Origin of the sequence: Streptomyces sp. NPDC046859 (assembly GCF_040645135.1) — a bacterium.
Lineage (GTDB): Bacteria > Actinomycetota > Actinomycetes > Streptomycetales > Streptomycetaceae > Streptomyces.
The window spans coordinates 110,935-165,774 of record NZ_JBEYXR010000014.1; the positions used below are offsets into that span (position 1 = coordinate 110,935).

59 protein-coding genes (2 of these 59 cut by a window edge) are annotated in these 54,840 nt (G+C 71.9%); 15 read left to right on the forward strand and 44 right to left on the reverse strand.

What is annotated here, in order from left to right:
- The 8 genes in view from nuoH to ABZ899_RS21780 are tightly spaced (at most 15 nt apart) and all read right to left on the reverse strand, a layout consistent with a single transcriptional unit that may run on beyond the window.
- On the reverse strand, positions 1–443 hold the beginning of the coding sequence (gene nuoH, locus ABZ899_RS21745) for an NADH-quinone oxidoreductase subunit NuoH (RefSeq protein ID WP_361348487.1). 922 nt of this gene lie to the left of the window's left edge; the window shows 443 of its 1,365 coding nt (coding positions 1–443); it begins with the start codon at positions 441–443; the stop codon falls past the left edge of the window.
- Positions 440–2,944 (reverse strand): NADH-quinone oxidoreductase subunit G, encoded by a 2,505-nt coding sequence (locus ABZ899_RS21750; RefSeq protein ID WP_361348489.1) that lies wholly within the window; start codon positions 2,942–2,944, stop codon positions 440–442. The genes nuoH and ABZ899_RS21750 overlap by 4 nt, the downstream gene beginning before the upstream one ends.
- Positions 2,941–4,293: an NADH-quinone oxidoreductase subunit NuoF gene (nuoF, locus tag ABZ899_RS21755; RefSeq protein WP_361348492.1), complete on the reverse strand. Its 1,353-nt coding sequence runs from the start codon at positions 4,291–4,293 to the stop codon at positions 2,941–2,943. The genes ABZ899_RS21750 and nuoF overlap by 4 nt, the downstream gene beginning before the upstream one ends.
- A complete protein-coding gene (gene nuoE, locus ABZ899_RS21760) occupies positions 4,290–5,147 on the reverse strand; it encodes an NADH-quinone oxidoreductase subunit NuoE (protein ID WP_361348494.1) in 858 nt (285 codons plus the stop codon). Before nuoE ends, nuoF begins: the two co-directional genes overlap by 4 nt.
- Positions 5,144–6,466 (reverse strand): NADH-quinone oxidoreductase subunit D, encoded by a 1,323-nt coding sequence (locus tag ABZ899_RS21765; RefSeq protein ID WP_361348497.1) that lies wholly within the window; start codon positions 6,464–6,466, stop codon positions 5,144–5,146. Before ABZ899_RS21765 ends, nuoE begins: the two co-directional genes overlap by 4 nt.
- Positions 6,463–7,224, reverse strand: coding sequence for an NADH-quinone oxidoreductase subunit C (locus ABZ899_RS21770; protein ID WP_361348500.1), 762 nt, complete (start codon positions 7,222–7,224; stop codon positions 6,463–6,465). Before ABZ899_RS21770 ends, ABZ899_RS21765 begins: the two co-directional genes overlap by 4 nt.
- Positions 7,221–7,775: an NADH-quinone oxidoreductase subunit B gene (locus tag ABZ899_RS21775; protein ID WP_030494814.1), complete on the reverse strand. Its 555-nt coding sequence runs from the start codon at positions 7,773–7,775 to the stop codon at positions 7,221–7,223. Before ABZ899_RS21775 ends, ABZ899_RS21770 begins: the two co-directional genes overlap by 4 nt.
- Before the next feature lie 15 nt (positions 7,776–7,790).
- Positions 7,791–8,150 (reverse strand): NADH-quinone oxidoreductase subunit A, encoded by a 360-nt coding sequence (locus ABZ899_RS21780; RefSeq protein WP_030950624.1) that lies wholly within the window; start codon positions 8,148–8,150, stop codon positions 7,791–7,793.
- 751 nt (positions 8,151–8,901) lie between these two features.
- On the opposite strand from ABZ899_RS21780, the gene ABZ899_RS21785 reads away from it, so the two are divergent.
- On the forward strand, positions 8,902–9,723 hold the full coding sequence (locus tag ABZ899_RS21785; protein ID WP_361348504.1) for a C40 family peptidase: 822 nt from the start codon (positions 8,902–8,904) through the stop codon (positions 9,721–9,723).
- An 82-nt stretch (positions 9,724–9,805) separates the two neighbouring features.
- On the opposite strand, the gene ABZ899_RS21790 is transcribed toward ABZ899_RS21785, so the two are convergent.
- Positions 9,806–11,140 (reverse strand): geranylgeranyl reductase family protein, encoded by a 1,335-nt coding sequence (locus tag ABZ899_RS21790; RefSeq protein WP_361348507.1) that lies wholly within the window; start codon positions 11,138–11,140, stop codon positions 9,806–9,808.
- Positions 11,141–11,187: 47 nt separating this feature from the next.
- Here ABZ899_RS21790 and ABZ899_RS21795 point away from each other — a divergent pair, with 47 nt between their 5' ends.
- Both ABZ899_RS21795 and ABZ899_RS21800 read left to right on the forward strand, forming a co-directional pair.
- Positions 11,188–11,715 (forward strand): GNAT family N-acetyltransferase, encoded by a 528-nt coding sequence (locus tag ABZ899_RS21795; RefSeq protein ID WP_361348510.1) that lies wholly within the window; start codon positions 11,188–11,190, stop codon positions 11,713–11,715.
- Positions 11,716–11,798: 83 nt separating this feature from the next.
- A complete protein-coding gene (locus ABZ899_RS21800; protein ID WP_361348513.1) occupies positions 11,799–12,137 on the forward strand; it encodes a PASTA domain-containing protein in 339 nt (112 codons plus the stop codon).
- Here ABZ899_RS21800 and ABZ899_RS21805 read toward each other — a convergent pair.
- The 6 genes from ABZ899_RS21805 to ABZ899_RS21830 all read right to left on the reverse strand — a co-directional run bounded on the left by ABZ899_RS21805 (position 12,124) and on the right by ABZ899_RS21830 (position 18,251).
- On the reverse strand, positions 12,124–12,819 hold the full coding sequence (locus tag ABZ899_RS21805) for a demethylmenaquinone methyltransferase (RefSeq protein ID WP_361348516.1): 696 nt from the start codon (positions 12,817–12,819) through the stop codon (positions 12,124–12,126). The two genes, ABZ899_RS21800 and ABZ899_RS21805, sit on opposite strands and share 14 nt — an antisense overlap.
- A gap of 61 nt (positions 12,820–12,880) precedes the next feature.
- Positions 12,881–13,480: a hypothetical protein gene (locus tag ABZ899_RS21810; RefSeq protein ID WP_361348519.1), complete on the reverse strand. Its 600-nt coding sequence runs from the start codon at positions 13,478–13,480 to the stop codon at positions 12,881–12,883.
- A gap of 7 nt (positions 13,481–13,487) precedes the next feature.
- Positions 13,488–14,687: a cyclic dehypoxanthinyl futalosine synthase gene (mqnC, locus tag ABZ899_RS21815; protein WP_361348522.1), complete on the reverse strand. Its 1,200-nt coding sequence runs from the start codon at positions 14,685–14,687 to the stop codon at positions 13,488–13,490.
- A gap of 124 nt (positions 14,688–14,811) precedes the next feature.
- Positions 14,812–15,549 carry an A24 family peptidase gene (locus ABZ899_RS21820; RefSeq protein ID WP_361348525.1) on the reverse strand — a complete coding sequence of 246 codons (738 nt, stop codon included), beginning with the start codon at positions 15,547–15,549 and terminating at the stop codon, positions 14,812–14,814.
- Positions 15,549–17,153, reverse strand: a complete 1,605-nt coding sequence (locus tag ABZ899_RS21825) for a serine/threonine-protein kinase (protein WP_361348528.1) — start codon at positions 17,151–17,153, stop codon at positions 15,549–15,551. Before ABZ899_RS21825 ends, ABZ899_RS21820 begins: the two co-directional genes overlap by 1 nt.
- A gap of 249 nt (positions 17,154–17,402) precedes the next feature.
- On the reverse strand, positions 17,403–18,251 hold the full coding sequence (locus ABZ899_RS21830) for a menaquinone biosynthesis protein (protein WP_361348531.1): 849 nt from the start codon (positions 18,249–18,251) through the stop codon (positions 17,403–17,405).
- Between the two features lie 308 nt (positions 18,252–18,559).
- Between ABZ899_RS21830 and ABZ899_RS21835 the strand changes: the two genes are divergently transcribed.
- On the forward strand, positions 18,560–18,763 hold the full coding sequence (locus ABZ899_RS21835; protein WP_003992177.1) for a cold-shock protein: 204 nt from the start codon (positions 18,560–18,562) through the stop codon (positions 18,761–18,763).
- A 109-nt stretch (positions 18,764–18,872) separates the two neighbouring features.
- Here ABZ899_RS21835 and ABZ899_RS21840 read toward each other — a convergent pair whose 3' ends face one another.
- Positions 18,873–19,421 carry an XRE family transcriptional regulator gene (locus ABZ899_RS21840; RefSeq protein WP_361348534.1) on the reverse strand — a complete coding sequence of 183 codons (549 nt, stop codon included), beginning with the start codon at positions 19,419–19,421 and terminating at the stop codon, positions 18,873–18,875.
- An 81-nt stretch (positions 19,422–19,502) separates the two neighbouring features.
- Here ABZ899_RS21840 and ABZ899_RS21845 point away from each other — a divergent pair, with 81 nt between their 5' ends.
- The 4 genes from ABZ899_RS21845 to ABZ899_RS21860 are packed head-to-tail and all read left to right on the forward strand — an operon-like array spanning position 19,503 to position 21,468.
- On the forward strand, positions 19,503–20,186 hold the full coding sequence (locus tag ABZ899_RS21845; RefSeq protein ID WP_361348537.1) for an AzlC family ABC transporter permease: 684 nt from the start codon (positions 19,503–19,505) through the stop codon (positions 20,184–20,186).
- Positions 20,183–20,506: an AzlD domain-containing protein gene (locus ABZ899_RS21850; RefSeq protein WP_361348540.1), complete on the forward strand. Its 324-nt coding sequence runs from the start codon at positions 20,183–20,185 to the stop codon at positions 20,504–20,506. The genes ABZ899_RS21845 and ABZ899_RS21850 overlap by 4 nt, the downstream gene beginning before the upstream one ends.
- Before the next feature lie 25 nt (positions 20,507–20,531).
- Positions 20,532–20,771 carry a hypothetical protein gene (locus tag ABZ899_RS21855; RefSeq protein WP_361348543.1) on the forward strand — a complete coding sequence of 80 codons (240 nt, stop codon included), beginning with the start codon at positions 20,532–20,534 and terminating at the stop codon, positions 20,769–20,771.
- 46 nt (positions 20,772–20,817) lie between these two features.
- Positions 20,818–21,468, forward strand: coding sequence for a class I SAM-dependent methyltransferase (locus ABZ899_RS21860; protein WP_361348545.1), 651 nt, complete (start codon positions 20,818–20,820; stop codon positions 21,466–21,468).
- A 28-nt stretch (positions 21,469–21,496) separates the two neighbouring features.
- On the opposite strand, the gene ABZ899_RS21865 is transcribed toward ABZ899_RS21860, so the two are convergent.
- The 3 genes from ABZ899_RS21865 to ABZ899_RS21875 form a co-directional block, all read right to left on the reverse strand.
- Positions 21,497–22,633, reverse strand: coding sequence for a substrate-binding domain-containing protein (locus tag ABZ899_RS21865; RefSeq protein ID WP_361348548.1), 1,137 nt, complete (start codon positions 22,631–22,633; stop codon positions 21,497–21,499).
- Between the two features lie 121 nt (positions 22,634–22,754).
- Positions 22,755–24,683 carry an AMP-binding protein gene (locus tag ABZ899_RS21870; RefSeq protein WP_361348551.1) on the reverse strand — a complete coding sequence of 643 codons (1,929 nt, stop codon included), beginning with the start codon at positions 24,681–24,683 and terminating at the stop codon, positions 22,755–22,757.
- Between the two features lie 209 nt (positions 24,684–24,892).
- Positions 24,893–26,179, reverse strand: coding sequence for an acetyl-CoA C-acetyltransferase (locus ABZ899_RS21875; protein ID WP_361348554.1), 1,287 nt, complete (start codon positions 26,177–26,179; stop codon positions 24,893–24,895).
- Positions 26,180–26,262: 83 nt separating this feature from the next.
- On the opposite strand from ABZ899_RS21875, the gene ABZ899_RS21880 reads away from it, so the two are divergent.
- Positions 26,263–27,561 (forward strand): 3-oxoacyl-ACP reductase, encoded by a 1,299-nt coding sequence (locus tag ABZ899_RS21880; RefSeq protein WP_361348557.1) that lies wholly within the window; start codon positions 26,263–26,265, stop codon positions 27,559–27,561.
- Positions 27,561–28,403: a MaoC/PaaZ C-terminal domain-containing protein gene (locus ABZ899_RS21885; protein ID WP_361348560.1), complete on the forward strand. Its 843-nt coding sequence runs from the start codon at positions 27,561–27,563 to the stop codon at positions 28,401–28,403. Before ABZ899_RS21880 ends, ABZ899_RS21885 begins: the two co-directional genes overlap by 1 nt.
- Here ABZ899_RS21885 and ABZ899_RS21890 read toward each other — a convergent pair.
- From ABZ899_RS21890 to ABZ899_RS21925, 8 genes are all read right to left on the reverse strand, one after another.
- Complete coding sequence (locus tag ABZ899_RS21890) at positions 28,382–29,047, reverse strand: TetR/AcrR family transcriptional regulator (protein WP_361348562.1); 666 nt, start codon at positions 29,045–29,047, stop codon at positions 28,382–28,384. The genes ABZ899_RS21885 and ABZ899_RS21890 overlap by 22 nt on opposite strands.
- A gap of 59 nt (positions 29,048–29,106) precedes the next feature.
- A complete protein-coding gene (locus ABZ899_RS21895) occupies positions 29,107–30,447 on the reverse strand; it encodes an SPFH domain-containing protein (RefSeq protein WP_361348565.1) in 1,341 nt (446 codons plus the stop codon).
- Complete coding sequence (locus ABZ899_RS21900; RefSeq protein ID WP_361348568.1) at positions 30,444–32,072, reverse strand: SPFH domain-containing protein; 1,629 nt, start codon at positions 32,070–32,072, stop codon at positions 30,444–30,446. Before ABZ899_RS21900 ends, ABZ899_RS21895 begins: the two co-directional genes overlap by 4 nt.
- Before the next feature lie 356 nt (positions 32,073–32,428).
- Positions 32,429–32,719 (reverse strand): DUF4229 domain-containing protein, encoded by a 291-nt coding sequence (locus ABZ899_RS21905; protein ID WP_361348570.1) that lies wholly within the window; start codon positions 32,717–32,719, stop codon positions 32,429–32,431.
- A 95-nt stretch (positions 32,720–32,814) separates the two neighbouring features.
- Positions 32,815–33,339 carry a GNAT family N-acetyltransferase gene (locus ABZ899_RS21910; RefSeq protein ID WP_361348573.1) on the reverse strand — a complete coding sequence of 175 codons (525 nt, stop codon included), beginning with the start codon at positions 33,337–33,339 and terminating at the stop codon, positions 32,815–32,817.
- A 158-nt stretch (positions 33,340–33,497) separates the two neighbouring features.
- The gene (gene mqnE, locus ABZ899_RS21915) at positions 33,498–34,661 is read right to left on the reverse strand and encodes an aminofutalosine synthase MqnE (protein ID WP_361348575.1); all 1,164 of its coding nucleotides are present in this window, start codon (positions 34,659–34,661) and stop codon (positions 33,498–33,500) included.
- Positions 34,662–34,707: 46 nt separating this feature from the next.
- Positions 34,708–35,163: an Lrp/AsnC family transcriptional regulator gene (locus ABZ899_RS21920; protein WP_062664259.1), complete on the reverse strand. Its 456-nt coding sequence runs from the start codon at positions 35,161–35,163 to the stop codon at positions 34,708–34,710.
- A gap of 102 nt (positions 35,164–35,265) precedes the next feature.
- Positions 35,266–35,949 (reverse strand): UbiX family flavin prenyltransferase, encoded by a 684-nt coding sequence (locus tag ABZ899_RS21925; RefSeq protein WP_361348578.1) that lies wholly within the window; start codon positions 35,947–35,949, stop codon positions 35,266–35,268.
- Positions 35,950–36,040: 91 nt separating this feature from the next.
- On the opposite strand from ABZ899_RS21925, the gene ABZ899_RS21930 reads away from it, so the two are divergent.
- Positions 36,041–36,658 (forward strand): rhomboid family intramembrane serine protease, encoded by a 618-nt coding sequence (locus ABZ899_RS21930; RefSeq protein ID WP_361348581.1) that lies wholly within the window; start codon positions 36,041–36,043, stop codon positions 36,656–36,658.
- Positions 36,659–36,666: 8 nt separating this feature from the next.
- On the opposite strand, the gene mqnP is transcribed toward ABZ899_RS21930, so the two are convergent.
- Entirely contained in the window at positions 36,667–37,569 is a 903-nt protein-coding gene (mqnP, locus tag ABZ899_RS21935) for a menaquinone biosynthesis prenyltransferase MqnP (protein WP_361348584.1), read from the reverse strand.
- Positions 37,566–39,017: a menaquinone biosynthesis decarboxylase gene (locus ABZ899_RS21940; RefSeq protein WP_361348587.1), complete on the reverse strand. Its 1,452-nt coding sequence runs from the start codon at positions 39,015–39,017 to the stop codon at positions 37,566–37,568. The genes mqnP and ABZ899_RS21940 overlap by 4 nt, the downstream gene beginning before the upstream one ends.
- 87 nt (positions 39,018–39,104) lie before the next feature.
- On the opposite strand from ABZ899_RS21940, the gene ABZ899_RS21945 reads away from it, so the two are divergent.
- Positions 39,105–39,434, forward strand: a complete 330-nt coding sequence (locus tag ABZ899_RS21945) for a PLD nuclease N-terminal domain-containing protein (RefSeq protein ID WP_361348590.1) — start codon at positions 39,105–39,107, stop codon at positions 39,432–39,434.
- A 17-nt stretch (positions 39,435–39,451) separates the two neighbouring features.
- Here ABZ899_RS21945 and ABZ899_RS21950 read toward each other — a convergent pair whose 3' ends face one another.
- Together ABZ899_RS21950 and ABZ899_RS21955 are read right to left on the reverse strand one after the other, a co-directional pair.
- The gene (locus tag ABZ899_RS21950; protein WP_361348593.1) at positions 39,452–39,967 is read right to left on the reverse strand and encodes a hypothetical protein; all 516 of its coding nucleotides are present in this window, start codon (positions 39,965–39,967) and stop codon (positions 39,452–39,454) included.
- Between the two features lie 80 nt (positions 39,968–40,047).
- Positions 40,048–40,590 (reverse strand): HAD domain-containing protein, encoded by a 543-nt coding sequence (locus tag ABZ899_RS21955; RefSeq protein ID WP_361348596.1) that lies wholly within the window; start codon positions 40,588–40,590, stop codon positions 40,048–40,050.
- A 112-nt stretch (positions 40,591–40,702) separates the two neighbouring features.
- On the opposite strand from ABZ899_RS21955, the gene ABZ899_RS21960 reads away from it, so the two are divergent.
- Positions 40,703–41,161 carry a nucleoside deaminase gene (locus tag ABZ899_RS21960; protein WP_361348598.1) on the forward strand — a complete coding sequence of 153 codons (459 nt, stop codon included), beginning with the start codon at positions 40,703–40,705 and terminating at the stop codon, positions 41,159–41,161.
- A gap of 7 nt (positions 41,162–41,168) precedes the next feature.
- Here the strand turns inward: ABZ899_RS21960 and ABZ899_RS21965 are convergent, their stop codons facing one another.
- From ABZ899_RS21965 to hemL, 8 genes are all read right to left on the reverse strand, one after another.
- Positions 41,169–41,567, reverse strand: coding sequence for a hypothetical protein (locus ABZ899_RS21965; protein WP_361348601.1), 399 nt, complete (start codon positions 41,565–41,567; stop codon positions 41,169–41,171).
- Positions 41,568–41,629: 62 nt separating this feature from the next.
- The gene (gene ccsB, locus ABZ899_RS21970; RefSeq protein WP_361348604.1) at positions 41,630–42,730 is read right to left on the reverse strand and encodes a c-type cytochrome biogenesis protein CcsB; all 1,101 of its coding nucleotides are present in this window, start codon (positions 42,728–42,730) and stop codon (positions 41,630–41,632) included.
- Complete coding sequence (locus ABZ899_RS21975) at positions 42,727–44,448, reverse strand: cytochrome c biogenesis protein ResB (RefSeq protein WP_361348607.1); 1,722 nt, start codon at positions 44,446–44,448, stop codon at positions 42,727–42,729. Before ABZ899_RS21975 ends, ccsB begins: the two co-directional genes overlap by 4 nt.
- Before the next feature lie 3 nt (positions 44,449–44,451).
- On the reverse strand, positions 44,452–45,219 hold the full coding sequence (locus ABZ899_RS21980) for a cytochrome c biogenesis protein CcdA (protein WP_361348610.1): 768 nt from the start codon (positions 45,217–45,219) through the stop codon (positions 44,452–44,454).
- Between the two features lies 1 nt (position 45,220).
- Positions 45,221–45,826: a TlpA disulfide reductase family protein gene (locus ABZ899_RS21985; protein WP_361348613.1), complete on the reverse strand. Its 606-nt coding sequence runs from the start codon at positions 45,824–45,826 to the stop codon at positions 45,221–45,223.
- A gap of 66 nt (positions 45,827–45,892) precedes the next feature.
- Entirely contained in the window at positions 45,893–47,215 is a 1,323-nt protein-coding gene (locus ABZ899_RS21990) for a hypothetical protein (protein WP_361348616.1), read from the reverse strand.
- 146 nt (positions 47,216–47,361) lie between these two features.
- A complete protein-coding gene (locus ABZ899_RS21995) occupies positions 47,362–48,045 on the reverse strand; it encodes a histidine phosphatase family protein (protein WP_361348739.1) in 684 nt (227 codons plus the stop codon).
- A gap of 50 nt (positions 48,046–48,095) precedes the next feature.
- Positions 48,096–49,430 carry a glutamate-1-semialdehyde 2,1-aminomutase gene (gene hemL, locus ABZ899_RS22000; RefSeq protein WP_361348619.1) on the reverse strand — a complete coding sequence of 445 codons (1,335 nt, stop codon included), beginning with the start codon at positions 49,428–49,430 and terminating at the stop codon, positions 48,096–48,098.
- Positions 49,431–50,014: 584 nt separating this feature from the next.
- Between hemL and ABZ899_RS22005 the strand changes: the two genes are divergently transcribed.
- A complete protein-coding gene (locus ABZ899_RS22005) occupies positions 50,015–50,452 on the forward strand; it encodes a hypothetical protein (RefSeq protein WP_003974483.1) in 438 nt (145 codons plus the stop codon).
- A 292-nt stretch (positions 50,453–50,744) separates the two neighbouring features.
- On the opposite strand, the gene ABZ899_RS22010 is transcribed toward ABZ899_RS22005, so the two are convergent.
- Positions 50,745–51,053, reverse strand: coding sequence for a metalloregulator ArsR/SmtB family transcription factor (locus ABZ899_RS22010; protein WP_361348622.1), 309 nt, complete (start codon positions 51,051–51,053; stop codon positions 50,745–50,747).
- Positions 51,054–51,148: 95 nt separating this feature from the next.
- Between ABZ899_RS22010 and ABZ899_RS22015 the strand changes: the two genes are divergently transcribed.
- Positions 51,149–51,571 carry an arsenate reductase ArsC gene (locus ABZ899_RS22015; protein WP_361348625.1) on the forward strand — a complete coding sequence of 141 codons (423 nt, stop codon included), beginning with the start codon at positions 51,149–51,151 and terminating at the stop codon, positions 51,569–51,571.
- Between the two features lie 152 nt (positions 51,572–51,723).
- On the opposite strand, the gene ABZ899_RS22020 is transcribed toward ABZ899_RS22015, so the two are convergent.
- From ABZ899_RS22020 to ABZ899_RS22035, 4 genes are all read right to left on the reverse strand, one after another.
- The gene (locus ABZ899_RS22020; RefSeq protein ID WP_361348628.1) at positions 51,724–53,184 is read right to left on the reverse strand and encodes a HAMP domain-containing sensor histidine kinase; all 1,461 of its coding nucleotides are present in this window, start codon (positions 53,182–53,184) and stop codon (positions 51,724–51,726) included.
- Entirely contained in the window at positions 53,185–53,913 is a 729-nt protein-coding gene (locus ABZ899_RS22025; protein ID WP_361348631.1) for a response regulator transcription factor, read from the reverse strand.
- A gap of 93 nt (positions 53,914–54,006) precedes the next feature.
- Complete coding sequence (locus tag ABZ899_RS22030; RefSeq protein ID WP_361348634.1) at positions 54,007–54,606, reverse strand: CE1759 family FMN reductase; 600 nt, start codon at positions 54,604–54,606, stop codon at positions 54,007–54,009.
- A protein-coding gene (locus tag ABZ899_RS22035; RefSeq protein ID WP_361348637.1) for an LLM class flavin-dependent oxidoreductase crosses the window boundary here: on the reverse strand, positions 54,603–54,840 show its final stretch. 857 nt of this gene lie beyond the right edge of the window; only the last 238 of its 1,095 coding nucleotides appear in the window; its start codon lies off the right edge, out of view; its stop codon occupies positions 54,603–54,605. The genes ABZ899_RS22030 and ABZ899_RS22035 overlap by 4 nt, the downstream gene beginning before the upstream one ends.

A 54,840-nucleotide genomic window follows, 5' to 3' on the forward strand; every position in this document is an offset into this window, starting at 1 on the left:
CCGTAGATGCCGACCGAGGCGACCGCGAGGATGTAGAGCATCGCGATCGGCAGGTCGGTGAGCTGCATCGTGGTGCGCTGGCCGAAGATCGAGATCTCGTTGCCGGCCGGGCCGAAGGGGATCACCGCGATCGCCATGAAGGCCGGGATGGCCGCGACGATCGGCGCGAGGACGTACACCACCTTGTCGGCGCGCTTGACGATGACGTCTTCCTTGAGCATCAGCTTGATGCCGTCGGCGAGCGACTGGAGCATGCCCCAGGGGCCGTGCCGGTTGGGGCCGATGCGCAGCTGCATCCACGCGACGACCTTGCGCTCCCAGACGATCGAGAACAGCACGGTCACCATCAGGAAGGCGAAGCAGAACACCGCCTTGACGACGACCAGCCACCAGGGGTCGCGGCCGAACATCGAGAGGTCTTCAGCGGCGAGGAAAGGGCTCATGCCTCCACCTCCTCGGGGGCCTCGGACGCGAGGGTCGCCGGGCCGATGCGGACGAGTGAGCCGGGCAGCACCCCGGCGTCGGAGGCGACGCCCGCGCCGGCGGAGTTCAGCGGCAGCCACACCACCCGGTCGGGCATCTCCGTGATCCGGAGGGGCAGTTCGACGACTCCGGCGGGCCCGGTGACGGCGAGCACGTCGCCGTCCTTCACCCCCGCCTCGGCGGCCGTGGCGGCCGACACGCGCGCGCGGGCGGCGTGCCGGGTGCCGGCGAGCGCCTCGTCGCCCTGCTGGAGCAGGCCCTGGTCGAGCAGCAGCCGGTGCCCGGCGAGGACGGCCTCACCGGCCGCCGGACGCGGCAGCTGGGCGGCGGTCTCCAGCGGCTGGGCGGCCCGCGGACCGTCCCAGGAGCCGAGCCGGTCGATCTCCGCGCGCGTGGTGCGCAGATCGGGCAGCCCCAGGTGCACGTCCATCGCGTCGGCCAGCATCTGCAGGACCCGCGCGTCGGCCGGGGCCGGCCGACGGGTCGACTGGTCGGGCTTCAGCGCGGCCTCGAAGAAGCGCACCCGGCCCTCCCAGTTGAGGAAGGTGCCGGCCTTCTCGGCGACGGCGGCCACCGGCAGCACCACGTCGGCGAGCTGCGTCACCTCGCTGGGCCGCAACTCGAGCGACACCACGAACCCGGCCTCGGCGAGCGCCTCGCGCGCGCGTGCCGGGTCGGGCAGGTCGGCGACCTCGACGCCCGCGACCAGCAGGGCCTGGAGCTCGCCGCGCGCGGCGGCCTCCACGATCTGCCCGGTGTCGCGGCCGTAGCGGGAGGGGAGTTCGGCCACGCCCCACAGGGCGGCGACCTCGTCCCGCGCGCGCGGGTCGGTCGCGGGACGCCCGCCGGGCAGCAGCGACGGCAGCGCTCCCACCTCGACGGCGGCCCGCTCCCCGGCCCGGCGCGGGATCCACACCAGCTGGGCGCCGGTGGCGGCCGCGGCCCGCACGGCGGCCGTGAGCCCGCCCGGGACGGCGGCCAGCCGCTCGCCGACGACGATCACGGCACCCTCGGTGCGCAGCGCCCCGGCCGCCTCGGCGCCGGGGCCCTCCAGGCCGGTGCCGGCGGCGAGCGCGTCCAGCCACTTGGTCTCGGTGCCGGGAGCGGCGGGCAGCAGGGTGCCGCCGGCCTTCTCCAGGCCCCGGGTCGCGTGCGTGGCCAGGGAGAAGATCCTCTGGCCGTGCTTGCGCCACGCCTTGCGCAGCCGCAGGAAGACGCCGGGTGCCTCCTCCTCGGCCTCGAACCCGGCCAGCAGGACGGCGGGCGCCTTCTCCAGGGAGGTGTAGGTGACTCCGGTGCCGTCGAGGTCACGGCCGCGACCGGCGATCTGCGCGGCGAGGAAGTCGGCCTCCTCGCCGCTGTGCGCCCGCGCGCGGAAGTCGATGTCGTTGGTGTCTAGGGCCACGCGCGCGAACTTGCTGTACGCGTAGGCGTCCTCGACGGTGAGCCGGCCACCGGTCAGCACACCGGTCCGGCCGCGCGAGGCGAGCAGCCCTTGGGCGGCGATCTGGAGCGCCTCCGGCCAGGACGCCGGTTCGAGGTCGCCCTCGGCGTTGCGCACCAGCGGGGTGTCCAGCCGGTCGCGCTGCTGGGCGTAGCGGAAGGCGAAGCGCCCCTTGTCGCAGATCCACTCCTCGTTGACCTCGGGGTCGTCCGCCGCGAGGCGCCGCATGACCTTGCCGCGCCGGTGGTCGGTGCGGGTGGCGCAGCCGCCCGAGCAGTGCTCGCACACCGACGGCGAGGAGACCAGGTCGAAGGGCCGGGAGCGGAATCGGTACGCCGCCGAGGTGAGCGCGCCGACCGGGCAGATCTGGATGGTGTTGCCGGAGAAGTACGACTCGAACGGGTCGCCCTCGCCGGTGCCGACCTGCTGGAGGGCGCCGCGTTCGACCAGCTCGATCATCGGGTCGCCCGCGACCTGGTTGGAGAACCGGGTGCAGCGGGCGCACAGCACGCACCGCTCGCGGTCGAGCAGTACCTGTGTGGAGATCGGGACGGGCTTCTCGTACGTGCGCTTCCTGCCCTCGAAGCGGGACTCGGCGGCGCCGTGCGACATGGCCTGGTTCTGCAGCGGGCACTCGCCGCCCTTGTCGCAGACGGGGCAGTCCAGCGGGTGGTTGATGAGCAGGAGCTCCATCACACCCTTCTGCGCCTTCTCCGCGACCGGCGAGGTGAGGTGCGTCTTCACGACCATGCCGTCGGTGCACGTGATCGTGCAGGACGCCATCGGCTTGCGCTGGCCCTCGACCTCGACGATGCACTGGCGGCAGGCGCCGGCCGGGTCGAGGAGCGGGTGGTCGCAGAAGCGCGGGATCTCGATGCCGAGCTGCTCGGCGGCCCGGATGACCAGGGTGCCCTTGGGCACGCTGATCTCGGCGCCGTCGATCGTCAGCGTCACGAGGTCCTCCGGCGGGACCGCCGCCTCTCCCCCTCCGGAGGGAGCGCTGGTGGTCACAGTCATGCGTTCACCTCCGTGCGGTGGTCGGCCCAGGCCGTCGACCTGGCCGGGTCGAAGGGGCAGCCACGGCCCGTGATGTGCTCCTCGTACTCCTCGCGGAAGTACTTCAGCGAGGAGAAGATCGGCGAGGCGGCGCCGTCGCCGAGGGCGCAGAAGGACTTGCCGTTGATGTTGTCGGCGATGTCGTTCAGCTTGTCGAGGTCGCTCATCACGCCCTTGCCGGCCTCGATGTCGCGCAACAGCTGCACGAGCCAGTACGTGCCTTCGCGGCAGGGCGTGCACTTGCCGCAGGACTCGTGGGCGTAGAACTCGGTCCAGCGGGTGACGGCGCGGACCACGCAGGTCGTCTCGTCGAAGCACTGGAGCGCCTTGGTGCCGAGCATGGAGCCGGCGGCGCCCACCCCTTCGTAGTCGAGGGGGACGTCGAGGTGCTCGTCGGTGAACATCGGCGTGGACGAGCCGCCCGGCGTCCAGAACTTCAGCCGGTGGCCGGGCCGCATGCCGCCGCTCATGTCGAGCAGCTGGCGCAGGGTGATGCCGAGCGGGGCCTCGTACTGGCCGGGGCCGGCGACATGGCCACTGAGCGAGTACAGCGTGAAACCCGGGGACTTCTCGCTGCCCATCGAGCGGAACCACTCCTTGCCCCGGTTCAGGATGGCGGGAACCGACGCGATCGACTCGACGTTGTTCACCACGGTGGGGCAGGCGTAGAGACCTGCCACGGCCGGGAAGGGGGGACGCAGTCGCGGTTGACCACGGCGGCCTTCGAGCGAGTCGAGCAGCGCGGTCTCCTCACCGCAGATGTACGCGCCGGCTCCGGCGTGCACGGTGAGTTCGAGGTCGAGTCCGCTGCCCAGGACGTCCTTGCCGAGGTAGCCCGCCGCGTAGGCCTCGCGCACGGCCTCGTGCAACCGCCGCAGGACGGGGACGACTTCCCCCCGCAGATAGATGAAGGCGTGCGACGACCGGATGGCGTAGCACGCGATCACGATGCCCTCGATGAGGCTGTGCGGGTTCGCGAAGAGGAGCGGGATGTCCTTGCAGGTCCCCGGCTCCGATTCGTCGGCGTTGACCACCAGGTAGTGCGGCTTGCCGTCTCCCTGCGGAATGAACTGCCACTTCATCCCGGTGGGGAATCCCGCGCCGCCGCGTCCGCGCAGACCGGAGTCCTTCACGTAGGCGATCAGGTCGTCCGGCGACATCGCCAGCGCCTTGCGGAGCCCCTCGTACCCCTCGTGCCTGCGGTAGACGTCGAGCGTCCAGGACCGGTCCTCGTCCCAGAAGGCCGACAGCACGGGTGCGAGCAGCTTCTCGGGACTGTTCTCCTTGAGCTCCGCTGCCAATGTCATCACTCCCCCTCCTCTGCGACAGGACCCGCCGGGTGGGCCGGGTCGGACGCGGACGAATCCTGCGGCGCGTCGTGCGAGCTGAGGTGTTCAGCGGGCGACGGTTGGTGCACGGTCCTGTCCTGCGGCTCGTCGCGCGGGTGGACCACGCGTGCGGGTGCGGCCTCTCCCCTGGCCAGGCGGAGGCCCACCAGCGACGCCGGTCCGGCGCTGCCGCCCTCCTCGACGGCTCCGGGCCGCTCGTCGGGGAAGCCGGCCAGGATCCGCGCGGTCTCCTTGAAGGTGCACAGGCGGGCCCCGCGTGTGGGCGCCACGTCACGGCCGGCACGCAGGTCGTCGACGAGCCGCTTGGCGCTGTCGGGGGTCTGGTTGTCGAAGAACTCCCAGTTGACCATCACGACCGGGGCGTAGTCGCAGGCCGCGTTGCACTCGATGTGCTCCAGGGTGACCTTGCCGTCGTCGGTGGTCTCGCCGTTGCCGACGCCCAGGTGCTCCTGGAGCTCCTCGAAGATGGCGTCGCCGCCCATGACCGCGCACAGCGTGTTGGTGCACACGCCCACCTGGTAGTCGCCGGACGGCTTGCGGCGGTACATGGTGTAGAAGGTCGCGACCGCGGTGACCTCGGCCGTGGTCAGGCCGAGCACGTCCGCGCAGAACTGCATCCCGGTGCGCGTGACGTGGCCCTCCTCCGCCTGCACGAGGTGCAGCAGCGGCAGCAGGGCGGACCGCGAGTCCGGGTAGCGGGCGATGATCTCGCGCGCGTCCGTCTCCAGGCGGGCTCGGACGTCGTCCGGGTAGGCGGGGGCGGGCAGTTCGGGCATGCCCAGGCTGACGCCCCGCTCGGAAGATGAGGTGGTCACCGGTCGACGCCTCCCATCACGGGGTCGATGGACGCGACGGCGACGATGACGTCGGCGACCTGGCCGCCCTCGCACATCGCCGCCATGGCCTGCAGGTTGGTGAAGGACGGGTCGCGGAAGTGGACCCGGAAGGGGCGGGTGCCTCCGTCGGAGACGGCGTGCACCCCGAGCTCGCCCTTGGGCGACTCGACGGCCGCGTAGGTCTGTCCCGGCGGGACGCGGAAGCCCTCGGTGACCAGCTTGAAGTGGTGGATCAGGGCCTCCATGGAGGTGCCCATGATCTTCTTGATGTGGTCGAGGGAGTTGCCGAGCCCGTCGGGTCCCAGGGCGAGCTGGGCGGGCCAGGCGATCTTCTTGTCGGCGACCATGACCGGGCCCGGCTCGAGCCGGTCCAGGCACTGCTCGACGATCCCGAGCGACTGGCGCATCTCCTCCAGGCGGATCAGGAAGCGCCCGTAGGAGTCGCAGGTGTCGGCGGTCGGGATCTCGAAGTCGTAGGTCTCGTAGCCGCAGTACGGCTGCGCCTTGCGCAGGTCGTGCGGGAGGCCGGTGGAGCGCAGGATCGGGCCGGTGGCGCCGAGGGCCATGCAGCCGGCCAGGTCGAGGTAGCCGACGTCCTGCATACGGGCCTTGAAGATGGGGTTCCCGGTGGCGAGCTTGTCGTACTCCGGGAGGTTCTTCCTCATCTTCTTCACGAACTCGCGGATGTGGTCCACCGCGCCGGGCGGCAGGTCCTGCGCGAGTCCGCCGGGGCGGATGTACGCGTGGTTCATCCGCAGGCCCGTGATGAGCTCGTAGATGTCGAGAATCATTTCACGATCACGGAATCCGTAGATCATGATCGTGGTGGCGCCGAGCTCCATGCCGCCGGTGGCGATGCACACCAGGTGGGAGGAGAGCCGGTTCAGCTCCATCAGGAGCACCCGGATGATCTTGGCGCGCTCGGTGATCTCGTCCTCGATGCCGAGGAGCTTCTCGACGGCGAGGCAGTAGGCCGTCTCGTTGAAGAAGGACGTCAGGTAGTCCATGCGCGTCACGAACGTGGTGCCCTGCGTCCAGGTCCGGTACTCGAGGTTCTTCTCGATACCGGTGTGGAGGTAGCCGATGCCGCAGCGGGCCTCGGTGACCGTCTCGCCCTCGATCTCCAGGATCAGGCGCAGCACTCCGTGGGTGGACGGGTGCTGGGGGCCCATGTTGACGACGATGCGCTCGTCGTCGGCCTTGGCCGCGGACTCGACGACCTCGTCCCAGTCGCCACCGGTGACGGTGTAGACCGTGCCTTCGGTGGTTTCACGGGCGGATGCTGACTGCGTGCTCACGAGTACGACCTCCGCTGGTCCGGAGCCGGGATCTGGGCGCCCTTGTACTCGACGGCGATGCCGCCGAGGGGGTAGTCCTTGCGCTGCGGGTGGCCCTGCCAGTCGTCCGGCATCATGATCCGCGTCAGGGCGGGGTGACCGTCGAAGACGATGCCGAAGAAGTCGTACGTCTCGCGCTCGTGCCAGTCGTTCGTCGGGTACACGGAGACGAGCGACGGGACGTGCGGGTCGCTGTCCGGGACGCTGACCTCCAGGCGGATCAGCCGGTTGTGGGTGATCGAGCGCAGGTGGTAGACGGCGTGCAGCTCGCGTCCCTTGTCGTGCGGGTAGTGGACGCCGCTGACGCCCGTGCACAGCTCGAAGCGCAGGGCCGGGTCGTCGCGCAGGGTGCGGGCGACGCGGAGCAGGTGCTCGCGTTCGACGTGGAAGGTCAGTTCGTCACGGTCGACGACTGTCTTCTCGATGGCGTTGTCGGGCAGCAGGCCCTGTTCCTCCAGCGCGCCCTCGAGTTCGTCGGCGACTTCGTCGAACCAGCCGCCGTAGGGGCGGCTCGCCGGTCCCGGGAGGCGGACCGAGCGGACCAGGCCGCCGTAACCGGAGGTGTCGCCGCCGTTGTTGGCGCCGAACATGCCGCGCTGGACGCGGATCTCCTCGCCGCCCTGGCCGCGCCGGCCGGGGAGGTTGGAGGCGGACAGGTCCTTCTCCGGGTTCGCCCCGTTCGACCCGTTCGCCGCGTTGGTGCCGTTGGCGTCGCTCACCGCAGCAGCCCCTTCATCTCGATCGTGGGCAGGGCCTTGAGCGCCGCTTCCTCCGCCTCACGGGCCGCCTCCTCGGCGTTGACCCCGAGCTTGGAGCCCTGGATCTTCTGGTGCAGCTTGAGGATGGCGTCCATCAGCATCTCGGGCCGTGGCGGACAGCCCGGGAGATAGATGTCGACCGGGACGATGTGGTCGACGCCCTGGACGATCGCGTAGTTGTTGAACATGCCGCCCGAGGAGGCGCAGACCCCCATGGAGATCACCCACTTGGGGTTCGGCATCTGGTCGTAGACCTGCCGGAGCACCGGCGCCATCTTCTGGCTGACCCGGCCGGCGACGATCATCAGGTCGGCCTGGCGCGGCGATCCGCGGAAGACCTCCATGCCGAAGCGCGCCAGGTCGTAGCGGCCGGCGCCGGTCGTCATCATCTCGATGGCGCAGCACGCGAGGCCGAAGGTGGCCGGGAAGACGGACGCCTTGCGCACCCAGCCCGCGGCCTGTTCGACGGTGGTCAGCAGGAATCCGCTCGGCAGCTTTTCTTCGAGTCCCATGTCGTTAAAGGCCCCTCAGTCCCATTCCAGGCCGCCGCGCCGCCATACGTACGCGTACGCGACGAAGACGGTGAGCACGAAGAGCAGCATCTCCACGAGCCCGAAGATCCCCAGGGAGTCGAAGGTGACGGCCCAGGGGTAGAGGAAGACGATCTCGATATCGAAGATGATGAAGAGCATCGCCGTCAGGTAGTACTTGATGGGGAAGCGCCCGCCACCGGCCGGCGTGGGGGTCGGCTCGATTCCGCACTCGTAGGCCTCGAGCTTGGCCCGGTTGTACCGCTTCGGACCGATCAGCGTGGCCATGACCACGGAGAAGATCGCAAAGCCTGCCCCGAGGGCTCCCAGTACGAGGATGGGCGCATACGCGTTCACCGCTCCTCGCTCCTCTCAGTCGGCACTGACTGCATGGGGGTCCCCCCTGGTCGAGCGGAGCCGAGACCTGGGGGAGGTTGCACTGGACTCACGGCCACCCCACCGGCCCCACGAACACCGCCTGTCCCGGCGAAGATCGAGAACATGTGAAGCAGGTCACAAGCCCAACTGCCTCGCATCTTATGCCTGCCGGTCTGTGATCTGCGACACGGGGTATTGCACAAGCTTTGTGATCTCCACCACCTGACGAACGATCATGAACACGGATGAGCGGTGATCTTCGCACGTGAAGCGTCCGAGTGATCACCAGAGGTGACATTTTCGCTCGTCGGCGCAGCTCAGAGGGGGCGTCTCCATATCAAGAGGCTTCCCTTGCATGCAAATTGGAGTTGGACCGGAAGACTTGATAGAGGACCGCGTTCACACATCAGAGGGAGCGACGGGGGCCGATGTGGACGCGTGCGCGCGTTCACGAACTCCGGAGGCGCGATCCGGACTCCGGACGCGCACGCGACCGTAACCGTTGCGTGACCTCCGCCACACCTGTCAGGGGTCCGTGAGAACCGGGCTTGGCCATCGGTCCCCACCAGTGGTAAGCGCGGGGCAATTAGGACTTAATGATGAAAGACCGTGATCACGGGCAGGATGACGGCCGTCCGCAATGTCCGTTACGGCGTCAATAAAGGGCGCTCCGGCGGGAATTTGGGGCGTCCGTTGAACAACTGTGGCGCAGCCCACGTTTCTTGAAGGTATGGAGGAGCCCCTGATACCGGTTGTACCCATGTCCCACACCGCTCACATACGCAGCCACCGGAAGCCCCGCCGTACCGCGTCGACCACGATCGCGATGCGTGCCGGAGTCGCCGGTGGCGTCCTCAGCATGGCGGCGGCTGGTGCTGCGGCCACGGCGCACGCCGCCGAGCCGGTCACGCAGACCATCGAACTGCCCACCCTCTCGGGGGACCTGGCGGACCAGCTCGCCCAGTCCGCGGACGCCACGCAGCTGGCGGCGGCGAACTACGAGCTCGAGGCCGAGCGTGACGCGGCCGCCGCCGCGGCGGCCGAGGAGGCCAAGAAGGACCTCGCGCAGGCCAAGAAGAAGGCCGAGGCGAAGAAGAAGGCCGAGGAGGCCCGTAAGGCCGCCGCGGAGGCCGCAGCGTCGCGCAGCACCGAGCGCACCACCCTGGCCGTCTCCGCGAGCGTCTCCGCCCCCGCCAGCGGCAGCGTCGCGACGGTCGTCTCCTTCCTCAAGGCTCAGGTCGGCGACGCGTATGTCATGGGTGCCACCGGCCCCAACGCGTGGGACTGCTCCAGTCTGGTGCAGGCCGCCTTCAAGCAGGTCGGCGTCGACCTGCCGCGGGTCTCCCAGGACCAGTCGATGGCCGGCACCGACATCCCGCTGTCGCAGATCCAGGTCGGCGACATCCTCTACTGGGGCGGCAAGGGTTCCGCCTACCATGTGGGCGTCTACATCGGTAACGGCCAGTACCTGGACGCGGCCAACCCCTCCAAGGGCGTCGTCATCCAGGACCTGTCGGGTTACCCGGCGTCGGGCGCGGTCCGCGTGCTCTGAGCCGTACAGATCGCCGTAAGGGCCGCAGCCGCTCGGGGGCAGCGGCCCTTACGCGTGCCCGGGGTCGCCCCGGGCGGTGCGGTCAGGCCTTCGGGGCCACCTTGCTCAGGCCGTTGATGATCCGGTCCATCGCGTCGCCGCCGGTCGGGTCCGTGAGGTTCGCCAGGAGCTTCAGCGTGAACTTCATGAGCATCGGGTGGGTCAGACCGCGCTGCGTGGCGATCTTCATGACCCTGGGGTTGCCGATGAGCTTCACGAAGGCGCGGCCCAGCGTGTAGTAGCCGCCGTAGGTGTCCTTGAGGACCTGCGGGTAGCGCTGGAGGGCCATCTCCCGGCCCGCGGGGGTCGAGCGGGCGTGCGCCTGGACGATGACGTCGGCGGCGATCTGCCCGGACTCCATGGCGTAGGCGATGCCCTCGCCGTTGAACGGGTTCACCAGGCCGCCGGCGTCGCCGACGAGCAGCAGACCCTTGGTGTAGTGCGGCTGGCGGTTGAAGGCCATCGGCAGGGCGGCGCCGCGGATCGGGCCGGTCATGTTCTCCGGGGTGTAGCCCCAGTCCTCCGGCATCGAGGCGCACCACGCCTTCAGGACCTCGCGCCAGTCCAGTTCCTTGAAGGAATCGGAGGTGTTGAGGACGCCGAGTCCGACGTTGGACGTGCCGTCGCCCATGCCGAAGATCCAGCCGTAGCCCGGCAGCAGCCGGTCCTCGGGGCCCCGGCGGTCCCACAGCTCCAGCCAGGACTCCAGGTAGTCGTCCTCGTGGCGGGGGCTCGTGAAGTACGTCCGCACGGCGACGCCCATCGGGCGGTCCTCGCGGCGGTGCAGACCCATCGCCAGGGACAGCCGGGAGGAGTTGCCGTCGGCGGCGACGACGAGCGGCGCCCGGAAGGTGACCTCGCGCTTCTCCTCCCCGAGCTTGGCGTGGACGCCGGTGATCCGGCCGGTGCGGTCGTCGATCACGGGGGCGCCGACGTTGCAGCGCTCGAAGAGCCGGGCGCCCGCCTTCTGGGCCTGGCGGGCGAGTTGCTCGTCGAAGTCGTCGCGCTTGCGCACGAGTCCGTAGTCCGGGAAGGAGGCGAGATCCGGCCAGTCCAGCTGGAGGCGCACGCCGCCGCCGATGATCCGCAGGCCCTTGTTGCGCAGCCAGCCGGCCTCCTCGGAGATGTCGATGCCCATGGCGACGAGCTGCTTGGTGGCGCGGGGGGTCAGCCCGTCGCCGCAGACCTTCTCCCGCGGGAACTCGGTCTTCTCCAGGAGCAGTACGTCGAGTCCGGCCCTGGCGAGGTGGTACGCGGTGGTGGAGCCGGCTGGGCCCGCTCCGACGACGATGACATCGGCGGTGTTTTCGGAGAGGGGCTCGGTCACGGCGGGAACTCCCCAAGGTTCGAAATCTGCGTGCCGACGGGCACTGGACATGGGCAGTCTATGCAGCACAATTGATCACCCGGCTGAAGGGCTGCCCTGTGAACCGAGCTCTGCCCGTAGTACGGCTGCGTGTGCCCACCGACGAGGACGCGGTGGCCTGGCACCGCGCCTTCGCCCATCCCGACGTCATGGAGTTCCACGGCGGCCGGGCCGCCGGACTCTCCGTCTACGAGGAGCTCACCGCCCGCCAGCGCCGGCACGACGCCGAGCGCGGTTTCTGTCTGTGGACGATGCTCGACGAGGACGACCGGGTCATCGGCTTCACCGGCGCCCAGCCCTGGGAACGGCAGTGGGGTCCCACCGGGGAGATCGAGATCGGGTGGCGGCTCGCCCGGGAGCACTGGGGCAAGGGGTACGTCACGGCGGCCGCGCGGCAGACGCTGGAGCGGGTGCGGGCCGCCGGGGTGCCGGGGGTCGTCGCGATGGTGGACGCCCGCAACGAGCGGTCGATAGCGGTGACGCGGCGGCTGGGGATGCGGCTCGCGGAGGTGTTCAGCACACCGGACGCCCGGCGGGGACACTGCTACCGGCTCGACCTGGACGCCCCAGCCGGACACGCAGAGTAACTGACTGTCACAGAAAGACACTTGACGCTTCCGGACGGCACCCCCGGGCGGTTACCCTGCAGGTACCGCTGGGGGTGACATCTGTGCACACAACACCCACGACACCCGAGGTGCGGGTCCCGCGACTCGTCGGACTGATGGCCATGGACGCCCGTGAGGCAGCCAAGTCCCACGGCCTGTCCCTGACCGCACCCGACCGGCCGGACTTCCCGCTCGTCGTCGTCGACTACGTCGTCCGTCAGTACCCGCAGCCCGGCACCCCGGTGCCGCGGGACTCGACGGTCGCCGTCTGGTTCGACTTCGGCGAGGGAGAGGGCGGCGGAGGGGTGCGCGAGCCGCGCATACCGCGCCCGCCGTCGGGGGGCAGGCCCCGCGCGCTCGACGAGCCCGGAGACCCCTACCCCGTGGTCAGCTCTGCTTGAACCCGCGGTGCAGGGCGACGACCCCGCCCGTCAGGTTCCGCCAGGCCACCTTGGACCAGCCCGCCTTGCGCAGCCGCTCGGCGAGGGCCGGCTGGTCGGGCCAGGCGCGGATGGACTCGGCGAGGTAGACGTACGCGTCCGGGTTCGAGGACACCGCGCGGGCGACCGGCGGCAGGGCGCGCATCAGGTACTCGGTGTAGACGGTGCGGAAGGGCGCCCATGTCGGGTGGGAGAACTCGCAGATGACGACGCGGCCGCCGGGCCGGGTCACCCGGTGCATCTCGCGCAGCGCGGTGTCGAAGTCCTGCACGTTGCGCAGCCCGAATGAGATCGTGACGGCGTCGAACGTGTCGTCCCGGAACGGCAGTCGCGTCGCGTCGCCCGCGGTGAACGGCAGCCAGGTGTGCTTGCGCTTGCCGACCTGGAGCATGCCGAGCGAGAAGTCGCAGGGGACGACGTAGGCACCGGTCCGCGCGAAGGGCAGCGAGGAGGTGCCCGTGCCGGCGGCGAGGTCGAGGACCTTCTGCGCGGGGCGGGCGTCGACGGCGCGGGCGACCTCCTTGCGCCATCTGCGGTCCTGCCCGAGCGACAGCACGTCGTTGGTCAGGTCGTACCGTTCCGCCACGTTGTCGAACATCGAGGCGACTTCGTGCGGCTGCTTGTCCAGGGATGCGCGGGTCACCCGCCCATTCTTGCAGCCGCTCCCCGGTCCGCCCGCGGCGGCTTCCGGGACGGCCGCGCGGTCAGCGCCGGCGGTGCACCAGGCGGCCGGCCACGACGGTGGCCACGCAGGTGGACGCACCCTCCCGGACGAGGGCCGCGCGGTCGGGCACGTCGAACACCGCGAACCGCGCGCGCTTCCCGGCGGCGAGGCCCGGCAGCAGGACGAGCGGCACCGGGGAGAGCGCCGGAGGGCCGGGCAGTGCGGCCGGGCGTCCCGCCAGGGCGAGCCCGGCCCTGCGGACCGCGTCCAGGGCCTCACGGCTGCGCAGTTCACCGGCGATCGCGACCGTGCCGTGCGCCAGCAGGCGCTGGACCCCGCGGCGGGCGCTGGCTCCTCGCACGGATGGTCCCGCGCCGAGGAGGTCCCGCGCACGCTCGCCGAACACCGGCTCGGTGCCGAGCCGGTCCGCCTCGCGCGGGTCGGGGTGGTAGGCCTGCTCCAGCAGTTCCGGGCCGTACGGGTTGAGCAGACCAGGTGTCAGGATGCCGGGCCACTTGCGCAGCCGGGCGTCGGGATGGGCGGCAGCCAGTTCCTCGTACGGGCCGACGGCGGCGATGTGCGCGCCGTCGACCAGGACGGCGCTCTCGGGCGAGGCGTCGGCGACGTGAAGGGTCAGCACGGGAACGTCAGTTGGAGGCGAGGATCTTCAGCTCGGGGTGCGCCGTGCCGCCCTCGATCGCCGTCGAGGAGATGTGGGACATGACGCGGCTGTCGACGGGGTCGTTCGCCGGGTCGTCGTGCACGACGAGGTGCTCGTACGTCGTCGAGCGCTGGGCCGGGACCCGCCCCGCGGAGCGGATCATGTCGATCATCTCCTGGAGGTTGGAGCGGTGCTTGGCACCGGCCGCCGAGACGACGTTCTCCTCCAGCATGACCGAGCCCAGGTCGTCCGCGCCGTAGTGCAGCGTCAGCTGGCCCGCGTCCTGGCCGGTGGTCAGCCAGGAGCCCTGGATGTGGGCGATGTTGTCCATGAAGAGCCGGGAGATCGCGATCATCCGCAGGTACTCGAAGATCGTGGCCTGCGTCCGGCCCTTCAGGTGGTTGTTCATGGGCTGGTACAGGTACGGGATGAAGGCCCGGAAGCCGCCCGTGCGGTCCTGCACGTCACGGATCATCCGCAGGTGCTCGATCCGCTCGGCGTTGGTCTCGCCGGTGCCCATCAGCATGGTGGAGGTGGACTCCACGCCCAGGTTGTGGGCGGTCTCCATGATCTCCAGCCAGCGCTCACCGGACTCCTTCAGGGGCGCGATGGCCTTGCGGGGGCGCTCGGGGAGCAGCTCCGCGCCCGCGCCCGCGAAGGAGTCGAGGCCGGCCGCGTGGATCCGCTGGATCGCCTCCTCGACACCGACCTTGGAGATCCGGGCCATGTGCTCGACCTCGCTCGCCCCCAGGCTGTGGATGACGAGCTGCGGGAACTCCTTCTTGATGGCCGCGAAGTGCTTCTCGTAGTACTCGACGCCGTAGTCCGGGTGGTGGCCGCCCTGGAACATGATCTGGGTGCCGCCGAGTTCGACGGTCTCCGCGCAGCGCCGCAGGATGTCGTCGAGGTCGCGGGTCCAGCCCTTGGCCGTGTCCTTGGGCGGGGCGTAGAAGGCGCAGAACTTGCACGCCGTGACGCACACGTTCGTGTAGTTGATGTTCCGCTCGATGATGTACGTCGCGATGTGCTCGGTGCCCGCGTAACGGCGGCGGCGCACGGCGTCGGCGGTGGCCCCGAGCGCGTGCAGCGGGGCGTCGCGGTAGAGGTCGAGCGCTTCCTCTGGGGTGATCCGCCCGCCCGCTGCGGCACGGTCGAGCACAGACTGGAGGTCGGCCTTCTCGGTCACCGGGGGCGTCCCTTTCGTCAAGCAATCAAGAGGTGTGCGCGGAGCGCGCTCTTCGTCGAAGGTGGTGGGGAAGACGGGTGGGCGGACCGAACCAGCGTACGCCAGGCCCTTGACGGAGCCGACGTCAGGCCGCGTACGCCCCGATCAGCACCCCCGCGAGCGCCCCGCCGAGGAGGAACGGGCCGAAGGGGATCGCCGAGGTGCGGCCGGCCCGGCGCAGGGCGACCAGGCCCCAGCCGTACAGCGCTCCGGACAGGAACCCGGCGAAGGTGCCGAGCATGACCGTCGGCCAGCCGTACCAGCCCAGGACCGCGCCCGCGCCGAGCGCCAGTTTCACGTCGCCGAAGCCCATGCCGTCGGGGTTGAGCAGATGCAGGCCGTAGTAGAAGGCGCCGAGCGCGAGGGACGCCGCCACGGCGGTCGGCCAGTGCCCGGCGTGCTCGGGGACGGCGGCGACCAGGCCCAGCAGGGCGAGCGCGCCGCCCGCGAGGGAGAGCGTGAGCGGGTCGGGGAGGCGCCGCACCCGGAGGTCGACGAGCGTGAGCAGGACGCCGCCGGGCGCCAGCAGCAGCCAGGCCCCCAGCTCGGGCCGGGTGCCGGTGGCGGCGGCGAGGGCGGCGCAGACCGCGGCGGTGACGAGGACGGGCACGGGGGCGCCCGGGCCGTAGGGGGCGCGGGGCCCGCACTGCCGGCAGCCGGCCGGGCCGAGCCATCCCGGCACCGGGTGGCCGGCCGGGCAGTGCGCCCGCCACGGCTCCTCGTCGGGCGCGGAGAAACGGTAGGCGGCCCGGGGCAGCAGCGCCCCCGCGAGCGCCCCCCACAGCGCGGCCACGGCGACGACGACCGGGGTGCTCACCTCCATCAGCCGCTCCCCCGGCCGGTCTTGGACAGGCGGGCCTCGGGCTCGCCCTCCGCCGAGCTCTCCGAGCGGTACACGAGGTCGTCGCCCGCCGGGGTGATGCGGACGGTGTGCGGTTCGGGGTTGCAGCCGGCGTGGTTGCCCTTCGCGCCCACGGACGTGACGACGAGCTGTTGCGCCGTCACCTTCTTCAGGGTGAGGACGTCGTTGCAGACACCGCCGAGCAGATCGGTCTGGCGCAGCCTGCCCAGTTCCTCGCCGACCTCGGCCTTGTGCACGGTGAGCCGGAAGGTGCCGGCGGGCAGGGAGCCGCCCACGGCCGTGGCCTTCCCCTCCCAGGTGCCGAGGTACCGGGCGGGGACGGAGCCCTCCGTCGCACCCGGCGCCCGGGACGGGGCGGCGTCGGAGCCCGCGCTCGTGTCCCGGTCGTCGGCGCCCCGGCCCGGCACCCGGTCGAGGACGACGAAGCTGCCGAGCGTGACCGCCGCGAGGGCGCCCGCGACGGCCAGGGTGACCGTGCAGCTCACCCTGCGTCCGCGAGCCGCGACGGACACACCCGGCTCGGCGGAAGGGGACGCGTCGGTGGAGTCGTCGGGTGCGGGCACCGCGTCACGGGGCGCGGGCACCGGGGCGGGCATCACCGGGGCCGGCCCGAACTCGCCGACCGCGACCGGCCGGCTGAACGCCACGGGTCCTGACGGGGCGTCCTCCCCGGCCTCCAGGTTCAGCAGCCGCACGGCGCCCCGGCTGACCTGCTCGACCAGCGGCCCGGGCAGCCAGCCGCCCGCCACCAGCCGGGCCGCGCCCTCGGGCGCCAGCCGCGCGGCCAGCTCGCCCGGGGCGGGCCGCGCTCCCGGCTCCTTGGCCAGGCACCGGGCGACCAGCTCCCGCAACGTGTCGTCCAGGGCGTCGAGTTCGGGCTCCTCGTGGACGACCTTGTAGAGCAGGGCCGCCGAGGTGTCCCCGGAGAACGGCGGTTCGCCGGCCGCCGCGTAGGCGAGCACGGCGCCCAGCGAGAAGACGTCCGCCGCCCCCGTGACGCCCTTGCCCAGGATCTGCTCGGGCGCCATGTAGCCGGGTGAGCCGATGGAGACACCGCTGGAGGTGAGGGAGGCGGTGCCGTCCAGGGCCCGTGCGATGCCGAAGTCGATCAGCAGGGGCCCGTCGAGCGTCAGCAGGACGTTCGACGGCTTGACGTCCCGGTGCACCAGTCCCAGGTCGTGCACCGCGGCCAGCGCCTCCGCGAGTCCGGCCCCGAGGGCCCGTACGGACGGGGCGGGCAGGGCACCGGAGTCGGCGACGGCACTCGAGAGCGACGGACCGGCCGCGTACCCGGTGGCCACCCAGGGCACCGCGGCCTCCGGGTCGGCGTCCAGCACGGGCGCCGTCCACGCGCCGCCCACCCGCCGGGCCGCCTCGACCTCCCGCCGGAAGCGGGTGCGGAACTCCTCGTCGAGCGCGAGGTGGGGGTGCACGATCTTGACGGCGACCGTGCGGCCCCCGGAGCTGCGGCCGAGGTAGACCCGGCCCATCCCGCCGGAGCCGAGCCGGCCGAGGATCCGGTACGGCCCGACGACCGTGGGCTCGTCCATGCCGAGTGGCTGCATCGGCGTCCACCTCTCCCCCGTACGGCCCAGCGCCCCCGCCAACTTCGCAGCAGATTAGTGCGGATCGGGTCCGCGTTCTCCGGCGCGGGCCGGAACTGCCGCCTCCGGCCCGTCAGTCCGATGGGCGCGGGCCTCATGGGTGAAGTCCCGGCGGGAGAACTCCTTCCACGGCCTTCCGGACGTGCGGACGGCGCGGAGAAGACGTCACCCCTGACGCCTTGCCGGTGCCGTCCTTCGGGAACCGGGCGTTCACGGACGGAGCAGTTCGACCTTCACGTCCGCGGGAAATCCCGTGGTCGGCCCGACGCGGCGCGCGAACTCCGCGACCGCTTCCAGCTGGGGGCCGCCGAAACGGAAGTCGAGAGTCGTGAAATACCGCTCCAGGACCTTCTCGTCGAAGGCCTCCCAGCGCGCCGCCTGTTCCGCGACCTTGCCGACCTCGTCCAGGGAGAGGTTGCGCGAGGCGAGGAATGCCTCGTGCACCTTGCGGGTGATGTCCGGTTCCCGGTCCAGATAGTCGCGGCGCGCCGCCCACACGGCGAAGACGAAGGGCAGACCGGTCCACTCCTTCCAGAGCGAACCCAGGTCGTGCACCTGGAGCCCGTAGCGCGGGCCGTCGAGCAGGTTGGCCCGCAGCGCCGCGTCGCCGATGAGGACCGCCGCCTCCGCCTCCTGCATCATCACGCTGAGGTCGGGCGGGCAGGTGTAGTAGGCGGGACGCACGCCGTACCGCTCGGCGAGCAGCAGTTGGGCGAGCCGGACCGAGGTGCGGGAGGTCGAGCCGAGGGCGACACGGGCGCCGTCCAGCTGGTCGAGGGGGACCTGCGAGACGATCACGCAGGACATCACCGGTCCGTCGCAGCCGACGGCGATGTCGGGGAAGGCGACCAGGTCGCCGGCGTTGCGCAGGAACTCGACGAGCGTGATCGGGCCGATGTCGAGATCGCCGCGCACCAGCTGCTCGCTGAGCTTCTCCGGGGTGTCCTTCGTCAGCTCGAAGTCGAGGAGGGTGCCGGTTCTCGCGAGCCCCCAGTACAGAGGCAGGCAGTTGAGGAACTGGATGTGGCCCACGCGGGGGCGGGTGCGAGAATTGTCCACATCGCGAGACTAGACCCCATGGAGTAGCGTTCGGCCTTCAGGGTCGTGACCTACAGGTCATCGGCTTCGGTCAACTCCCGACACGGATCTTCAAACCTCCGAGTGAAGTGATCTTGACCTCTATTGCTTTCGGCCGCCTGCGTGCTAGGCTCGCCGCAAGTTGCAGTTTGGTTTCCCTTGCAGTACAGAGCCTGCGGAGCATGTAACCGCGGGCTCTAGTCGTTTTCAGACGTATGCAGATGTGCGGCACTCGTTTTCACACTTGCAGGTTCTGGAGCAGGGCAACCCTTTGGGCCCAAGGAGGGCTTATGGCTACCGGAACCGTGAAGTGGTTCAACGCCGAAAAGGGCTTTGGCTTCATCGCCCAGGAAGGCGGCGGCCCCGACGTCTTCGTTCACTACTCCGCGATCAACGCGAGCGGCTTCCGCTCGCTGGAGGAGAACCAGCAGGTCTCCTTCGACGTGACCCAGGGCCCGAAGGGCCCGCAGGCGGAGAACGTCACCCCCGTCTGATCTTCGGTCCTCGGAGCCTGGTGCTTTGATCCGGAACTGAGAGCAGTACCCAAGGAGCCCCGCGCCGCCAGGCGTCGGGGCTCCTGCCTTTTCCTTCCCGGGGCCGCTGTCACACGTGCTGCATGACGAGGACGAAGAAGGTCCCCGGCTCCAGCCCCTCGTACGCGTGCGGCACGTCGCCGCGGTACGTCATGTAGTCCCCGGGGCCCAGTTCCACCTCCTCGCCGCGCGGTCCCGCCTTCACCCGGCCCGCTCCGACGATCAGGTGCTCCACGGTGCCCGGGATGTGCGGCTCGGACTCCCGGGCCGCGCCCGGTTCCGCGCGCAGGTGGTAGATGTCCCGCCGGGCGCCCGGCGGACTCGCGGAGAGCAGGGTGGCGACGTAGTCGGCGCGCTCGGACGCCACCGCGGGCCCCTCGCCCGCCCGGATCACCTGGACCACGGGGGCCGGTGGCTCCACCAGAGTGCTGAACGGCACCCCGAGCGCCACACCGAGCGCCCACAGCGTCTCGACGCTGGGGTTCCCGCCTCCGCCCTCCAACTGGGAGAGCGTGGACTTCGCGATGCCCGCCCGTTTGGCCAGCTCGGACAGGGACAACCCGGCACGGGCGCGCTCGCGGCGCAGGGAGGTGGCGATCCACGTGAGGGGCTCACCCATCGGCTCACTTCCAGTCGTTCGTTCTGCCGGACCGTCTGTTCGTCTTGACGAACAGAGACCCATCTGTTCATTCTGGGAAACATGCGTTCGCTGTTCCGAACACCGATGATGGCATCGCTGGTGCGCGACAGCGCCCTCATGTGGCTGGCGACCGGGGTCGTCGGCGTGTCCTTCGGCGCGATCGCGGTGGCCGGCGGGCTGCCGCTCTGGGTGCCGGTGGCCATGTCGCTCGCCGTGTACGCGGGGTCGGCGCAGTTCAGCGCCGTCGGGCTGCTGCTGGCCGGAGGCGGGCCGCTCGCCGCGGTGGTCACCGGCCTGATCCTCAACACCCGTACCGCGGCCTTCAGCCTCGCCGTGGCGGACGTCCTGGGGCCGGGCCGGCTCGCCCGTCTGGCCGGCGCGCACCTGGTCACCGACGAGACGGTGGCGTTCACGCTGGCGCAGCCGGACCCGGCCCGCCGCCGGGCCGCGTTCTGGGTGAACGGCCTCGGCCTGTTCGCCGCCTGGAACACCGGCGTCCTGGCCGGTGCCCTCGCCGGGACCGCGCTCGGCGACCCGGCGACCTACGGACTCGACGCCGCCTTCCCGGCGGTGCTGGTGGCGCTGGTGCTGCCGGTCCTGCGCGGGGACCGCTCCGTGCGCAGGGCGGCGCTGCTCGGCGCCGCGCTCGCCCTCGCCGTCACCCCGGCCGTCCCGGCGGGCGTGCCCGTGCTGCTGGCGCTCACGGGCCTGGTGGCCCACGGCGGGAAGGGTGGTACGGCATGACCTCCACGACGGCGACGGTCGCCGTGATCCTGGTGCTCGCGGCCGGGACGTACGCCTTCCGGCTGGTGGGCCCGGCGCTGCACGGACGGATCACGCTGCCCGCGCGGGTGCAGCAGTTGTCGGCGGCCGGCGCGGTGGTGCTGCTCGTGGCGCTGCTGGCCACGGGAGCGCTGACGGAGGGCGGCGGGTTCGCCGGCTGGGCCCGCCCGGCGGGGGTGCTGGTGGGCGGCGTCCTGGCGTGGCGGGGCGCGCCGTTCCCGGTGGTGGTGCTGGCGGCCGCGGGGTCGGCCGCGCTGCTGCGGGCGGTGGGGGTGGCGTGAGCGGTCCGCGTGGGAGGATCGCCGGATGACAAGCGGTGAGAACGGCGGCGGCCCGGAGCGGGACACGGGCCTGGCGACCGGTGTGTCGCTCGGGATCTCCCTGGGCCTGGCGCTCGGCGTCGTGCTCGGGACGACGGTGTTCGACAACCTGGCGCTCGGGCTGGGCCTGGGCATGGGGGTGGGCGTGGCGGCCGGCGCGGCACTGGGCGGCGCGCGCGGCGGTGGCCGCACCGGCGCGGGCGGCAAGGGCCGGGAACCCGAGTAGGGAGCGGGCAGGCAACCCCGACCGGCGGGCACTAGGGTCGCGGGCCATGACCGAAGCCGACTTCCTGACCGCCACCCGCACCTTCTACGACGCCATCGCGGAGGACTACGCCAGGCTCTTCGAGGACGAGATGGCCCGGCGGCCCCTGGAGCGTGCGGTGCTGCGGGTGTTCGCCGAACTCGCGGGCGGCGCCGGACCGGTGGCCGACCTGGGCTGCGGGCCCGGCCGGACCACGGCCCGCCTCGCCGCGCTGGGCCTGGACGTGTTCGGCGTCGACCTGTCGGAGTCGATGCTCGCGATCGCCCGCCGGGAGAACCCCGGGCTGCGGTTCGAGCGGGGGTCGATGCTGGAGCTGGACCTGCCGGACGGGGCGCTGTCCGGTGCCGTGTCGTTCTACTCCTCCATCCACCTCCCGGAGGACCGGCTGCCGGCGCTCTTCGCCGAGTTCCACCGGGTGCTGGCGCCGGGGGCTCCCCTGCTCATCACCTTCCAGGCGGGCGACGAACACCGGCACCACGACCGGCCGTTCGGGCACCCGGTCGCGCTGACCTTCCTGCGCCGCCGCCCGGACGACATGGCCGCGCTGCTGACGCGGGCCGGTTTCGCCCTGCACTCCCGCACGGTCCGGGAGGCGGACCCCGCCCTCGGCGAGACGTCCCCGCAGGCCTTCCTGCTCGCCCGCAGGGGCGCCGCCTGAGACCGGGGCCCGTCCCGCCCGCGTCCCGTCAGCCGAGGCCGATCGCGGCGCAGTCGGCCGCGTACTTCGGGGTGCATATCTGATCGACGGTGTACACGCCGTCCCGGACGACCGTGTCGTCGATGTTCTCGGCGGTGACGGCGACCACCGTCAGCAGCGCGGCCGGGATGTCCTCCCGGGTGGGGCTGTCGACCACGTCCTGGACCAGGGCGTCGAAGGCGACACCGCGGCCCTGCACCTTGTAGACGGCCATCCGGGCGGCGGTGGTCGCCTCCAGCTCGAACGGCTTGTACACCGTCATGTACTGCTCCCCGGCGACGATCCGCTGGATGGCGTCCAGGTTCGCGTCCTGCCCGGTCACCGGCGGCACCTGGCCGACGCCGGCCTCCTTGAGCGCGTCGATGGCGGCGCCCGCCATGCCGTCGTTGGCCGAGTAGACCGCGGCGATGCCGTCCGCGCCGATGGCCGCGATGGCCTCGCGCATGTGGGCCTTGGCGGCCTCGGGCGACCACTTGCGGGTGTCGTACTCCTTGACGATGTTCACGTCGCCCTTGAGCTCGGTGACCGCGCCCCGCTTGAAGCGGGCCGTGTTCGGGTCGGCGGGGTCGCCGTGCATCATGACGACCTTGCTGGTCAGGGCCTTGGAGCCGAGGCGCTGGACGAGGGAGCGGGCCTGCACCTCGCCGACGAGTTCGTTGTCGTGGGAGACGTAGGCGTCGACGGGGCCCTCGGCCAGGCGGTCGTAGGCGATGACCGGGATGCCGGCGTCCTTGGCCCGGCGCACGTCGGGCGCGATGGCCTTGGAGTCCACGGCGTCCACCAGGATCACGTCCACCCGGTCCTCGATCAGCCGCCGGAACTGGCGGCTCTGCTTCGTCGTGCTCGACTCGGCGTTGGCGTAGACGACCTGGCCCTTGCCGTGGGTGAGGGAGGCGACCTCCTTCTCGATCAGCGGGTGGTCGAACCGTTCGAAGCGCGCGGTGGCCTTGTCGGGCAGGAGCAGTCCGACGGTGACGTCGTCGCCGCTGCGCTGTGCCTGGGAGGAGTCGGCGCCCGCGATGCCGTCGACGACACCGCAGGCGGCGAGGGACAGCGCGGCGGCGGCCGCGGTGACGGCCGTGCGGGCCCGGCGCAGGGCGGGGTGGTGGGGGGTGCGAGCGTTCACTGCTGCCTTCCGAGCGGGGGGAGTGCGGGGTCCGGATGGCCGTGGCCACCGCGGGGGGGGCGGGCAGGGCAGGGTGGGTCGAGCGGTCGTGCGGGGCGGCGCGGACGCGGTCCGGCGGGGGTCACCCCGCGTACAGGGCCTCCACGTCGGCCGCGAAGTCCCGCATGACCTGGTCCCGGCGGAGCTTCATCGACGGCGTGAGGTGGCCGTCCGACTCGGTGAAGTCCACCGGCAGGACGGCGAAGCGGCGGATCGACTCGGGCCGGGACACCAGCTTGTTCGCCTCGTCCACGGCTCGCTGCAGGATGTCCCGCAGCTCCGGGTCGTCCACCAGGAGTTCGGCGGGGACCGGGTGCCGGCCGTTCATCCGGCGCCAGTGGCCGACGCCGCCCATGTCGAGGGTGATGAGCGCGGCGACGTAGGGGCGGCGGTCGCCGACGACCAGGCACTGCGAGATCAGCGGGTGCGAGCGCAGCCAGTTCTCCAGCGGGGCCGGGGCGACGCTCTTGCCGCCCGCGGTGATGAGCAGTTCCTTCTTGCGGCCGGTGATCGTGAGATAGCCCTCGTCGTCCAGGGCACCGATGTCGCCGGTGGCCAGCCAGCCGTCGGCGGCCGCGGGGACCACACCGCCCGCCGCCGGGTCCCAGTAGCCGCGCAGCACGTGGTCGCCGGAGAGCAGCACCTCGCCGTCCGCCGCGAGCCGGACCCGGGTGCCGGGCAGCGGCCAGCCCACCGTGCCGAGACGGGGCTTGAGGGGCGGCGTCACGGTGGCCGCGCCGGTCGTCTCGGTGAGCCCGTAGCCCTCGTAGACCTCGATGCCGGCGCCCGCGTAGAAGGCCGCGAGCCGGCGGCCCAGCGGGGAGCCGCCGCAGATCGCGTACTTCACCCGGCCGCCCATCGCGGCGCGCAGGCGCCGGTAGACGAGCGGGTCGTACACCGCGCGGGCCGCCTTGAGCGCGGTCCCCGGGCCCGGGCCGGTGCCGGACCGGCGGGCCTCCAGCGCCTCGCCGTAGCGCTCGGCGACGCCCGCGGCCCGGTCGAAGGTGGACGCCCGGCCGCTCGACTCCGCCTTGGCGCGGGCGGAGTTGTAGACCTTCTCCAGCATGTACGGGATGGTCAGCAGACAGGTCGGCCGGAAGGCGGCGAGGTCCGGCAGGAGGTCCTCGGCCTTCAGGCTCGGCGCGTGGCCCAGCCGGACCCGGGCGCGCACACAGGCCACCTCCACCATCCGCCCGAACACATGGGACATGGGCAGGAAGAGCAGCACCGACGCCTCTTCGCTGGTCCGCGCCTTGAAGATCGGGTAGAGCAGTTCGACGGCGTTGTCGACCTCGGCGAAGAAGTTGCCGTGGGTCAGCGCGCAGCCCTTGGGCCGGCCGGTGGTGCCGGACGTGTAGACCAGCGTCGCCAGGGTGTCGGGCACGAGCATGCCGCGCCGGACGGCCACCTCACCGTCGGACTGCTCCTCCCCCGCCTCCGCCAGCCGGTCCACGTGCCCCTTGTCCATCACCCACAGGCGGCGCAGGTCCGGGACGCGGTCCAGTTCGGGTCCCATGGCGTTCGCCTGGGCGACGGTCTCGGTGATCAGGGCCACGGCGCCGGAGTCCTGGAGGATCCAGCGGGTCTGGAAGACGGAGGATGTGGGGTAGACGGGGACCACCACCAGTCCGGCGGCCCAGGAGGCGAAGTCGAGGAGGGTCCACTCGTAGCGGGTGCGGGCCATGACGGCGATCCGGTCGCCGGGCATCAGGCCCTCGCCGATCAGCCCCTTCGCCACGGCCTGCACCTGCGCGGCGAACTGGGCCGCCGTCACGTCCGTCCAGCGCCCGTCGGCGTCGCGGCGGCTGAGGACCACCGCGTCCGGCACCGCGTCGGCGTTGTCGAAGGGCAGGTCGGCCAGCGACCCATGGGTCACGGGCGGGGCGAACGGCGGCACGTACGCCTCCCGTACGGCACCGTTCAGCCGCCGGGTCTCCGGCCGCACCAGGGCCGGGCCCGGCGCGTCGCCGAAAGAGGCCGAGGGGGCGAAGGAGGGAAGCGGGGTGGACACGGGCGGCTCCTGCGGGCGTGCAGCGGGACATCGCTTGCTGCATGAAGTACGTGCCTCGCGCACCGTGGTGTTCACCTGCCGAGGCCTGCGGAAAGGGGTGACCGCTGGTTAGGCACGCGATGGTACGGCGCGGGCGTGGGGACGTTGTGCGGGTTCGGCGGCGGTCCGGGGACGGGTATGTGCAACCTCGCGGGTTGTGTGAGGGGTCCTCAGCTTCGTTCCAGGACCGCCGTCACGCCCTGCCCGCCCGCGGCGCACACCGAGATCAGCCCCCGGCCCGGACCGCCGCGCTCGGCCAGCAGCGCGGCCAGCGTCGCCACGATCCGCGCACCGGTCGCCGCGAAGGGGTGGCCGGTGGCCAGGGAGGAGCCGGCGACGTTCAGCCGGGCGCGGTCCACGGGGTCCAGGCCCCGCTTCTCCCACGCCGCCAGCGTGGCCAGCACCTGGGAGGCGAACGCCTCGTGCACCTCGACGAGGTCGAAGTCGCCGAGGCCGAGCCCGGCGCGCTCCAGCATGCGCGGGACGGCGTACGCCGGTGCCATGAGGAGCCCGTCCTCGCCGTCCGCCACGTCGCCGTGCGGGAAGTCCACGGCGGCCGTCTCGTAGGCGGTGAGGTGGGCGAGCGGCTCCAGGCCCCGGGCGGCCGCCCACTCCTCGCTCGCCAGCAGCACGACGGCGGCCCCGTCGGTCAGCGGCGTCGAGTTGCCCGCCGTCATCGTGGGGCCGGGCCGGTCCAGGCCGAACACCGGTCGAAGCGCGGCGAGTTTCTCCGGGGTGGAGCCGGGGCGCAGGTTCTGGTCGCGGTCGAGCCCCCGGAAGGGCACGACCAGGTCCTGGAAGAAGCCCCGCTCGTAGGCGGCGGCCAGCCGCTGGTGGCTCGCCGCCGCCAGCTCGTCCTGGGCCTCGCGGGTGATGCCCCAGGCCCGGGCGGTGACGGCGGCGTGCTCGCCCATGGACAGGCCGGTGCGGGGCTCGGCGTTGCGCGGGATGTCCGGGACGAGGTGGGAGGGCCGTACACCGGCCAGGGCCTTGACCCGGCCGCCGAGGGACCGGGCCCGGCGGGCCTCCAGGAGGATGCGGCGCAGCCGGTCGTTGACCCCGAGGGGCGCGTCGCTCGCCGTGTCGGCGCCGCCCGCGATCGCCGCCTCGGTCTGGCCGAGCGCGATCTTGTTGGCCGCGGCGACGACGGCCTGGAGGCCGGTACCGCACGCCTGCTGGATGTCGTACGCGGGCGTGCGCGGGTCGAGCCGTGAGCCGAGGACGGTCTCACGGGCGAGGTTGAAGTCGCGGCTGTGCTTGAGGACGGCCCCGGCGACGAACTCGCCGACGGCCCCCGGCGCTTCGAGGCCGTACCGCCCGACCAGACCGTCGAGCGCGGCGGTGAGCATGTCCTGGTTGGACGCGGTGGCGTAGGGGCCGTCGGAGCGGGCGAACGGGATGCGCGTGCCGCCGATGATCGCGACGCGCCGGACCGCCGGGGCCAACAGGGCGCTCATGTGCCTCACTCCTCACGTCCACGGTGACTTACCTCCGGTAACCTTACTCCCGAGTCAGTTCCGGAGCGCACTGGGAGTCCCGCATGGCCGACCGCTATCTGAGCTTCACGGGGACCGCCCCCGGCCGGTTCCTCACCCGCCGCCTGGGGCTTCCCCAGCCCGCCCCGTTGCGCCGCTGGTCGCCCGAACGGCCCGAACTGGACGGCGAACGGCTGCTGCTCACGGCCGGCACGTCCGGCCTGGACCTCACCGCGGCGGGCCTCGGCCTCACCACCACCCCCGCCGAGCACCCGGCGGCCGTCGTGCTCGACGCCACCGGGGTCCGGGACGTCGAGACGCTGGCCGAGGTGCACGCGGCCCTGCACCCGGTGGTGCGGTCGGTGGCGGCGAGCGGGCGGATCGTCGTCCTGGGCGCGCCCCTCGACCCCGCCGACCACCACCAGGCCGCCGCCCAGCAGGCCCTGGAGGGCTTCACCCGCTCCCTCGGCAAGGAGATCGGCCGGGGCAGGACGGTCAATCTCGTCCGGCTCACCGACGCCCGCGCCGCCGCGTCCACCCTCGGCTTCCTCCTCTCCCCCAAGTCGGCCTACGTCAGCGGCCAGGTGATCGAGACCGGCCCGCAGGAGGCCACCCCGCCCGACGACCCCGGCCATCCCCTCGCCGGCCGCACCGCCCTGGTCACCGGCGCCGCCCGCGGCATCGGCGAGGCGGTCGCCGAGACCCTGGCCAGGGACGGCGCCCGGGTCGTCGTCCTCGACGTGCCGCAGGCCGGGCAGGACGCCCGGCGGGTGGCCGACCGGCTCGGCGGCACCGCCCTCGCCCTGGACATCACCGCGCCCGACGCCGGTGAGCGGATCGCCGCGGCCCTGCCGGACGGGCTGGACGTCCTCGTCCACAACGCCGGCATCACCCGCGACCGGCGCCTGGTCAACATGCCCGCCGAACGCTGGAACGCGGTGCTGGACGTCAACCTCGCGAGCGTGCTGCGCACCACGGACGCGCTGCTCGCGGCCGGCGCCCTGCGCACCGGCGGGCGGATCGTGGCGACGGCGTCGATCGCCGGTCTCGCCGGAAACGCCGGGCAGACCAACTACGGCGCGAGCAAGGCCGGCGTCGCGGGGCTCGTGCGCTCCCTCGCGCCGCGCGCGCTCGCCGAGCACGGGGTGACCGTGAACGCGGTCGCGCCGGGCTTCATCGAGACGAAGATGACCGCCGCGGTGCCGCTCCTCATCCGGGAGGCGGGCCGGCGCATGAACTCCCTCGCGCAGGGCGGCCTGCCGTCCGACGTCGCCGAGACGACCGCCTGGCTCGCGCACCCGGCGTCGGGTGCCGTCAACGGACAGGTCGTCCGGGTGTGCGGCCAGAGCCTGCTGGGGGCGTGATGACGACCGTCCTGACCGGTGTGCCCCGGCTGCCCGCCCTGCTCGCCCGGGGGGCGGTGCTCTCCCCCTTCAAACGGCCGCGCCCCGACGCGGAGTTCCCCCGGACCCGGCTCGTGCTGCCCGGCGTCCGCGTCGATCCGTCACGGCTGGCGGCGTACGAGCGGGTGTGCGGATTCCCGGCGGACGGCGGCACGCTGCCCGTCACCCACCCGCATCTGCTCGGCTTCCCGCTGGCCATGCGCCTGATGAGCGCGCGGGAGTTCCCGCTGCCCCTGCTCGGGCTCGTCCACACGTCCATCGAGATCACCCGGCACACCGCGCTGCCCGCGTCCGGCTCCTACGAGGTCGGGGTGCGGGTCGAGCGGCTGGTGCCGCACCGCCGCGGCACCGAGGCGGTCGTGGTCACCGAGGTCCGGTCGGACGACCGCCTCGTATGGGAGTCGGCCAGCCACTACCTCGCCCGCCACCGCACGGACGGCGCCGCCTCCCCGGCGCCCGCCGGGGAGCCGGAGCCGCTGCCCGAGGTCGCCGAGTGGAAGGTCCCCGCGGACGTCGGGCGCCGCTACGGCGCGGCCTCCGGGGACCGCAACCCCATCCATCTGCACCCGCTCACCGCCCGCCTGTTCGGCTTCCCGCGCGCCATCGCGCACGGCATGTGGACGGTCGCCCGCTGTCTGGCCGCGCACGGCACCCCGGACGCGGTCCGGGTGCGGGCCGGCTTCCGGGCGCCGGTGCTGCTGCCGGCGACGGTGACGTACGGCGCCGGGGACGGGCGGTTCGAACTGCGCGGCGCGGGCCGCCTCCACCTGACCGGGGAGGTCTATCCGCTCGCCGCCTCCTGAGCCGCGTCCGGCGGCGTCCACCGCCGGCCCTCCCTGAGGTCCCCCAGGCCGGCCCACGCGAAGTTCATCAGCGTGGCCGCCGCCTGGCGCGCGCTCACGCCCGGTGTGGTGTTGGCCCAGTCGGCCAGCGACTCGGCGGCACCCACCAGGGCCTCGGCGACCCCGGCGACCTCGCTCTCCGGGAGGTCGGGGTCGCGGTGCGCCTCACGGGCGGCGACCAGGATCAGCTGCGTGACGAACGCGACGATGTCCGCGCGCATCGCGGCGACCTCGGAGGCGAACGGCTCGCCGTGGGTGCGGGCCTGGAGGTGCAGCACGGACCAGGCGTCCGGGTAGTGCGAGGTGTGGGTGAAGAAGGCCCGCAGCCCGTCCCAGAGCTGCAGGTCGGCGGGCAGGTCGGGCCGCACACCCGCCCGGATGGCCGCGACGAGCGCGGCGGACTCCCGCCGGATGCAGGCGGTGAAGAGGTCTTCCTTGGAGTTCAGGTAGAGGTACACCAACGGCTTCGAGACACCCGCGAGTTCGGCGACCTCGTCCATCGACGCGGCCATGTACCCGCGCCGGCCGAAGGTCCGCACGGCGGCGTCCAGCATCTGCTGCTCACGGACGGCCCGCGGCATCCGTTTGGTCTTCACGGCACCCATGGCGCTCAGCGTACGGGCCGGGACGGAGATCCCGCCCGGCCCGTCGCCAACCAGCCGTCCTACTCGTCGTCGGTGCGCTCCTCGGCGAACCGGGCCACCCGGTCCGCCCAGGGCTGGGTGTCGGCGGCCGGCAGCGCCGTCAGCCGCGGCAGCAGCTGCGCGGTGAGCAGCGTCGACAGCGCCGAGGTGTCGGCGCTCGAGCCGTCGGTGCGCACGACCACCGGCTGCGGGGCCCGCCCGGCGAGCTTCGCGCCCACCTCCAGACGGCGCCGCGCCAGCTCGTACTGGAGCACGGCCCGGTTGTCCCGGTAGGCCTTGGCGAGGGCGCGCTGGGCGCGGGCCTCGTTCTCGGCGGCGATCAGGCCGCTGCGGCCCCGCGTCTCGATCTCGAACCGCACCCGCTGGGCGTTGGTCTCCTGCTGCTCCAGCAGCTGGGCGACCTCCTCGCGGGCCCGGTTCAGCGCGGCCCTGACCTCGACGATCCGGGCGTCGCGCACCTTCTTGGCGCGCTCGATGTCCATGCCGAGCTGGTCGATGCGGCGCTTGCGGACCAGGCCCCACTCCTGCTCGTAGGCCGTGCGCTCCTTGGCGACCCGCTCGCGGGTCGCCAGGTGCTGCTGGTACTGCGTCGGCAGCTGCACGTCCGGGATGTTGCAGCCGGTGATGCGCACGCCGTAGCCGGACAGCTGGCGGTTGAGCAGTTCCTGCATGTCGGCCACGTCCGAGCCGCGCAGGTCGTACGCCCGCTCGGTGCGCATCTTGCGGGCGCGCTGGCGGATGGCGTCCTGCACGGCGCTGGAGAGCACCAGGTCGAAGTTGCCCGCGCCGATCGTGCGGACGAACAGCACGGCGTCGGTGATGCGGAACTTCAGGAAGAACTCGATCGAGCGCAGCGGCACGTTCTCCTGCGTCGGGCAGGCCATCACGGGCGCCGAGTACGGGATCTCGGTGGCGGTGTCGACGACGAAGTCGACCCGGGACCACGGGTGCCACAGGTAGTGCCGGCCGGCGTCGAGGGTGCGGACGACGGCGCCGTAGCGGGTCAGGACGCCGTGGGTGCCCTGCTCGATCTCGACGATGGAGGAGCGCCACCACCACAGGGCGCCGATCAGCACCAGCACGGCGCCGCCGGCGTAGGACAGGCCGGCCAGGGTGCCGTAGGCGAGGTCCCCGGCGGACGACTCGGCGTCGGCCGCGTGCAGGGACAGCATCACGCCCATGAACAGGGCGTACACGCCGAGCCACAGCGGCAGCATCCACCACACCCGGCGGCGGTGCCGGGGGATGATGACCGGGATCAGGGTGTCGGCCTCGCCGCCGCGCAGCAGCCGGGCGATGTCGGTCCAGGGGGCGACGGCCTCGGAGATGACCGACCGGCGGTGGGATCGGGCGGTGCTCACTGGGCGGCCTCCTCGGAGAGCTCGATGTCGTCGGTCGCTTCGCCCGGTCCGGGCACGTCGGGCACGGTGGGCCGGTCGGCGGCCAGCAGCGCGCCGATCTCCTCCTCGCGGGCGGCGATCCGCTCGGACACCTCGCCGAGCCGGGCCCGCACGGCGGCCATGTCGGCGTCGCTGAACAGCTCCGTGCCGCGTTCGCCGACCAGTTCGCGGGCCAGCTCCAGGAAGTCGATGCCGGCGCCGTCGGAGGTGCCGCCGATGCGCACCAGGCGGGGCAGGTGGTCGGCGACCTCCTCCAGGGTGTCCAGCACCTGCTGCTGGTAGCGGTACTCCAGGATCTCCGGCGCCTCCGCGGCGGTCACCGCGCGGATGTCGAGGGCCTGCGCCTCCAGGAGGGCCGCGTTGGCCTTCGCCTCCGACTCGGCCTGGACGTAGCGCTGGCGGGCCAGGGCCTCGGCACGGTTGGTCTCGCGCTCCACGGCCGTGTCCATCTGCGCCTGGTACTGGGCGATGTCGGCCTGGATCGCCGACAGCGTCTCCTGGCTGGAGGCGAGTTCACGGCTCAGGTCGCCCTCGTCCTGCTCCTTGCGCAACTGGAGCGCGTACTCGTGCGTGTACGCCTCCTTGGCCATCCGGACCATCTCGGGTGCCGCGAGGTCCATGCGGTAGCGCTGGTCGGACGGTTCGGCGTGGGTGATGTTGGCGTTGGTCAGCTCGACGGCCGGACGGAACTGCTGGTTGAGCTGCTCCAGGAGCCGGCCGGTGTCCTCGCCGACCATGTCGTAGATACCGGCGGCCTCCTGCTCGTAGATGAGGCTGCGGATCGTCTCGCTGACGGCGTTGCTCAGCTTCTCCTCGAAGCCGCGCACCGCGCCGAGCGTGTACACGAACTCGGTGGGGTCGCTGATCCGGAACTGGATGAACAGGTCGATCGACGCCTTCACCCCGCCCCGGGTCGGGGCCTCGCGCACCGGCGCGTTGAACGGGTACTCACGGGTGGTGTTGACGATGTACGACACCCGCTTCCAGGGGCTCAGCAGCACGACCCGGCCCGGTCCGACGACCTTCTCCAGCTTGCCGAACCGGGTGATCAGCGCCTGGGAGCCGTCGGGCACCATGACCATGCCCTGCCGCCACCACACGAAGGCGACCGCGGCGAGCGAGACGACCCAGTAGTGCACGCCGAACAGGGGGTTGGTCAGCACGTCGGCGCCGGCGGCCCCCACGATCGAGGCGCCCACGGCACCCGCGACGAGCAGGGTCAGCACCGGCAGCATGGAGAGGAACGAGCGGCCCCTCGGCAGCACCATCGGGCAGATGGCGTGCACCACGTCGCCGCCCGCGCGCTCCTGTTCGCTGCGGCCGAGCGCCTCGCCGGCCTCGTCGAGCGGCACCGTCTTCTGCCGCATGACGGTCGCGGTCGAGCCGCCCTGCTCCCGGGCGGCCGGGAAGTCGTCCGGGTCGATGTTCCAGCCCTGGGCCTCGTACTCGTCGCCGCCGTCCCGCCAGGCTCCCCGTTCGCCTGTCTGCCGGCGCAGTTCCTCCTGCGCGGCCCTGCGTGGATCGGTGCCCGAGGCGACCGCCTCGGCCACGCGTCGTGCGCTCGCCTTCGCGCGCCCTCGTGCCACAGTTCCCCCTTTGCGTCGCACATGCCGGGCGCGTCTCGGGGCCCGGCGTACTCCCTGCTGTGATCCCTGCTGTGATTTCAGCCATCCCACACCATGGGTCCGGACCAGCGTAAGGGGGTGTACCTGGGGACTTACCGGACGGTAGGGCGAGGGTGGTCCCCCGACGCGTCCGCGCGGCGGGACGCGCCCCGCGCGGCGCCCGGCGGGAGCACGGAGGGTGCGCGCGATCAGCGCGTCGCCCCCGGGAACACGCCCGCCGGCACCACGAGCGCGGCCTCCCGCCGGCGCGCGGGGCGCGGTGGCGGGAGGCCGGTGTCCGTGCGGGTCATGACGCGCTCACGGCCGCGCGCTCATGCTCAGCCCTGGGCGCGGGCCGCGTCGTCGACGTCGTCCTCCTGGCTGCGGTTCGCCTCCAGGTTGGACTTCATCCGGTCGACGCGCTCCACGATGCCGGCCGAGGCGCGATCGCGTTCCTTGCGCAGGACGACGAAGCTGATCGGGGCCGAGATCACCAGCGCGAGCAGGAGGACCCACATGCCGTTGGAGTCGCCGAGGCCGCGCGGGGCGATGCCGGAGTAGACGAGGCCCCAGACGACCACGAGGCAGCCCACGAAGATCCCCAGGCGCATCAGTGTGTAGCGGAGCATCTCAATCCACTCTTCCGGTTCAAAAGGGCCGGCATCCAGTGAAGCACGCTCCGGCCCCGATCTTGCAGGGGGGTGCGCGCGGTCCTGTGCGGGGCTCAGCCGAGCGGCAGCAGCATGATCACGTCGTCGCGGTCGTCGCCGGGGGCCACCCTGATGGCGGCCGGGACCCTGCCGACCTCCTTGTAGCCGCAGGAGGCGTAGAACCGCTCCAGGCCGTGGCCGCCCCGGCAGGTGAGCCGCAGCGCCTCGATGCCGTCGATGCCCCGGGCCGCGTCCTCGGCGGCCGCCAGCAGGTCGCGGCCGTAGCCCCTGCCCTGGTGGCGGGGGTGCACCATCACGGTGTAGAGCCAGGCCCAGTGGGTCATCAGCCGGTGCGTGTTGAAGGTGAGGAACGCGGTCGCGGCGACGGCGCCCGACGCGTCGTGGCCCACCAGGAGCCGGCTGCGTCCCTCCGCCATCGCCACGAAGTGCCGCACGAGTTCGGGGCGGATGTCCTCCCGTGTCACCGGCGGTACGAAGCCGACGGCGCCGCCCGCCTCGGAGACGTCGGTCCACAGGTCGAGGATGCCGTCGCGCAGCGCGGGGGTGACGGCCGGATCGAGGGTGAAGGTAAGGGACACGAAGGCACTGTACCCATTACCGCAGGGCGACGGCGGGCGCATCGTGGCCGGCAGAGCGTCACGCGCGCGTGCCGGTCACCCTCGCCGAAGACGGTCCGGGTGGCGTCCCGGTGCGGGGACCGCGGCAGTCCGCGGCCGGCGTACGGCCGGACGTCCCCTCACACCCGCATGGGCTGCGGCGACTCCCGGCGCAGCGGGTCCGGGCCGTCGTACTCCCGGATGATCTCGTAGCGCGTGTTGCGCTCGACCGGGCGGAAGCCGGCGTCCCGAATCAGGTCGAGCAGATCGTCGCGGGTCAGCTTGTTCGGCGTGCCGAAGTTGTCCGCGTCGTGCGTGATCTTGTACTCGACGACCGAGCCGTCCATGTCGTCCGCCCCGTGCTGGAGGGCCAGTTGGGCGGTCTGCACGCCGTGCATCACCCAGAAGACCTTGACGTGCGGGACGTTGTCGAACAGCAGCCGGGAGACCGCGAAGGTCTTCAGCGCCTCGGCGCCGGTCGCCATCTGCGTGCGGGCCTGGAGGCGGTTGCGGACCTTGCCGTCCTTCACGTCCACGAAGTCGTGCTGGTAGCGCAGCGGGATGAAGACCTGGAACCCGCCGGTCTCGTCCTGGAGTTCACGCAGCCGCAGGACGTGGTCGACGCGGTGGCGGGGCTCCTCGATGTGGCCGTACAGCATGGTGCACGGGGTCTTCAGGCCCTTCTCGTGCGCCAGGCGGTGGATACGGGACCAGTCCTCCCAGTGGGTGCGGTGGTCCACGATGTGCCGGCGGACCTCCCAGTCGAAGATCTCCGCGCCGCCGCCGGTCAGGGACTCCAGACCGGCGTCGATCAGCTCGTCGAGGATCTCGGAGGCGGACAGCCCGGAGATGGTCTCGAAGTGGTGGATCTCCGTCGCCGTGAACGCCTTCAGCGACACGTCCGGCAGCGCGGCCTTCAGCTCCCGCAGCGAGCGCGGGTAGTAGCGCCACGGCAGGTTCGGGTGCAGCCCGTTGACGATGTGCAGCTCGGTGAGGTTCTCGCCCTCCATCGCCTTGGCGAGCTTGACCGCCTCCTCGATGCGCATCGTGTACGCGTCCTTCTCCCCCGGCTTGCGCTGGAAGGAGCAGTACGCGCAGGAGGCCGTGCACACGTTCGTCATGTTGAGGTGCCGGTTGACGTTGAAGTGCACGACGTCGCCGTTCTTGCGGGTGCGCACCTCGTGCGCGAGGCCGCCGAGCCACGCCAGGTCGTCCGACTCGTACAGCGCGATGCCGTCCTCGCGGGACAGCCGCTCACCGGAGCGGACCTTCTCCTCCAGCTCGCGCTTGAGCCCGACGTCCATGCCAACACCTTTCCACGAAGCCCGCCCCCACGTTACGCCTGTGCCCTCAGACCTCTTCGGGCAGCTCTCCGACCCGGTTCTCCCACTTCGTGGAGAGCACGATGGTGGTACGGGTCCGCGAGACGCCCTCGGTCGCGCTGAGCCGCCGGATGATCTTCTCCAGGCCGTCGACGTCCGTCGCCCGCACCTTGAGCATGTACGAGTCGTCCCCGGCGATGAACCAGCAGTCCTCGACCTCGGAGAGGTCCTTGAGCCGGGTCGCCACGTCCTCGTGGTCGGTGGCGTCCGTCAGCGAGATGCCGATCAGCGCGGTGACGCCGAGGCCGAGCGAGGAGGCGTCGACGGTGGCCCGGTAACCGGTGATGACGCCGGCCGCCTCCAGCCGGTTGATGCGGTCGGTGACGCTGGGTCCCGACAGTCCGACGAGGCGCCCCAGCTCCGCGTAGGAGGCCCGGCCGTTCTCCCTCAGGGCCTGGATGAGCTGCCTGTCCACCGCGTCCATGCGATTCGAAGCCTTCCGCTGAAGAGGTCTGACGTGATTGCTGCTGTGCTGCTGCCTGAGGTGTCGGGCCCGGCCGCGGGCGCGTGACGCGGGGCGGCCCGCTCAGGCGGGGCGGGCGCCGCCGCCGAGTTCGCCCTTCCAGCGGCGGTAGAGCCGGTGCTCCACCCCCGCCGCGTCGAGGACGCGTCCGGCCACGAAGTCCACCAGGTCCTGGATGTGCGTGGCCCCCGCGTAGAAGGCGGGCGAAGCGGGCACGACGACGGCGCCCGCGTCGTCGAGGGTGACGAGATGCCGCAGCGTCTGCCCGTTCAAGGGGGTCTCCCGAACGGCGACGACGAGCCGGCGGCCCTCCTTCAGGGTGACGCTCGCGGCCCGCTGGAGCAGATCCTTGGAGAGCCCGAGCGCGACACCTGCCACACAGGCCGTCGAGGCGGGCACGACGAGCATGCCCTTCGTGGGGTACGACCCGGAGGACGGTCCCGCGGCCAGGTCCCCCGCCGGCCAGTACCGCACGTCGGTGAGGTCCGTCTCGAAGGTGCCGGGCTTGCCGTCGGCGCCCCGCGCGAGCCATTCACGCAGGTCGTCGCGCCAGTGGGCGTCCCGGAAGGAGATCTGGGTCTCGTCGAGCAGCGTGAGCCGCGAGGCCCGGCTGACGACCAGATCGACGCTCTCCCCGGCGTCGAGGAGCGCACGCAGCACCGCGGCGGCGTATGGGGTGCCGGAAGCGCCGGACACCCCTACGATCCAAGGCGTTCGGGCCGTCTCTCCTGGCTTGGCTGGGTTCACGACACCGAGCCTATCCGGCGGCACGGGGTGGGAACCGACCAAGGGGGCCCAGGCGTTCCCCTTCGGGGACGAGTCGGACGGTGGGGTTGCCATGGCAGGTGTGCGGGACGCGGTGCGCGCGGGGTCGCGCGGGGAGCGTGTGCTGACGGCCGCCAAGCTGATGCTGGGCTGGGTGGCGCTGCTGTGGCTGCTGGAGCTCGTCGACGTGGTGGGCGGACACGCGCTGGACGGCTTCGGGATCGTCCCGCGGACGCCGTCCGAGCTGGTGGACGTGGTGCCGTCGGCGTTCGTCCACTTCGGCTTCGCCCATGTCGCGGGGAACACCGTGCCGCTGCTGGTCCTGGGTTTCCTCGCCGCGCTCGGCGGCATCCGCCGGTTCGCCGCGGTGTGCGCCCTGGTCGTGGTCGCCGACGGGCTCGGCGTGTGGCTGATGTCGCCGTCCGGCACCAACACCGCGGGCGCCTCCGGCCTGATCTTCGGCCTCTTCGGCTTCCTGCTGGTCACGGGATTCGTGGAGCGCCGCCCGCTCGGCGTGCTCGTCGGTGTGCTGGTGGCCGCCGTGTGGGGCGGCTCCATGCTTGCGGGCCTCGCCCCGACCCAGTCCGGCGTCAGCTGGCAGGGGCATCTGGTCGGGCTGGTGGCCGGTGTGGCGGCGGCGTTCGTGCTGCGCCGCCGGGACACCGGCCCCCGCGGGGAACTGCCGGTCTGACCGCCGGATCAGACGGTCAGACCGCGCAGCAGCAGGTCCAGCAGCGCGCACACGAACAGGGCGATCCCGATGAACCCGTTGACGCTGAAGAACGCCCGGTTCAGCCGGGACAGGTCGTGCGGGCGCACGATCGTGTGCTCGTAGACGAAGGCCCCGGCCACGATCAGCACCCCCAGCCAGAAGAAGGCCCCGGCGCCGGTCGCGACGCCGTACCAGACGAACAGGGCGGTGGTGACGGTGTGGCAGGCGCGGGCACCCCAGATCGCCGCCGGGATGCCGAAGCGGGCCGGCACCGACCGGACGCCGATCTCGCGGTCGGTCTCCACGTCCTGGCAGGCGTAGATGAGGTCGAAGCCGCCGATCCAGACGCCGACCGCGAGACCCAGGATGACCGCGTCCCACGACCAGGAGCCGGTGATGGCCAGCCAGCCGCCGACCGGGCCCATCGCCTGGGCGAGCCCCAGGATGGCCTGCGGGAAGTTCGTGAAACGCTTGCCGTAGGGGTAGACCGCCATCGGCACGACCGCGATGGGGGCGAGCGCCAGGCAGAGCGGGTTCAGCAGCGCCGCCGAGCCCAGGAACACGGCGAGGGCGACCAGGGCGCCGGTCCAGGCGTGCCGCACCGACATCGCGCCCGTGACCAGCTCGCGGTGGGCGGTGCGCGGATTGCGGGCGTCGATCTCGCGGTCGATGATCCGGTTCACGGCCATCGCGAAGGTGCGCAGCCCGACCATGCAGATGGTCACCAGGAGCAGCCGGCCCCAGTGGATGTTCCCGTCCCACTCGAACATCGCGGTCAGCGCGGCGATGTAGGCGAACGGCAGCGCGAACACCGAGTGCTCGATCATGACCAGGCGCAGGAACGCCTTGGTGCGTCCGGGCTGCGGGATCGCGGCGGAGGCGCTGCTCACAGGCCGTACTCCTTCCAGCGGCGGTCGACCTTCGCCGCCGTCTCCGGGTCGGACTCCACCATGTCCGGCCAGCCGCCGTCGCGGGTGTAGCCCTCCTCGGGCCACTTCCGGGTGGCGTCGATGCCCGCCTTGCCGCCCCAGAACTGCTGGTAGGAGGCGTGGTCGAGATGGTCGACGGGGCCCTCGACGACTGTGAGGTCCCGGGCGTAGTCGGTGTTGCCCAGGGCCCGCCAGGCGACCTCGTGCAGGTCGTGGACGTCGCAGTCGGAGTCGACGACCACGATCAGCTTGGTCAGGGACATCATGTGGGCGCCCCAGACGGCGTGCATGACCTTCTGGGCGTGCTTGGGGTACTTCTTGTCGATCGAGACGATGGCGCAGTTGTGGAAGCCGCCGGCCTCGGGCAGGTGGTAGTCCACGATGTCCGGCACGATGATCTTCAACAGGGGCAGGAAGAAGCGTTCCGTCGCACGGCCCAGCGGCCCGTCCTCGGTGGGCGGGCGGCCCACCACGATGGACTGGAGCAGCGGCCGCTTGCGCATCGTCACACAGTCGATGGTGAGCGCCGGGAACGGCTCCTGCGGGGTGTAGAAGCCGGTGTGGTCGCCGAACGGCCCCTCCGGCAGCATCTCTCCGGGCTCCAGCCAGCCCTCCAGGACGACCTCGGCCTGCGCGGGCACCTGCAGCGGCACGGTCTTGCAGTCGACCATCTCGATCCGCTTGCCCGCGACGAACCCGGCGAACAGGTACTCGTCGATGTCGCCGGGCAGCGGGGCGGTGGAGGCGTAGGTCACGGCGGGCGGGCAGCCGAAGGCGATGGCCACGGGCAGGCGCTCGCCCCTGCGGGCCGCCACCTGGTAGTGGTTGCGGCTGTCCTTGTGGATCTGCCAGTGCATGCCGATGGTGCGCCGGTCGTGCCGCTGGAGGCGGTACAGCCCGAGGTTGCGGATGCCCGTCTCGGGATCCTTGGTGTGCGTCAGCCCCAGGTTGAAGAAGGAGCCGCCGTCCTTGGGCCAGGTGAACAGGGCGGGCAGCCGGTCGAGGTCGACGTCGTCGCCGGTGAGCACGACCTCCTGGACGGGGGCGTCCTTGACCTTCTTCGGCGGGACGTGCGCCATCGCGCCCAGCTTGCCGAACGCCTCGCGCACCCCGACGAACCCGTGCGGCAGTTCGGGCTTGAGCAGCCCGCCGATCTTGTCGGAGATGTCCGCGTACGACTTCAGCCCCAGGGCCTTCAGCAGCCGGCGGTCCGTGCCGAAGACGTTCATCGCGAGGGGCATCGACGAGCCCTTCACGTTCTCGAAGAGGAGCGCGGGGCCGCCGGACTTCTGCACCCGGTCGACGATCTCCCCGACCTCCAGGTGCGGATCGACCTCCGCCTTCACGCGCTTGAGGTCGCCCTCCCGCTCCAGGGCCCTGAGCAAGGATCGAAGATCGTCGTAAGCCATGGGGTCAAGTATCCCCGAGCGGCTACCCTGGCCCTGAACCCGGGGGCCGTGCCCCCGGCCCGACGACCGTTCCACTGGAGAGGGCCCATGCTCCGGGTGCTGATGTTCCTCGTGCCACTGGCGCTGAGCGTGTACGCGTTCATCGACTGCATCAGCACGGAGGAAAAGGACATCCGCCACATGCCCAAGCCGCTGTGGGCGATCCTCGTGCTCGTCTTCCCGCTGGTCGGCTCGATCTCGTGGCTCATCGCCGGCAAGAAGCGCAGCCCGGCCGCCGACGGCTGGTCGGGCGTGCGGGACCGCCGGCGCCGGCAGTGGGTGGCGCCGGACGACAACCCGGAGTTCCTCAAGTCCCTGGGCGAGGACGGGAAGACGCCCGACGAGGACGAGGACGGCAGCAGGCGCGACGAGCCCTGACCGGGGCGGGCCGCGCGTCACCAGGCGTGGGCGTCCCGCAGCTCCCGCAGACGGGCCGTCTCGCGTGCCGCTGTCGCGCGGTCGCCGACATCCAGTGCCATCGTGCCGCGGCCGTAGAGGTAGTACGCGTCCTCCCGGACGCACGGGTCGAGGCCGCGCACCCGGCTCAGCTGACCGAGGTAGACGTCGAGGGAGAGTTGCGTCCCCGACCGCCAGTCGCGGGCCGGGGTCGTCAGGCGGTCGCGCTGGACGTCCTTGTAGTGGTCGCGGGTCTGCCGGTCGCTCTCGTCGGGCCGCGGGACGCCCGGGTGGTACGGGTGGTCCTCGAGGTCGCGGGCCCACCTCTCCAGCGTCGCCACGGCCTCCTCGGCCTCCCACCGGTCGACGGGCCCGTACGCGGCCAGGCGCGCCCCCAGGTCCCGCGCGGCACGCGCCCGCCTGTCGTCGTCGCAGCAGGCGGCCACGAAGGACGCCAGCGCCCCGCCCCGCTGCCGCAGTTCGGCCACCCGCCAGGCCCGCCCCAGACGCCCCACCTGCACTCCTCACCCCCGGCGTCCGTGCGACGGTCCGGGCCCAGCAACCCAACACCGCCGCCCGGCCCCACGCCACCGAATTACCTGGTCGGCCGACCGGCGAAGGCACCCAGGGCCACGAAGTCCGCCTCCCGCAGCCCGAGTCGGGCATCGATCCGGAGCAACAGCGCCGGCCCTTCGTGCCGAGCGGCGACGAAGTCCTCGTCCGCCGGGCCCAGTTCGTCGTCGACCCACGCGAAGGGCCGCCCCCGGGCGTGCTCGACGAGCGGCCCGGTCTTCCAGAAGGGTCCGTCGGTCCGCTCGCGGCTCGTGCCGGGCGGCCACTCGACCACCGGGAGGTCGGGCAGGCCGAGGACCGGCGCGATGAAGCGGTTCGCCTCCGCGCCCCAGGTGGTCGCCCACACCAGCTCGTACCGCTCGGCCAACTCCCGCAGCCGGGGGCCGTGCCCGGGGTGCAGCCACACCCGCAGGGGCTTCACCCGGTGGGCGGGGGTGTACCGCTGCCGGGCGACCCAGCTCTCGGGCTTCATCCGGTGCGTCGTGTAGCCGTCCGGCCGGCGGTGGGGCTTGGCGGCGTACGGGTTCAGCGGGCCGTCGACGTCGAGGTAGAGCAGGGGGCGCACGGCTGCCGCTCCTCTCCGCGGGAACGGACGTGAGCGTAGCCGCGGGCCGGGCGCGGGAGCGCGGGGTTTTCGCGCCGTTGCCGGGGGCGTCGGTGCGCAGGACAGTGAGGGGATGGATCAGGCACAGGCGCGGCGGTGGCTCGGGACCGCGCTCGCGGAGGCGCGGGCGGGGCTCGAAGAGGGCGGCATCCCCGTCGGCGCGGCGCTGTACGGGGCGGACGGGGCGCTGCTCGGGCGGGGCCACAACCGGCGGGTGCAGGACGGTGACCCGTCGCTGCACGCGGAGACGGCCGCGTTCCGGGCGGCGGGCCGGCAGCGGTCGTACCGGGGCACGACCATGGTGACGACGCTGTCGCCGTGCTGGTACTGCTCGGGGCTGGTCCGGCAGTTCGGCATCTCACGGGTGGTGATCGGCGAGGCGGTCACCTTCCGAGGCGGGCACGACTGGCTGGCCGGGCACGGTGTGGAGATCGTGCTCCTCGACGATCCGGAGTGCGTCGGGCTGATGCGTGCCTTCGTCGCCCGTCATCCCGACCTGTGGAACGAGGACATCGGGGAGTGGGACGGGTGACGCCGGGCTAGCCGCGCGTCAGGCGCTCGATCAGCCGCTCGAAGCGGGACCGCCAGCGCTGCTCCGTCTCGGCCTCGCCCTGGAACTCGTGGGTGAAGCGCAGGGCCGCCCCGTCCTCGCCGTCCCGTTCCAGGTGGAACCTGATCCGGCCCCGGTCCCCCGTGTACTCGGCGACCCGGTCCACGTCCCAGGCGGTGATCCGCCCGCTGCCCAGCTCACCCAGGTCGATCGTGCCGCCGAGCCGGGGTTCGAGTACGCCGGCCGGGGTGCACCAGGACGCGAGGCCGTCCCCGGTCGCCAGGTAGGGCCAGACGGCGTCCATCGGGCGGGGCAGCCGCACCAGGAAGTGCAGGATGTGCGTGTTCCCGTGGGCCTGGCTGGTGCCCTGTTCTATCGAACCGGTCATGACACCAGCCTGACCCCGCGGGACCCGGCGCGCACCCGTGGGCGGCGCCCGCCCGCCGCGGCTCAGACGCCGGCGTAGGAGTGCTTGCCCGAGACGAAGATGTTGACGCCGTAATAGTTGAACAGCCAGCAGCCGAAGGCGACCAGGGCCAGGTAGGCGGCCTTGCGGCCCTTCCAGCCGGCCGTCGCGCGGGCGTGCAGGTAGCAGGCGTAGGCGACCCAGGTGATGAAGGACCAGGTCTCCTTGGGGTCCCAGCCCCAGTAGCGGCCCCACGCGTCGCCCGCCCAGATGGCGCCCGCGATGATCGTGAACGTCCACAGCGGGAAGACGGCCGCGTTGACGCGGTAGGAGAACTTGTCCAGGGACGCCGAGGACGGCAGCCGGTCCAGGACGGAGTTCGCGAAGCGGCCGGGCGTGCCGCCGTTCGCGAGCTTGGTCTCGTAGCCGTCCTTGAAGAGGTACAGCAGCGTGGAGACCGCGCCGACGTAGAACACCGCGCCGCAGAAGATCGCCGTGGAGACGTGGATGTACAGCCAGTACGAGTGAAGGGCGGGAACCAACTGGTCACTGGCGGTGTACAAGACAGTGACGGCGAGACCGAGGTCGAGGAGGACCGTGGTGATCAGGAACAGCCCGAGCCAGCGCACGTTCTTCTTCAGCGCGAGCAGCCCCAGGTACACGCCGACGGCGACCGTGGAGAAGGTGATGTTGAACTCGTACATGTTGCCCCACGGCGCCCGCTGCACCGAGAGGGCCCGCGTGAGCACCCCGCCGAACTCGACGAGGAAGGCGAGGACGGTGAGGGAGATGGCGATACGCCCGTAGAGGTCGCCCTGCTCGTCCCCGCCGTGCGCGCCGGGCCCGTCCGGCACGTCCCGCTGTCCGGCGGCGGCCCGCACGACGACCTTCGGCCGCTCCAGCACGGCCGTGGAGCCCCCCTTGGTCACGGTGACGGCGGGTGCCGCGGCCCTGGCGGACGTGGCCGGGGTGAGCGCGGCGGCGGTGCGGCCGACCTTGCTGCGGCTGCCGAGGAGCCACTCGGCGATGTACGCGAAGAAGGCCAGGGTGTAGACGGCCATCGACGAGTAGATCAGCGTGTTGCTGACACTGGCCAGGTTCTCGTTGGTGGCGGCGGCCAGATCGGTTGCGGCGGCGAGAGTCACTTCTCAGCCCCTTCGGCAGGTACGGCTTGGGGGTCGGGGGTATCGGAGGAGTCGTCGGTGTCCTCGGGGGCGGCTGCCCCGGGGGCCAGGTCGTAGAGGATCCCGGCGAGGTCGCCCAGTTCCTCGGGCACCTTCGCGGACTCGCTGCGGCCCAGGCCGGCCATCTCGACGACGGTGAGGCCGTCGTCACCGGTGGTGGCCCGCACCCAGACCCGGCGGCGCTGGATGAACAGGGAGGCGGCGAGACCGAAGATCGCCGCGAGGGCGCCGGCAAGCGCCCAGCCGCTGCCGGGCTGGCGGGCGACCTGGAAGCCGGCCCACTCCTTGATCTCCTTCTCGAAGGTGATCGAGCCGGCGCCGCCCGGGAGGGTCAGGGTCTCGCCGGGCCGCAGGTTCTTCCTGAGCTGCGCGCCCTTGTCGTCCTTGAACCCCTTCAGGTGCTTCTTGTCCAGCTGGTACACGCTCTGCGGGAGGCCCGAGTCGACACCGAGATCACCGTGGTAGGCCTCGACGTTCATGATCGGGCTGAGCAGCGCGGGGAACTGCGAGGTGAGCTCGTTGCCCGGGACATAGGTGGGCAGCAGGAAGGCCTGGAAGCCGAGCTGCTCGCGCTCGCCCTTGGCGTCGCGGTAGCCGTCCATGACCTTGATCGCGCCGGTGGAGGTGACGTTCCCGTCGAGCGGAAGGAGGGGCACGGCGTCGTGGAAGACCTCGTTGCCCTTGCCGTCGCGGACCGTGATGACGGGGGCGTAGCCGTGGCTGACGAGGTAGACCTTGGAGCCGCCGATCTCCAGCGGCTCGTTCACCTTGACGGTGGTCCTCTTCTCCCGGCCGTCGGCGCCCTCGCTGTAGGTGAGGTCGGCCTCGTAGGTGCGGGGGGTGCCGCGGTTGGGGCCGGTCGCCTCGTAGGTGCCCTTGAACTCCTTCAGGGTGAAGCTGAACGGGTCCAGGTCGTCCTGGCTGAAGAGGTTTCCGGACTTGAAGTCGTCGTACTGAGTGAGGGTGTTGGAGAAGCCGTCGCCCTCGACGATCAGCTTGTTGCCCTCGGACTTGAAGAGCTGGCCCCAGGCGAACGCGACCAGCATCACGATGAGCGCGATGTGGAAGGCGAGGTTGCCGACCTCGCGCAGATAGCCCTTCTCGGCGGCGACGGCGTCACCGGCGAGGTGCGCGCGGAAGCGGCGCTTCTTCAGCAGGGCGAGCGCGGCCTCGCGGACCTGCTCGGGCTCGGCCTCGGTGCGCCAGGTGGTGTAGGCGGGCAGCCGGGTGAGCCGCTTGGGCGCGCCCGGCGGCCGGCCGCGCAGCTGCCCCACGAACTGCCAGGTGCGCGGCACGATGCAGCCGATGAGGGAGACGAACAGCAGGATGTAGATCGCCGAGAACCACACCGAGCTGTAGACGTGGAAGAGGCCGAGCTTGTCGTAGACGGGCGCGAGCGTCTTGTGCGCCTGGCGGAAGGCCGCGACCTTCGTCTCGTCGATACCGGTCTGCGGGATGAGCGAGCCGGGGATCGCGCCGAGCGACAGCAGCAGGAGCAGCAGGAGCGCCACCCGCATCGAGGTGAGCTGCCGCCAGAACCAGCGGGCCCAGCCGACGACACCGAGCGACGGCAGGTTCGGGGCGTCCTCGGCGGGGGCGGTGGAGAGCTGGGAACCGGCGGCGCCCAGGTCCTGGCCCTCGGGGACGGCCGGGGAGGCCTTGTCGGTCGTGTCGCTCATCGATCAGATCCCCACAGTGAAGCCGTTGGACCAGACCTGCATCTCCTGCACGATGCGGTCCCAGGCGCCGGTCAGCAGCAGCACACCGGTCACGATCATCATCGTGCCGCCGATCCGCATGACCCAGACGTAGTGCCGCTTGACCCAGGCGAACGCGCCGAGCGCCTTGCGGAAGGCTACGGCAGCGAGGACGAAGGGGGCCCCGAGGCCGAGGCAGTAGGCGACGGTGAGCAGGGCGCCGCGGCCCGCGCTCGCCTCGTTGTACGACAGCGCGATCACGGACGTGAGGGTGGGGCCGATGCAGGGCGTCCAGCCGATGCCGAACAGCGCGCCGAGGAAGGGCGCGCCGATCAGCCCGGTCACGGGCCGCCGGTGGAAGCGGAACTCACGCTGGGTCATCCAGGGCATGAGGCCCATGAAGAAGACACCCATGCCGATCATGAGGACGCCCAGCACCTTCGACAGGACGTCCTTGTGCGCCTGGAGGTTGTCGCCGAAGTACCCGAAGAGCGCTCCGCTGGAGACGAAGACCGCGGTGAAGCCGAGCACGAACAGGGAGGCGCCGGCGACCATCCGGCCACGCCGGGCCTCGGCGAGGTCGGTGCCGGTGACCCCGGTCACGTAGGAGAGATAGCCGGGGACCAGCGGCAGGACGCAGGGCGAGAAGAAGGAGACGAGGCCGCCGAGCAGGGCGACGGGCAGCGCGATCAGCAGGGCGCCGCTCATCACCGTCTGGTTCGGGTCGGCGGCGAGTGTGGTGAGTGCGCTCACGTCACTTCTCCGCGAGGACGGGCTTGATCATGTCCCGCAGGGTGTCCTCACCGAGGGGCATCAGCGCCCGGGCGGCGATCCTGCCGTCCCGGTCGATGACGAGGGTGGAGGGGATCGCCTGCGGGTTGAGCGTGCCCTTCCCGAAGCGGAGCATCTGCTTGCCGGTGGGGTCGTACAGGCTCGGGTAGGTGACCCCGAACTCCTTCTCGAAGGCCTTCGCCGGGGTGGTGCTGGTGTCCCGGGTGTTGATGCCGACGAACTGGACCCCCCGGTCCTTGAGGTCGGCGTAGACGGTCTGGAAGTTCTTCGCCTCGGCCCGGCAGGGCGGGCACCACGACCCCCAGACGTTGACCACGAGGACGTTGCCCTTGAAGTCGGCGGTGCTGAGCCGCTCGCCGTCGACGGTGGCGCCGGACAGCGTCGGGGCCGCGGCGCGCTCGCCCCGCTTCACGGTGTCGACGCCGTTGCCGCCGGCGACGAAGTGGGTGTCCCCGCCACCGCCCGAGGTGCCGCCCGAGCTGCACGCGGACAGAGCCAGCGCGGCAGCGGCGGCGCTGGTGACGGCGAGCGAAGCGGTATGGCTGCGGGCGCGGCGGGCGGCACTCATGTGAAAAGTTTCGCATGCCCGTACGGGGGATCTTGGGCACCCCCCTCTCGGGCGCAAAACCGCATATCAGGCAGCGTTCGCGGACTCCGTGGACGAGGCGCCGGACGGGGTCCCGGAGCCGCCCGTGGCGCCGCCTCCGGTGAAGGCGCTCCAGCCTCCGGCGGGCTTCTGCCCGACCTCCAGTGTGCGCAACTTTTCGAGAATGTCAGGCTTCTGGACGTCCAGCCAGTCCACGAACTGCCGGAAGGAGACGAGCCGGATGTCGCCGCCCTTCTCCTTCTCCCGCGCCATGTGCTTCAGCGCCTCCTCGACGGCGTCCATGTAGATGCCGCCGTTCCACTGCTCGAAGTGGTTGCCTATGAAGAAGGGTGCGCGGTTTGTCTTGTATGCCCGCTTGAATCCCTGGATGTACGCCTGCGCCGACTGCTCGCGCCAGGCCGGGTGGCGGTAGCTGGGAGCGTTCGTCGAGTTGACCGACTGGTTGGCGAGCATGTTGTAGTCCATCGACAGGACCTCGAACGAACGACCGGGGAAAGGTATCTGCTGCAACGGCAGGTCCCAGAGCCCCTTCCTCTTCACCGGCCACACCTGCCGGCCGCCGGGCGAGGAGGCGTCGTAGCGCCAGCCCAGCTCACGGGCGGTGGGCAGCAGGTTGTCCTGGCCGAGCAGACAGGGCGTGCGGCCGCCGACGAGCTCCTTGTCGTAGTCGAACGGCAGGGAGGGCAGATCGGTCCAGCCGGAGTTGGTGCGCCACTCCTTGACGAAGGACTTGGCCTGGTCGATCTCGCTGCGCCACTGCTGCGGGGTCCAGTTGCCGACCGTGCCGCTGCCGCCGCAGAAGTGCCCGTTGAAGTGGGTGCCTATCTCGTGCCCGTCGAGCCATGCGCGCCGGACGTTCTTCAGCGTCTGCTTGATGTGGTCGTCGGTGAGGTAGCCGATGTCGGAGGCGCCGCGCGGGTTGTTCGGCGGTTCGTACAGCCGCTTCTTCGACTCGGGGAGCAGATAGAGCCCCGAGAGGAAGAAGGTCATGTGCGCGCCGTGCTCCTGGGCGAGGTCCAGGAAGCGCGGGAAGAGGCCGTTGCCGACCTCGCCGGCCCCGTCCCAGGAGAAGACGACGAACTGGGGCGGTTCCTGACCCGGCTCCAGCGGCTGCGGCGCGTCCGGCTGGTGGGGCTGCTTGCCGGTGTAGGAGGTGGAGCCGTCGCCTATCGGGCGGGCGCGGTCGGCCTGGGAGCCGTGCCGGTTGTCCCGGGGGGCGCCGGAACCGCCGGAGCCCGCGCTGTCCTTCGACCCGCCGGACGACGTGGCCGCGCCGCATCCCGCGAGTGAGAGGGCCGCGGCCGCTCCCGCACCGAGTCCGATGACTCCCCGTCGGCTGATGTCGCGCATGGCTGCCCCGTCCGTCGTGCTGCTCAGGTGGTCACCCAGTCAGAGGGCACGAGGAACGGGCCGGTTCCCGCCGTACTGTGGAGGATTTGCGAGCAATGTCACCCGCGTGTCCCGGGTGTGACCCGGGCCCTGACCCGGGCCGTGGGTCAGGCGCCGAAGCCCTTGCTCTGCCCCCGCACCGGCTTGGCCCCGGCCCGCAGATGCTCGGGGACGAGGTCGATCGCCGGCTCGGAGTAGCCGACGGAGACGATCCGGTCGCCCTGGTAGGTGAAGGACGTCAGCGACGCGAGCGTGCACTGCCGCTTGCGCGGGTCGTGCCACAGCCGCCGCTTCTCGACATGGCTGCGCAGGATCCAGATCGGCAGCTGGTGGCTCACCAGCACGGCCTCGTGCCCGCGCGCGGCGTCCTTGGCGGCTTCGAGCGCGCCCATCATCCGCACGACCTGCTCGACGTACGGCTCGCCCCAGGACGGCTTGAAGGGGTTGACCAGGTACTTCCAGTTCTCCGGCCGCTTCAGCGCCCCGTCGCCGACGCCGAACGTCTTGCCCTGGAAGACGTTCTCGGCCTCGATGAGCCGGGCGTCGGTCGCGAGGTCGAGCCCGTGCGCCTTGGCGATCGGGGTGGCGGTCTCCTGCGCGCGCTCGAGCGGGGAGGCGCCGACGTGGGTCACGTCCCGGTCGGCCAGGTGCTCGGCGACCCGGTCGGCCATCCGGCGGCCGAGCTCGGACAGGTGGTAGCCCGCCAGGCGGCCGTAGAGGACGCCGTCGGGGTTGGCCACCTCGCCGTGCCGCATGAGGTGGACGACGGTGATGTCGGTGCTGTCGGTCATCGGTGTCCCGGAGTGCTCGGAGGTGGGCGTGTCGTCGCGGGAGGTGTCGCTCATTCCGCCGTGGCCTCCGCCGCCGCTCGGGCCGCCGCCGGGAGGGCGTCGGCGATCCGCTGGATCGCCCGCTCGTCGTGGGCCGTGGACACGAACCAGGACTCGAACGACGAGGGCGGCAGATAGACGCCCTGCGCCAGCATCGAGTGGAAGAACGCGGTGTAGCGGAACGACTCCTGGCGCTTGGCGTCCTCGTAGGAGCGCACCTCGCGGTCGGTGAAGAAGACGGAGAACATGTTGGAGGCGTTCTGCAGCCGGTGCGCCACGCCCTCCTTGGCGAGGGCCTCCGTGGTCAGCGCCTGGACGGTCTTCGACACCCCGTCGATCGTGTCGTAGGCGGCCTCGTCGAGGAGCCGCAGCTGGGCGAGACCGGCGGCCGTGGCGACCGGGTTCCCGGACAGCGTGCCGGCCTGGTAGACGGGCCCGGCGGGGGCGAGGTGCGCCATCACGTCGGCCCGGCCGCCGAACGCGGCGGCGGGGAAACCGCCGCCCATGACCTTGCCGAAGGTCATCAGGTCGGGCTTGACCCCGTCCACGCCGTACCAGCCGGCGCGGCTGGTGCGGAAGCCGGTCATGACCTCGTCGGAGATGTACAGGGCGCCGTTCTTGCCGCAGGCGTCCTTCAGGCCCTGGTTGAAGCCGGGCCGCGGCGGGACCACGCCCATGTTGCCGGGCGAGGCCTCGGTGATGACGCAGGCGATCTCGCCGGGGTAGCGGTGGAACGCCTCGTGCACCGACTCCAGGTCGTTGTACGGCAGGACGATGGTGTCGCCGGCCTGGGCGCCCGTGACACCGGGCGTGTCCGGCAGGGCGAACGTGGCGACGCCCGATCCGGCGGCGGCGAGCAGCGAGTCGACGTGCCCGTGGTAGCAGCCGGCGAACTTGATCACCTTGGAGCGCCGGGTGAACCCGCGGGCGAGACGGATCGCCGACATGGTGGCCTCGGTGCCGCTGGAGACGAGCCGCACCTGCTCCAGGGGCTCGATCCGGGCGACCATCTCCTCGGCGAGCGCGACCTCGCCCTCACCGGGCGTGCCGAAGGAGGTGCCGCGGACGACGGCCTCCTGCACGGCGGCGATCACCTCGGGGTGGGAGTGCCCGAGGATCATCGGTCCCCAGGAGCAGACCAGGTCGACGTACTCGCGTCCGTCGGCGTCGGTCAGGTACGGGCCGCTGCCGGACACCATGAACCGGGGCGTACCGCCCACCGCGCGGAAGGCGCGCACCGGGGAGTTCACACCGCCGGGCGTCACGGCGGCCGCACGGTCGAACAGCGCCTGCGAGGCGGGCGCATCGTATGGATAGGGCGTTCCTGAAGAGGGCGCTTCGCTCATGACCTGCGACTACTCCGACCTTTTCCGACCTTCTGAGAGGGTCCGGGACTCCGGTTGCCTGTGACCTCCTCAGGGTAGGCCAGGGCCCACCGGCGGCCGCGAGCCGCCACCGGCGCCCGGGCCACCCTCCCCGACCCCTGTGTCCCTCCGTACCCCCTCGTCACCGATGGGTGATCTGCGAGACTGGGCGTGATACACACAGCTCATACGGGCGGTGGTGATCGGGGACCGGGTACATCTCGCGGACAGGTGTTTCGCCGCACGTTTCGGCGGGCGGCCGTGGGGGAGGTCACTGACACGATGATCGGGTTGCGCGGCGGGCGCCACGCGTCCTAGAACAGCAGTCGGGTGGAGATATGCATCGCGGTGGCGGACTGGGCGAGGGGACCGATGACCTGGGTCCTCGACGTGCCCGGCGGGGAAGGCACCGACGCGACGCGGAGGATTCGAACGAAGTACGCCAGGGACACGTTGTACCAGGTATGCCAGATGCGACGGGTGTACCGAGTGAGCACGAGCCGTTCGACCGGCGGATCGACAGCCGGGTCGACCGTCTGAGGGCGGGGAGCAGGAATGGTGGTCGGGTGGGGGTGACGTACAAGTACTTCGGCGCTCCGGACGGCGCGACCGCGGCCCGCGTCCCGATCTCGATGCGCCCCGAGGAACTCGGCGGCGACGAACTCGGCATGAACGGCATGTTCACCAAGATCAAGCCGGAGACCATGGCGGCCATGGTGCTGACGGGCATCGAAGGCGTGCCCCTGCACAAGGTGCCGCCCCTGGAGCTGGTCGTCCTCCACCCCGACTACGCCGTGGTCAAACTGCCGATGACGGTCGTCGACCCGCTGCGCGGCATAGGCGAGGAGGCGGTGGGCGCGGCGGCCTTCATCTGGTCCACGGTCCCGGACCGGGGCGGCCCCCGGGACGCGTTCAACGTGTACCAGCTGCTCCACGAGTGGCAGGACTTCTCACACCGGCTCCACGAGGCGGGGCATCAGCCGTATTGCCTGGTGTGGCCCTGAGCCGGGTCTCGTGGAGGCCGGGCGGGGTCTGCGGGCTTCGCCCCTTTCCGTGCCGGTAGGGGCCGTCAGGCGGTCCTCCCGACGTGCACGTCGTCCGAGACGCGGTCCTCCCGCCAGATGATGGCCGGCTGCGAGCCGTGCCCGGCCGCCGGCCACCCCCACGCCCGTGTGCCGCGTCACGACGCCGTCGTCACCGCGCCGTTGGTGTACTTCCTGCGCCAGACGAGCGCGACATGGACCAGGCCGATCAGCACCGGGACTTCGATCCGCGCGGTGGTGGGCTCGGTCGAGGTCACGGGCAGGCCCTCTTGTTCTCGGCGGCGGTGCGGGCGGAGGCGGCGAGTTCGGCGAACTGCTCGGACAGGCCGGCCAGGACCTCGGGCTTGAGCTTGTAGTAGGTGAAGCGGCCGCAGGGCTCGGTCTCGACGATCCCGGCCTCGCGCAGCACCTTCATGTGGTTGGAGAGGTTGGTCTGCCTGGCTCCGGTCTCCTCGACCAGGTGCGTCGTGCAGAGCGTCTCGCGCGCCAGGAGAGTCACGATCTTCAGGCGGAGCGGATCGCCCAGCACCCGGATCACATCAGCATCGGCTGAAGTCAGCATGCGCTGATACTGTCACATCACCGTTCGCTGATACCAGCGAGGGCTGAAGTCATGGGCGGCTGGGATCCGCCGTACGACGAAAGAGAACGATCATCATGGCCGACAAGCCGTCCGTCCTGTTCGTCTGCGTCCACAACGCCGGCCGCTCCCAGATGGCCGCCGCCTGGCTGACCCACCTGGCCGGCGACCGCGTCGAGGTCCGCTCCGCCGGCTCCGCCCCCGGCGACCAGGTCAATCCGGCCGCCGTCGAGGCCATGGCCGAGGTCGGCATCGACATCTCCGAGGAGACGCCGAAGATCCTCACCGTCGACGCGGTCCGCGCGTCGGACGTCTGCATCACCATGGGCTGCGGCGACACCTGCCCGGTCTTCCCCGGCAAGCGCTACCTGGACTGGGAGCTGGAGGACCCGGCCGGCCAGGGCGTCGAGGCCGTCCGCCCCATTCGTGACGAGATCAGGACCCTGGTCGAGGGTCTGATCGCCGAGATCGCCCCGGTGAAGCCGGAGGCGACGGCGTGAGCGAGGTACGCGAGGTCGTCGTCATCGGCTCCGCCCCCGCCTGATACACCGCCGCCCACCGCACCGCCCGCGCCCAGCTCAGGCCCCTGCCGATGGCCACCGCGCCTCACGACATGGCCGGGTGCCCCCGATCCCGGCGGACGGGCCGCACCTCACGGCAGCTGCCGGGAGACCCTCGCGTCGACCGGCCGCCCCGCCGTGAACCCGATCGCCGTGCCGCCGCCCTCCCGGTGGAAGGCGAACGGGGCGCCCCCGTGGGCGAGGGCCACCTCCCGCACGATCGACAGGCCCAGCCCCGAGCCCGGCAGGGACCGCGCGTCGGCGGCGCGGTAGAAGCGGTCGAAGACCCGGATCAGGTCGTCGTCGGCGATGCCCGGACCCCGGTCGAGGACCTCGACGCGCACCGTGCCGGGGCGGGCGGGTCCGGCGACGCCGATCTCGATGGGCGCGGTGCCGTCGCGGTCGAACTTCGCGGCGTTCTCGACGAGGTTGGTCAGGGCGCGCTGGAGCATGCCCGGCCGCCCGGTGAGGGTGGTGTCGCCGCAGGCGCGGACCTCGATCCGCCGTCCGGTGCGCCGCCGGGCGAGCACCGCGACGTCCTCGGCGATCTCCGCGAGGTCCACGCGCTGGGCCGGCTCGGTGTCGGACTGTCCGGCGGCCAGGTCGACCAGCTCGTTGACCAGGTCGGTCAGTTCGCGGGCCTCCTGGCCCAGGTCGGCGACCAGCTCCTCGCGGGCGCCGGGCGGCAGTTCGTCGATGCGGCGCAGCAGGGAGATGTTGGTGCGCAGGGAGGTGAGCGGGGTCCGCAGCTCGTGTCCCGCGTCCTGCACCAGGCGCCGCTGGTCCTCCTCCGACTGCGCGAGCCGGCCCAGCATGCGGTCGAAGGCCCGGCCCAGCCGGCCGACCTCGTCGTACCCGGTGACGGGGACCTGGATGCCGAGCCGGCGGGTGCGGGCGACGTCCTCGGCGGCGCCGGTGAGGACGACGAGCCGGCGGGTGATGCGCCGGGCCAGCCACCAGCCGAACAGCCCGGCGAGGACGACGATGGCCGCCATCAGCAGCAGGGTCCGCTGCTGGAGGGCCCGCAGCAGGTCCTCGGTGTCGCTGAACTCCTGGGCGATCTGCACGGCGCCCCGGCCACCGCCGAGCGCGACGGTGGCGACGCGGTAGACGTCGCTGCCGACGTCGACGTCCCGGTGCTGGATCATCCGCCCGGCGGTCGGAGCGGCCGCGACGCGCCGGTCGGCGGCCTCGACCGGCAGACCGGGGTTGCCGGGGTCGACGACGGCTCCGTCGGGTCCCAGCACCTGCACGTCGGTACGGGCGGGCCGCACCAGGTCGTGGCCGGGCGCGGAGGAGGAGAAGTCGCCCGGCGTCATCGCCCGCTGCCGCACCTCGCCCCGCAGGTCCTGCACGACCTCGTCGAAGACGCTCTCCTGGTCCACCCGCACCAGGCGGGCCGCCGCCGTGTAGGAGAGCAGGCCGACCAGCAGGGTGACGACGGCGGCGACGGCGGCGAAGGACACCGCGAAGGTGCCGCGCAGCGAGAGCAGTCCGGTGCGCCGGTGTCCGGTCAGCAGCCGTGCGAGCCGGCGGCGGGCCCGTCCGCGCACTCAGTCCTCCCGCAGCACGTAACCCACGCCGCGCACCGTGTGGATGAGCTGCGGGGCGCCGGGCTCGTCGAGCTTGCGGCGCAGGTAGCCGACGTAGACGGCGAGGTTCTTGGAGCCGGGGCCGAAGTCGTAGCCCCAGATCTTGTCGTAGATGGTGGCGTGGTCCAGGACGATGCCGGCGTTGCGCACGAGCAGTTCCAGCAGCTCGAACTCGGTGCGGGTCAGCTCCAGCTCGCGCTCGCCCCGCCAGGCCCGCCGCGCCTGCGGGTCCATCCGCAGCCCGGCGGCCTCGATGAGCCGCCCGGTGGCGCCGGCCGGGGCCGGCCGCGGCGCGTCGGCGGAGGCCCCGGCGCCGTTCGTCTCGCCGCTGCGGCGCAGCAGGGCGCGCAGCCGGGCGAAGACCTCCTCGACGTCGAAGGGCTTGACGACGTAGTCGTCGGCGCCCGCGTCCAGGCCGGCGATGCGGTCCTGGGTCTCCACGAGCGCCGTGAGCATGAGGATCGGCGTGTTGTCGCCCTCGGCGCGCAGCACCCGGCAGACCTGGAGGCCGTCGATGCCGGGCATCATCACGTCGAGGACGAGCACGTCCGGAGGGGTGCGGTGGGCCTGGGCCAGCGCCTCGACGCCGTCGGCGACCGCGGTGACCCGGTAGCCCTCCAGGGTCAGGGCGCGCTCCAGCGCGTTGCGGATGGCGCGGTCGTCTTCGGCGAGGAGCACAGTGTGGGCCACGCCTTCATAGTGCCAAGGCTCCGGGCCCGCGGGCGGCGAGGGGGCCCGTACGGTCACCCTTCTTACTGGGATCTCACGTCCGGGCCCCCGCCCTCAGCCTCCGGACCGGTCGGACACGGCCGCGAGCTGTTCGGCGAACGGCACCACCGTGAGGGCGTCCGGGGCCGGCCGCCGCGTTCCCGCCAGGCCCCGCATCAGCGCGGCCAGCTCGCCCGCCGCCCGCTCGACCCGTCCGTCCAGTCCTTCGGCGCCCCAGTCCTCGGAAGCGGCGTACACGCCGGTCGGGACGACGACGGCCCGCAGGTGGGCGAAGAGCGGGCGCAGCGCGTGATCCAGGACGAGCGAGTGCCGGGCGGTGCCGCCGGTGGCGGCGATCAGCACCGGCATTCCGGTGAGCGCGTCCTTGTCGATGACGTCGAAGAACGACTTGAACAGTCCGCTGTACGACGCGGAGAACACCGGGGTGACGACGATCAGTCCGTCCGCCGAGGTCACCGCGTCGATGGCGGCGGCCAGCCGGCGGCCCGGGAAGCCGTTGGTGAAGTTCTGCGCGATCTCGACGGCGAGTTCGCGCAGCTCGACGACCTCGACGTCCGCCTCGGCCTGCCGGCCGGCCGCGGCGGCCAGCCGGTCGGCCAGGAGACGGGTGGAGGAGGGGACGCTCAGTCCGGCGGACACGACGACGAGCCTCATGCGACGGTCACCTCTTCCGACGTCCGGCGGGCCAGCAGGGAGGAGTGGGTGGGCGCGTCCGGCACACCGGCCGGGCGCCGGGCGGCGAACTCCTTGCGCAGCACGGGGACGACCTCCTCGCCGAGCAGGTCGAGCTGCTCCAGCACGGTCTTCAGCGGCAGTCCGGCGTGGTCCATCAGGAACAGCTGGCGCTGGTAGTCGCCGGCGTAGTCGCGGAAGGCGAGCGTCTTCTCG

Excerpts from the sequence above, each read along its gene's own strand:
- ABZ899_RS21750 (WP_361348489.1), bottom strand. The coding sequence starts at position 2,944 with ATGACTGTGACCACCAGCGCTCCCTCCGGAGGGGGAGAGGCGGCGGTC.
- ABZ899_RS21775 (WP_030494814.1), bottom strand. The coding sequence starts at position 7,775 with ATGGGACTCGAAGAAAAGCTGCCGAGCGGATTCCTGCTGACCACCGTC.
- ABZ899_RS21785 (WP_361348504.1), top strand. The coding sequence starts at position 8,902 with ATGGAGGAGCCCCTGATACCGGTTGTACCCATGTCCCACACCGCTCAC.
- ABZ899_RS21790 (WP_361348507.1), bottom strand. The coding sequence starts at position 11,140 with ATGTCCAGTGCCCGTCGGCACGCAGATTTCGAACCTTGGGGAGTTCCC.
- ABZ899_RS21820 (WP_361348525.1), bottom strand. The coding sequence starts at position 15,549 with ATGGAGGTGAGCACCCCGGTCGTCGTCGCCGTGGCCGCGCTGTGGGGG.
- ABZ899_RS21825 (WP_361348528.1), bottom strand. The coding sequence starts at position 17,153 with ATGCAGCCACTCGGCATGGACGAGCCCACGGTCGTCGGGCCGTACCGG.
- ABZ899_RS21835 (WP_003992177.1), top strand. The coding sequence starts at position 18,560 with ATGGCTACCGGAACCGTGAAGTGGTTCAACGCCGAAAAGGGCTTTGGC.
- ABZ899_RS21840 (WP_361348534.1), bottom strand. The coding sequence starts at position 19,421 with ATGGGTGAGCCCCTCACGTGGATCGCCACCTCCCTGCGCCGCGAGCGC.
- ABZ899_RS21845 (WP_361348537.1), top strand. The coding sequence starts at position 19,503 with ATGCGTTCGCTGTTCCGAACACCGATGATGGCATCGCTGGTGCGCGAC.
- ABZ899_RS21850 (WP_361348540.1), top strand. The coding sequence starts at position 20,183 with ATGACCTCCACGACGGCGACGGTCGCCGTGATCCTGGTGCTCGCGGCC.
- ABZ899_RS21855 (WP_361348543.1), top strand. The coding sequence starts at position 20,532 with ATGACAAGCGGTGAGAACGGCGGCGGCCCGGAGCGGGACACGGGCCTG.
- ABZ899_RS21860 (WP_361348545.1), top strand. The coding sequence starts at position 20,818 with ATGACCGAAGCCGACTTCCTGACCGCCACCCGCACCTTCTACGACGCC.
- ABZ899_RS21875 (WP_361348554.1), bottom strand. The coding sequence starts at position 26,179 with ATGAGCGCCCTGTTGGCCCCGGCGGTCCGGCGCGTCGCGATCATCGGC.
- ABZ899_RS21880 (WP_361348557.1), top strand. The coding sequence starts at position 26,263 with ATGGCCGACCGCTATCTGAGCTTCACGGGGACCGCCCCCGGCCGGTTC.
- ABZ899_RS21885 (WP_361348560.1), top strand. The coding sequence starts at position 27,561 with ATGACGACCGTCCTGACCGGTGTGCCCCGGCTGCCCGCCCTGCTCGCC.
- ABZ899_RS21890 (WP_361348562.1), bottom strand. The coding sequence starts at position 29,047 with ATGGGTGCCGTGAAGACCAAACGGATGCCGCGGGCCGTCCGTGAGCAG.
- ABZ899_RS21905 (WP_361348570.1), bottom strand. The coding sequence starts at position 32,719 with ATGCTCCGCTACACACTGATGCGCCTGGGGATCTTCGTGGGCTGCCTC.
- mqnE (WP_361348575.1), bottom strand. The coding sequence starts at position 34,661 with ATGGACGTCGGGCTCAAGCGCGAGCTGGAGGAGAAGGTCCGCTCCGGT.
- ABZ899_RS21920 (WP_062664259.1), bottom strand. The coding sequence starts at position 35,163 with ATGGACGCGGTGGACAGGCAGCTCATCCAGGCCCTGAGGGAGAACGGC.
- ABZ899_RS21930 (WP_361348581.1), top strand. The coding sequence starts at position 36,041 with ATGGCAGGTGTGCGGGACGCGGTGCGCGCGGGGTCGCGCGGGGAGCGT.
- ABZ899_RS21940 (WP_361348587.1), bottom strand. The coding sequence starts at position 39,017 with ATGGCTTACGACGATCTTCGATCCTTGCTCAGGGCCCTGGAGCGGGAG.
- ABZ899_RS21945 (WP_361348590.1), top strand. The coding sequence starts at position 39,105 with ATGCTCCGGGTGCTGATGTTCCTCGTGCCACTGGCGCTGAGCGTGTAC.
- ABZ899_RS21960 (WP_361348598.1), top strand. The coding sequence starts at position 40,703 with ATGGATCAGGCACAGGCGCGGCGGTGGCTCGGGACCGCGCTCGCGGAG.
- ABZ899_RS21965 (WP_361348601.1), bottom strand. The coding sequence starts at position 41,567 with ATGACCGGTTCGATAGAACAGGGCACCAGCCAGGCCCACGGGAACACG.
- ABZ899_RS21975 (WP_361348607.1), bottom strand. The coding sequence starts at position 44,448 with ATGAGCGACACGACCGACAAGGCCTCCCCGGCCGTCCCCGAGGGCCAG.
- ABZ899_RS21985 (WP_361348613.1), bottom strand. The coding sequence starts at position 45,826 with ATGAGTGCCGCCCGCCGCGCCCGCAGCCATACCGCTTCGCTCGCCGTC.
- ABZ899_RS21990 (WP_361348616.1), bottom strand. The coding sequence starts at position 47,215 with ATGCGCGACATCAGCCGACGGGGAGTCATCGGACTCGGTGCGGGAGCG.
- ABZ899_RS21995 (WP_361348739.1), bottom strand. The coding sequence starts at position 48,045 with ATGACCGACAGCACCGACATCACCGTCGTCCACCTCATGCGGCACGGC.
- hemL (WP_361348619.1), bottom strand. The coding sequence starts at position 49,430 with ATGAGCGAAGCGCCCTCTTCAGGAACGCCCTATCCATACGATGCGCCC.
- ABZ899_RS22010 (WP_361348622.1), bottom strand. The coding sequence starts at position 51,053 with ATGCTGACTTCAGCCGATGCTGATGTGATCCGGGTGCTGGGCGATCCG.
- ABZ899_RS22015 (WP_361348625.1), top strand. The coding sequence starts at position 51,149 with ATGGCCGACAAGCCGTCCGTCCTGTTCGTCTGCGTCCACAACGCCGGC.
- ABZ899_RS22030 (WP_361348634.1), bottom strand. The coding sequence starts at position 54,606 with ATGAGGCTCGTCGTCGTGTCCGCCGGACTGAGCGTCCCCTCCTCCACC.